Origin of the sequence: Inquilinus sp. YAF38, assembly GCF_052113205.1 — a bacterium.
Taxonomy (GTDB): domain Bacteria; phylum Pseudomonadota; class Alphaproteobacteria; order DSM-16000; family Inquilinaceae; genus Inquilinus.
The window spans coordinates 1-55,911 of record NZ_JBFRCU010000005.1; the positions used below are offsets into that span (position 1 = coordinate 1).

At 70.2% G+C, this 55,911-nt stretch carries 52 protein-coding genes (1 of these 52 only partly in view); 12 read left to right on the forward strand and 40 right to left on the reverse strand.

Features of this window, described 5'->3' with window-relative positions; translation table 11 throughout:
* On the forward strand, positions 1 to 240 hold a 240-nt coding region (locus AB4Z01_RS03220), incomplete at its 5' end, for an ISAs1 family transposase (protein ID WP_441690536.1).
* 55 nt (positions 241 to 295) lie between these two features.
* On the opposite strand, the gene paaC is transcribed toward AB4Z01_RS03220, so the two are convergent.
* The 7 genes from paaC to AB4Z01_RS03255 all read right to left on the reverse strand — a co-directional run bounded on the left by paaC (position 296) and on the right by AB4Z01_RS03255 (position 5,316).
* Entirely contained in the window at positions 296 to 1,066 is a 771-nt protein-coding gene (paaC, locus tag AB4Z01_RS03225; RefSeq protein ID WP_441690538.1) for a 1,2-phenylacetyl-CoA epoxidase subunit PaaC, read from the reverse strand.
* Positions 1,066 to 1,353, reverse strand: coding sequence for a 1,2-phenylacetyl-CoA epoxidase subunit PaaB (paaB, locus tag AB4Z01_RS03230; protein ID WP_441690540.1), 288 nt, complete (start codon positions 1,351 to 1,353; stop codon positions 1,066 to 1,068). Before paaB ends, paaC begins: the two co-directional genes overlap by 1 nt.
* A 15-nt stretch (positions 1,354 to 1,368) precedes the next feature.
* A complete protein-coding gene (gene paaA, locus AB4Z01_RS03235) occupies positions 1,369 to 2,343 on the reverse strand; it encodes a 1,2-phenylacetyl-CoA epoxidase subunit PaaA (RefSeq protein WP_441690542.1) in 975 nt (324 codons plus the stop codon).
* A 196-nt stretch (positions 2,344 to 2,539) separates the two neighbouring features.
* Entirely contained in the window at positions 2,540 to 3,406 is an 867-nt protein-coding gene (paaX, locus tag AB4Z01_RS03240) for a phenylacetic acid degradation operon negative regulatory protein PaaX (RefSeq protein ID WP_441690544.1), read from the reverse strand.
* 10 nt (positions 3,407 to 3,416) lie between these two features.
* Positions 3,417 to 3,566 (reverse strand): hypothetical protein, encoded by a 150-nt coding sequence (locus AB4Z01_RS03245; protein ID WP_441690546.1) that lies wholly within the window; start codon positions 3,564 to 3,566, stop codon positions 3,417 to 3,419.
* Positions 3,567 to 3,597: 31 nt separating this feature from the next.
* Positions 3,598 to 4,245, reverse strand: a complete 648-nt coding sequence (locus AB4Z01_RS03250; RefSeq protein ID WP_441690548.1) for a TetR/AcrR family transcriptional regulator — start codon at positions 4,243 to 4,245, stop codon at positions 3,598 to 3,600.
* Positions 4,246 to 4,329: 84 nt separating this feature from the next.
* On the reverse strand, positions 4,330 to 5,316 hold the full coding sequence (locus tag AB4Z01_RS03255) for a GlxA family transcriptional regulator (RefSeq protein ID WP_441690549.1): 987 nt from the start codon (positions 5,314 to 5,316) through the stop codon (positions 4,330 to 4,332).
* Positions 5,317 to 5,468: 152 nt separating this feature from the next.
* Between AB4Z01_RS03255 and AB4Z01_RS03260 the strand changes: the two genes are divergently transcribed.
* From AB4Z01_RS03260 to AB4Z01_RS03270, 3 genes are read left to right on the forward strand one after another with little or no spacing between them, the layout of a single operon-like run.
* Complete coding sequence (locus AB4Z01_RS03260) at positions 5,469 to 6,611, forward strand: aromatic ring-hydroxylating oxygenase subunit alpha (RefSeq protein WP_441690551.1); 1,143 nt, start codon at positions 5,469 to 5,471, stop codon at positions 6,609 to 6,611.
* A 6-nt stretch (positions 6,612 to 6,617) separates the two neighbouring features.
* Positions 6,618 to 8,276, forward strand: coding sequence for a choline dehydrogenase (locus tag AB4Z01_RS03265; RefSeq protein WP_441690553.1), 1,659 nt, complete (start codon positions 6,618 to 6,620; stop codon positions 8,274 to 8,276).
* A gap of 17 nt (positions 8,277 to 8,293) precedes the next feature.
* Positions 8,294 to 9,031 carry a class II aldolase/adducin family protein gene (locus tag AB4Z01_RS03270; protein ID WP_441690555.1) on the forward strand — a complete coding sequence of 246 codons (738 nt, stop codon included), beginning with the start codon at positions 8,294 to 8,296 and terminating at the stop codon, positions 9,029 to 9,031.
* Positions 9,032 to 9,036: 5 nt separating this feature from the next.
* Here AB4Z01_RS03270 and AB4Z01_RS03275 read toward each other — a convergent pair whose 3' ends face one another.
* The 3 genes from AB4Z01_RS03275 to AB4Z01_RS03285 form a co-directional block, all read right to left on the reverse strand.
* On the reverse strand, positions 9,037 to 10,029 hold the full coding sequence (locus AB4Z01_RS03275) for a YihY/virulence factor BrkB family protein (protein ID WP_441690557.1): 993 nt from the start codon (positions 10,027 to 10,029) through the stop codon (positions 9,037 to 9,039).
* Positions 10,030 to 10,095: 66 nt separating this feature from the next.
* Entirely contained in the window at positions 10,096 to 10,707 is a 612-nt protein-coding gene (locus AB4Z01_RS03280; protein ID WP_441690559.1) for a LysE family translocator, read from the reverse strand.
* Between the two features lie 67 nt (positions 10,708 to 10,774).
* The gene (locus AB4Z01_RS03285) at positions 10,775 to 11,248 is read right to left on the reverse strand and encodes an Lrp/AsnC family transcriptional regulator (protein ID WP_441690561.1); all 474 of its coding nucleotides are present in this window, start codon (positions 11,246 to 11,248) and stop codon (positions 10,775 to 10,777) included.
* Positions 11,249 to 11,404: 156 nt separating this feature from the next.
* On the opposite strand from AB4Z01_RS03285, the gene AB4Z01_RS03290 reads away from it, so the two are divergent.
* Both AB4Z01_RS03290 and AB4Z01_RS03295 read left to right on the forward strand, forming a co-directional pair.
* Positions 11,405 to 13,495, forward strand: coding sequence for a transketolase C-terminal domain-containing protein (locus AB4Z01_RS03290; RefSeq protein ID WP_441690563.1), 2,091 nt, complete (start codon positions 11,405 to 11,407; stop codon positions 13,493 to 13,495).
* Position 13,496: 1 nt separating this feature from the next.
* Complete coding sequence (locus AB4Z01_RS03295) at positions 13,497 to 14,873, forward strand: dihydrolipoamide acetyltransferase family protein (RefSeq protein ID WP_441690565.1); 1,377 nt, start codon at positions 13,497 to 13,499, stop codon at positions 14,871 to 14,873.
* Here AB4Z01_RS03295 and AB4Z01_RS03300 read toward each other — a convergent pair.
* The 8 genes from AB4Z01_RS03300 to AB4Z01_RS03335 all read right to left on the reverse strand — a co-directional run bounded on the left by AB4Z01_RS03300 (position 14,771) and on the right by AB4Z01_RS03335 (position 22,456).
* Positions 14,771 to 15,895, reverse strand: a complete 1,125-nt coding sequence (locus tag AB4Z01_RS03300; protein ID WP_441690567.1) for an S-adenosylmethionine:tRNA ribosyltransferase-isomerase — start codon at positions 15,893 to 15,895, stop codon at positions 14,771 to 14,773. The two genes, AB4Z01_RS03295 and AB4Z01_RS03300, sit on opposite strands and share 103 nt — an antisense overlap.
* A complete protein-coding gene (locus tag AB4Z01_RS03305; RefSeq protein WP_441690569.1) occupies positions 15,892 to 16,611 on the reverse strand; it encodes an SDR family NAD(P)-dependent oxidoreductase in 720 nt (239 codons plus the stop codon). The genes AB4Z01_RS03300 and AB4Z01_RS03305 overlap by 4 nt, the downstream gene beginning before the upstream one ends.
* 110 nt (positions 16,612 to 16,721) lie before the next feature.
* On the reverse strand, positions 16,722 to 17,822 hold the full coding sequence (locus AB4Z01_RS03310; protein ID WP_441690571.1) for a 5-methyltetrahydropteroyltriglutamate--homocysteine S-methyltransferase: 1,101 nt from the start codon (positions 17,820 to 17,822) through the stop codon (positions 16,722 to 16,724).
* A 137-nt stretch (positions 17,823 to 17,959) separates the two neighbouring features.
* Positions 17,960 to 18,688, reverse strand: coding sequence for an ABC transporter ATP-binding protein (locus AB4Z01_RS03315; RefSeq protein ID WP_441690572.1), 729 nt, complete (start codon positions 18,686 to 18,688; stop codon positions 17,960 to 17,962).
* Complete coding sequence (locus tag AB4Z01_RS03320; RefSeq protein WP_441690573.1) at positions 18,681 to 19,433, reverse strand: ABC transporter ATP-binding protein; 753 nt, start codon at positions 19,431 to 19,433, stop codon at positions 18,681 to 18,683. Before AB4Z01_RS03320 ends, AB4Z01_RS03315 begins: the two co-directional genes overlap by 8 nt.
* The gene (locus AB4Z01_RS03325; RefSeq protein WP_441690575.1) at positions 19,430 to 20,422 is read right to left on the reverse strand and encodes a branched-chain amino acid ABC transporter permease; all 993 of its coding nucleotides are present in this window, start codon (positions 20,420 to 20,422) and stop codon (positions 19,430 to 19,432) included. Before AB4Z01_RS03325 ends, AB4Z01_RS03320 begins: the two co-directional genes overlap by 4 nt.
* Positions 20,419 to 21,279, reverse strand: a complete 861-nt coding sequence (locus AB4Z01_RS03330) for a branched-chain amino acid ABC transporter permease (RefSeq protein ID WP_441690576.1) — start codon at positions 21,277 to 21,279, stop codon at positions 20,419 to 20,421. The genes AB4Z01_RS03325 and AB4Z01_RS03330 overlap by 4 nt, the downstream gene beginning before the upstream one ends.
* 7 nt (positions 21,280 to 21,286) lie before the next feature.
* Positions 21,287 to 22,456 (reverse strand): ABC transporter substrate-binding protein, encoded by a 1,170-nt coding sequence (locus AB4Z01_RS03335; RefSeq protein WP_441690577.1) that lies wholly within the window; start codon positions 22,454 to 22,456, stop codon positions 21,287 to 21,289.
* Between the two features lie 135 nt (positions 22,457 to 22,591).
* On the opposite strand from AB4Z01_RS03335, the gene AB4Z01_RS03340 reads away from it, so the two are divergent.
* Positions 22,592 to 23,386 (forward strand): IclR family transcriptional regulator domain-containing protein, encoded by a 795-nt coding sequence (locus AB4Z01_RS03340; RefSeq protein WP_441690579.1) that lies wholly within the window; start codon positions 22,592 to 22,594, stop codon positions 23,384 to 23,386.
* Between the two features lie 251 nt (positions 23,387 to 23,637).
* Here the strand turns inward: AB4Z01_RS03340 and AB4Z01_RS03345 are convergent, their stop codons facing one another.
* The 4 genes from AB4Z01_RS03345 to AB4Z01_RS03360 all read right to left on the reverse strand — a co-directional run bounded on the left by AB4Z01_RS03345 (position 23,638) and on the right by AB4Z01_RS03360 (position 26,849).
* A complete protein-coding gene (locus AB4Z01_RS03345; protein ID WP_441690581.1) occupies positions 23,638 to 24,219 on the reverse strand; it encodes a histidine phosphatase family protein in 582 nt (193 codons plus the stop codon).
* Positions 24,220 to 24,256: 37 nt separating this feature from the next.
* A complete protein-coding gene (locus AB4Z01_RS03350) occupies positions 24,257 to 24,652 on the reverse strand; it encodes a Rieske (2Fe-2S) protein (RefSeq protein WP_441690582.1) in 396 nt (131 codons plus the stop codon).
* Positions 24,649 to 25,770: a 4-hydroxyphenylpyruvate dioxygenase gene (hppD, locus tag AB4Z01_RS03355; RefSeq protein ID WP_441690583.1), complete on the reverse strand. Its 1,122-nt coding sequence runs from the start codon at positions 25,768 to 25,770 to the stop codon at positions 24,649 to 24,651. Before hppD ends, AB4Z01_RS03350 begins: the two co-directional genes overlap by 4 nt.
* Positions 25,771 to 26,075: 305 nt before the next feature.
* Complete coding sequence (locus AB4Z01_RS03360) at positions 26,076 to 26,849, reverse strand: ferredoxin--NADP reductase (protein ID WP_441690584.1); 774 nt, start codon at positions 26,847 to 26,849, stop codon at positions 26,076 to 26,078.
* A 218-nt stretch (positions 26,850 to 27,067) separates the two neighbouring features.
* Here AB4Z01_RS03360 and AB4Z01_RS03365 point away from each other — a divergent pair, with 218 nt between their 5' ends.
* On the forward strand, positions 27,068 to 28,267 hold the full coding sequence (locus tag AB4Z01_RS03365; RefSeq protein ID WP_441690585.1) for an amidohydrolase family protein: 1,200 nt from the start codon (positions 27,068 to 27,070) through the stop codon (positions 28,265 to 28,267).
* Positions 28,268 to 28,426: 159 nt separating this feature from the next.
* Complete coding sequence (locus AB4Z01_RS03370) at positions 28,427 to 30,670, forward strand: beta strand repeat-containing protein (RefSeq protein WP_441690586.1); 2,244 nt, start codon at positions 28,427 to 28,429, stop codon at positions 30,668 to 30,670.
* On the opposite strand, the gene AB4Z01_RS03375 is transcribed toward AB4Z01_RS03370, so the two are convergent.
* The 15 genes from AB4Z01_RS03375 to AB4Z01_RS03445 all read right to left on the reverse strand — a co-directional run bounded on the left by AB4Z01_RS03375 (position 30,667) and on the right by AB4Z01_RS03445 (position 49,431).
* A complete protein-coding gene (locus AB4Z01_RS03375; protein ID WP_441690587.1) occupies positions 30,667 to 31,110 on the reverse strand; it encodes a MarR family winged helix-turn-helix transcriptional regulator in 444 nt (147 codons plus the stop codon). The two genes, AB4Z01_RS03370 and AB4Z01_RS03375, sit on opposite strands and share 4 nt — an antisense overlap.
* Positions 31,111 to 31,123: 13 nt before the next feature.
* Entirely contained in the window at positions 31,124 to 31,828 is a 705-nt protein-coding gene (locus AB4Z01_RS03380) for an ABC transporter ATP-binding protein (protein WP_441690588.1), read from the reverse strand.
* The gene (locus AB4Z01_RS03385; RefSeq protein ID WP_441690590.1) at positions 31,825 to 32,604 is read right to left on the reverse strand and encodes an ABC transporter ATP-binding protein; all 780 of its coding nucleotides are present in this window, start codon (positions 32,602 to 32,604) and stop codon (positions 31,825 to 31,827) included. The genes AB4Z01_RS03380 and AB4Z01_RS03385 overlap by 4 nt, the downstream gene beginning before the upstream one ends.
* Positions 32,601 to 34,481, reverse strand: coding sequence for an ABC transporter permease (locus tag AB4Z01_RS03390; RefSeq protein WP_441690592.1), 1,881 nt, complete (start codon positions 34,479 to 34,481; stop codon positions 32,601 to 32,603). The genes AB4Z01_RS03385 and AB4Z01_RS03390 overlap by 4 nt, the downstream gene beginning before the upstream one ends.
* Before the next feature lie 99 nt (positions 34,482 to 34,580).
* Entirely contained in the window at positions 34,581 to 35,783 is a 1,203-nt protein-coding gene (locus AB4Z01_RS03395; RefSeq protein ID WP_441690594.1) for an ABC transporter substrate-binding protein, read from the reverse strand.
* A gap of 204 nt (positions 35,784 to 35,987) precedes the next feature.
* Positions 35,988 to 36,572: an amino acid synthesis family protein gene (locus AB4Z01_RS03400; RefSeq protein ID WP_441690596.1), complete on the reverse strand. Its 585-nt coding sequence runs from the start codon at positions 36,570 to 36,572 to the stop codon at positions 35,988 to 35,990.
* Positions 36,569 to 37,153, reverse strand: a complete 585-nt coding sequence (locus tag AB4Z01_RS03405) for an amino acid synthesis family protein (RefSeq protein WP_441690598.1) — start codon at positions 37,151 to 37,153, stop codon at positions 36,569 to 36,571. The genes AB4Z01_RS03400 and AB4Z01_RS03405 overlap by 4 nt, the downstream gene beginning before the upstream one ends.
* Positions 37,146 to 38,132 (reverse strand): UPF0280 family protein, encoded by a 987-nt coding sequence (locus AB4Z01_RS03410; RefSeq protein ID WP_441690600.1) that lies wholly within the window; start codon positions 38,130 to 38,132, stop codon positions 37,146 to 37,148. Before AB4Z01_RS03410 ends, AB4Z01_RS03405 begins: the two co-directional genes overlap by 8 nt.
* Before the next feature lie 7 nt (positions 38,133 to 38,139).
* Entirely contained in the window at positions 38,140 to 39,624 is a 1,485-nt protein-coding gene (locus tag AB4Z01_RS03415) for a 6-hydroxynicotinate reductase (protein WP_441690601.1), read from the reverse strand.
* Between the two features lies 1 nt (position 39,625).
* Positions 39,626 to 42,382, reverse strand: a complete 2,757-nt coding sequence (locus tag AB4Z01_RS03420; RefSeq protein ID WP_441690602.1) for a molybdopterin-dependent oxidoreductase — start codon at positions 42,380 to 42,382, stop codon at positions 39,626 to 39,628.
* 1 nt (position 42,383) lies between these two features.
* The gene (locus AB4Z01_RS03425; protein ID WP_441690603.1) at positions 42,384 to 43,232 is read right to left on the reverse strand and encodes an FAD binding domain-containing protein; all 849 of its coding nucleotides are present in this window, start codon (positions 43,230 to 43,232) and stop codon (positions 42,384 to 42,386) included.
* 209 nt (positions 43,233 to 43,441) lie between these two features.
* Positions 43,442 to 45,778 (reverse strand): penicillin acylase family protein, encoded by a 2,337-nt coding sequence (locus AB4Z01_RS03430; RefSeq protein ID WP_441690604.1) that lies wholly within the window; start codon positions 45,776 to 45,778, stop codon positions 43,442 to 43,444.
* Positions 45,779 to 45,796: 18 nt separating this feature from the next.
* Positions 45,797 to 46,909, reverse strand: a complete 1,113-nt coding sequence (locus AB4Z01_RS03435; RefSeq protein ID WP_441690606.1) for an NADH:flavin oxidoreductase/NADH oxidase — start codon at positions 46,907 to 46,909, stop codon at positions 45,797 to 45,799.
* Between the two features lie 478 nt (positions 46,910 to 47,387).
* A complete protein-coding gene (locus AB4Z01_RS03440; protein WP_441690608.1) occupies positions 47,388 to 48,566 on the reverse strand; it encodes an IS110 family transposase in 1,179 nt (392 codons plus the stop codon).
* A gap of 175 nt (positions 48,567 to 48,741) precedes the next feature.
* A complete protein-coding gene (locus tag AB4Z01_RS03445) occupies positions 48,742 to 49,431 on the reverse strand; it encodes a TetR/AcrR family transcriptional regulator (protein WP_441690610.1) in 690 nt (229 codons plus the stop codon).
* 156 nt (positions 49,432 to 49,587) lie between these two features.
* On the opposite strand from AB4Z01_RS03445, the gene AB4Z01_RS03450 reads away from it, so the two are divergent.
* Positions 49,588 to 50,790 (forward strand): multidrug effflux MFS transporter, encoded by a 1,203-nt coding sequence (locus AB4Z01_RS03450; RefSeq protein ID WP_441690612.1) that lies wholly within the window; start codon positions 49,588 to 49,590, stop codon positions 50,788 to 50,790.
* A 370-nt stretch (positions 50,791 to 51,160) separates the two neighbouring features.
* On the opposite strand, the gene AB4Z01_RS03455 is transcribed toward AB4Z01_RS03450, so the two are convergent.
* The gene (locus tag AB4Z01_RS03455; protein WP_441690614.1) at positions 51,161 to 51,901 is read right to left on the reverse strand and encodes an SDR family NAD(P)-dependent oxidoreductase; all 741 of its coding nucleotides are present in this window, start codon (positions 51,899 to 51,901) and stop codon (positions 51,161 to 51,163) included.
* 101 nt (positions 51,902 to 52,002) lie between these two features.
* On the opposite strand from AB4Z01_RS03455, the gene AB4Z01_RS03460 reads away from it, so the two are divergent.
* Both AB4Z01_RS03460 and AB4Z01_RS03465 read left to right on the forward strand, forming a co-directional pair.
* A complete protein-coding gene (locus AB4Z01_RS03460; protein WP_441690615.1) occupies positions 52,003 to 52,614 on the forward strand; it encodes a TetR/AcrR family transcriptional regulator in 612 nt (203 codons plus the stop codon).
* Positions 52,615 to 52,706: 92 nt separating this feature from the next.
* Entirely contained in the window at positions 52,707 to 54,446 is a 1,740-nt protein-coding gene (locus tag AB4Z01_RS03465; protein WP_441690616.1) for a M14 family zinc carboxypeptidase, read from the forward strand.
* Between the two features lie 168 nt (positions 54,447 to 54,614).
* On the opposite strand, the gene AB4Z01_RS03470 is transcribed toward AB4Z01_RS03465, so the two are convergent.
* The gene (locus tag AB4Z01_RS03470) at positions 54,615 to 55,379 is read right to left on the reverse strand and encodes an SDR family oxidoreductase (protein WP_441690618.1); all 765 of its coding nucleotides are present in this window, start codon (positions 55,377 to 55,379) and stop codon (positions 54,615 to 54,617) included.
* A 98-nt stretch (positions 55,380 to 55,477) separates the two neighbouring features.
* Positions 55,478 to 55,911 carry the 3' end of a serine hydrolase gene (locus AB4Z01_RS03475; protein ID WP_441690620.1) on the reverse strand. Its footprint extends 1,108 nt past the window's final position, so the window shows 434 of its 1,542 coding nt (coding positions 1,109-1,542); the start codon falls outside the window, past its right edge — the gene reads right to left on this strand; it ends in the stop codon at positions 55,478 to 55,480.

A 55,911-nucleotide genomic window follows, 5' to 3' on the forward strand; every position in this document is an offset into this window, starting at 1 on the left:
CAAGTCGTGCGCACCCACTGGACCATCGAGAACCAGCTCCATTGGACCCTCGACGTCGTCTTCGACGAGGACGATGCCCGCACCCGCAAGAACAACGGCCCGGAGAACCTGGCCATCATCCGCCGGCTCGCCCACAACATCTTGCGGGCCCATCCCCTCGACAAACCCCTCGCCAGCAAAATGCGCCGCGCAAAATGGAGCAAAGAATTCTTCTTCGAACTCTTTACATACATGCGATAGCCCTGCCGCAAGGGGAGGGGGGACTCAGAAGGAAGGGGAGAGGCTGGTGATCGCGTCACCATTTCGCCCCCGGATAGGTGCGCTGCAGGATCTGCAGCTCGCTCAGCAGATGGCCGAGATGCTCGCTGTGCCGGCCGTCGCGGCCGCCGCGCTGGGACCAGCCGGCGGTCGGCGTGGTCAGCGTCGCCTCGGCCAGCACCGCGGCCACGGTCTTGGACCAGGTCTCGCGCAGGCTCTCGGGATCGACCGCGACGCCCTGTCGGATCAGTTCGGTTTCGCCCTCGTCGGGCACGAATGCCTCGCCGGTGTAGGGCCACAGCTCCTCCGCCGCCGCCTGAGCCCGGGCGTGGCTCTCGTCGGTGCCGTCGCCGAGGCGGATCACCCATTCCGCGCAGTGGCGCAGATGATAGGCGCTCTCCTTCTCCGACTTCGCGGCGATCGCCGCCAGCGTCGGGTCGGCCGAGCCCATCATCGCCCGCCAATAGGGATCGGCGAAGGCGGAGTAAAGGAACTGGCGCAGGATGGTGCGGGCGAAGTCGCCATTCGGCTGCTCGACCAGCAGCAGGTTGCGGTACTGCCGCACGTCGCGCAGATAGGCGTAGCGGTCCTCGTCGTTGCCCGCGGCCTCGACCTCGGCGGCGTAGCCGTACAGGGTGCGGGCCTGGCCGATCAGGTCGAGCCCGATATTGGCCAGGGCCATGTCCTCTTCCATCATCGGCGCATGGCCGCACCATTCCGACAGGCGGTGGCCCAGGATCAGGGCGTCGTCGGCCCGCGCCAGGGCGTAGCGGACCAGCGGCGTCTCGGTGACGGTGATCGTGGCCATCACATATGCCCGATCTCGTCGGGCACGTCGTAGAAGGTCGGGTGGCGGTAGATCTTGCTGGCCGCCGGCTCGAACATCATGCCCTTGTCGGCGGGGTCGGAAGCGGTGATGGCGTTGGACGGCACCACCCAGATCGACAGCCCTTCGCCGCGGCGGGTGTAGAGGTCGCGCGCCGCCTGCAGCGCCATGGTGGTGTCGGCCGCGTGCAGCGACCCGACATGCTTGTGCGCCAGCCCGTTGCGGCTGCGGATGAAGACTTCCCAGAGGGGGAAGGTCTGCGTGGTCATGGCGTCTTCTCCCGGTCAGGCGGCGGCGCGGGTACGGCGCTTCTCGGCATAAGCCAGCGCGGCCTCGCGCACCCAGGCGCCGTCGTCATGGGCCTTGTGGCGCGCGGCCATCCGGTCGCGGTTGCACGGGCCGTTGCCGGCCAGAACCTGCTTGAACTCGTCCCAGTCGATGGCGCCGTAGTCCCAATGCCCGGTCTCGGCGTTCAGCCTGAGGTCAGGGTCGGGCATGGTCAGGCCGATGAACCGGGCCTGCGGCACGGTGGCGTCGACGAATTTCTGGCGCAGCTCGTCATTGGAGAAGCGCTTGATCTTCCATCGGGTCGAGGTGTCGCTGTGCTGGCTGGCCGAATCCGGCGGCCCGAACATCATCAGGCAGGGCCACCACCAGCGGTCCAGCGCGTCCTGCGCCATCGCCTTCTGCTCCGGCGTGCCGCGGGCCAGGGTGACCATGATCTCGTAGCCCTGGCGCTGGTGGAAGCTCTCCTCCTTGCACACCCGGATCATGGCGCGGGCGTAAGGCCCGTAGGAGCAGCGGCACAGCGGGATCTGGTTCATGATCGCGGCGCCGTCCACCAACCAGCCGATGGCGCCGATATCGGCCCAGCTCAGGGTCGGGTAGTTGAAGATCGAGGAGTATTTCGCGCGGCCGGACAGCAGCTGGTCCACCAACTCCTCGCGCGCCGTGCCCAGCGTCTCGGCCGCGGCGTAGAGGTAGAGGCCGTGGCCGCATTCGTCCTGCACCTTGGCCAAGAGGGCGGCCTTGCGCCGCAGGGTGGGCGCCCGGGTGATCCAGTTGCCCTCCGGCAGCATGCCGACGATCTCGGAATGGGCGTGCTGGGAGATCTGGCGCGTCAGCGTCTTGCGATAGGCCTCCGGCATCCAGTCATTCGGCTCGATCCGGTCATCGGCGTCGATCCGCTCCTGGAAGCGGGCGGCATCTTCGACGGGACGGGCGGCTTGATCGGTGGCGTTGAGGGCCTGCGTGTACATGGCGTCCGGCATCCTCCCTGATCTTGATCGGAGTATATGTCACAGAAAAATATGTCGTCAATATTTTCGGTAACATATTGAGGCATGGGGACCCCTTCCCGTCATCGCGAGGAGCGAAACGACGTGGCGATCCGGGCCGCTCCGGCTGCCCTGGATCGCTTCGCCTTCGGCTCGCGATGACGAATGGGGGCGGCTACTACCGGAATCGGGCCTGCAGCTCCGGGCCGGGCGGGGGAAGGGGGCCAAATTCAGCCTGGCCATTGGCATCGAGCCAGCGCTCCGAGGCCGGCAGCAGGCGGTGGTAGAGATCGGCGCAAAGGGCGCGGGCGGCGGTGCCGGGCCAGTCCGGCGGCAGCAGGTCGGCGGGCAGCACCGGGTCGCGCAGCACGATGCGGCGCCAGGCGTGGATCAGCAGGATACGGGCGATGAAGCTGTCCTGGTCGGACAGCGTGCCTCCTGCCGCCAGTGCTTCCCGCAGTGGCTCGAAGGCCTCGAGGAAGTGGCGATAGGCGGCGGCCGTCTGGTCCAGCGGCCAGCTCATTGCCGCCAGCCGGCCCCGCGTCTCGGCATCGGCCGAGGCGTCGAGGCGCAGCGCCTCCGCCGCTTCCGGCGGGACCGCCGTGCCGGCCGGCGCCACCCAGACGCCCGGCGCGGCGGTGCCGAAGCCGGCGTCCTGCAGGGCACTTCGTGCGGCCTCCCTGTCGCCGCCATTGCCGGGCAGCACCAGCACGAAGCCGCTGCCGGGCGGCGGCGGATGGGCGTTGTAGATGTGCTCGGTCGCGGTTCGGAACGTCTCCCGTCCGCGCTCGGCTAGGCAATAGAAGCTGTTGCGGCCGACCCGGCTGCGCTGCAGCCAGCCATCGGCGGCCAGGCGGGACATCGCCGTCCGCACCACACCGTCGCCGATATCGAGCGCGTGCAGGACCGCGGACAGGGTGCCGAGCCACAGCGACCCGCCGCGCGGCACGATCGCGTCACCATAGATGGTGATGATGATCGACCAGGTGCGCGACGGCTCGGCCTTCAGGCTATCCAGAATCCGCCGCAGGGCGGTGCGGGGCATGACGGGCCGATCAGGGGGCAAGGTGAGCCGCCAGCCAGAACGACATCTGCCCCGAAGGCAGGACATAGCCGCCGAAGCCGTAAAGGAAGCCGATCGGCTCGGCGACGATCAGGTCCCAGAGGGCCAGAGGCGTCGTGAGTTGCGCGAGGGCGAGCACCATCTCCGGTCACAATCTCCGTCGAAGAGCGCGCTCAGGCGGTTTCCATCCGGCGGCGAGCCTTGCCGCCGGGCGGCTGCACCGCGGCCACCGCATTCGCGGCGCCGGACAGCACCAGCTCGGTCGCCAGTCGGGCGTAATCGGCGCGGCTCAGCCCCTTGCCCTCGCGGAACCAGAGATAGTGCCAGTTCAGCATGCCGAACAGCGACATGGTCAGCGGCATCAGCAGGCTGCGGTCGGCGGCCGCCTGCGGCACCGCTGCGGCCAGCGCCTCGGCGAAGATCCGCACCAGCGTCCGCTCCATCTCCTTCAACTGCTCCTGCTGCTCCGGCGGCAGCAGCTTCAGGCTGGTGATCTGCACCTGGTGCTCGGCATCGGCGTCGCGATAGGCATCGAGCAGCGCGGCGGCGATCGCATGCAGCCGCTCCCGCGCGCCGGCCGGGGCGGCCGCGGCCTCCTCCACCGCCGCGACCAGCGTCGACAGGTGGTCGGCCAGGATGTCGAACAGGACCGCGTCCTTGTCGCGGTAGTAGTGGTACAGCAGCGCCTTCGAGATGCCGCAGGCCTCGGCGATCATGGTGATCGAAGCGCCGGTGAAGCCGTGCCGGGCGAACAGCTCCGCCGTCCGATGCAGGATCGCCTGCCGCTTCTCGTCATAGTCAGGGGCACGGGTACGGGCCATGGCCTCCGGTCCGTTCAGGGAATGCCAGTTGCCGCCAGACTCGGCGCGTCACGGCCGCAGATCAAGAATTCTCTGAGCGCTCGTTCAATGAATGGCGCCTGACGGCTTCTGCCGCAGCACCGGGGCGGTGGTCGATTGCCGCCGGTCGGTGCTGGGCCGGCAGCCGAACTGGGCGCGGTAGCGGCGCGAGAAGTATTCGAGCGAGGGGAAGCCGCAGGAAAAGGCGACCTCGGTGACGCTCAGTCCGGTCTGCTGCAGCAACTGGTGCGCCTTGGCCATGCGCAGCAGCAGGTACTGGCCCTGGACCGAACGGCCGAGCGCCCGCTTGAAGCGGCGCTCGAGCTGGCGCAGCGACAGGCCGACCCGGTCGGCGATCACGGCGCAGGGCAGGGGCTCGTCGATGGTGTCGCGCATGATCTCCAGCGCCCGCGCCACCACAGGGTCGACGGCCGGCTGCACGTCGCCGTCGGCCTCGCGCTGCCCGGTCTCCGGCGGCCGCACCCGGCCGAGCAGCAGGTGCTCGGCGACCTCGCCGGCCAGGCCGGGATCGGCGTGGCGCCCGATCCAGCCGGCCATCATGTCGAGGATGGCGGAGGCGCCGGCGCAGGTGATCCGGCCGCCCGAGACGGCGTAGAGCTGCGGCACCGCGCGCACCGCCGGATAGCGCTCCTGGAACCCGGTCAGGTTGTCCCAATGGACCGCGGCGGTGTGGCCGTCCAGCAGGCCGGCCTCGGCCAGGGCCAGGCTGCCGGTCTCGATGCCGCCGAGCTCGACGCCGAAGCGGGCCAGCCGCCGCAGCCAGGGCAGCACCGGCCGCTGCCCGGCGACCGCGGCGGAGTCGAAGCTGGCCAGGACGAAGACGGTGCCGCTTCCCTCCGCCGCCGCCAGGCCGCCATCGACCGGCGTGACGGTGCCGTTGCTGGCCCGGACCGCGGCCCCGTCGGCGGAGACCACGGTCCAGGCGAACAGCCGCTGCTGCGCCAGCCAGTTGGCGACGAACAGCGGCTCGATCGCCGCGGCAAGGCCCAGCGCCGAGAATTCGGGCAGCACCAGGAAGGCCAGCTTGCGCATGCGGGTCCCATGGTCGAACCGCCCCAGCATGCCATCGCCATTATGCGCGGCCTGCGAGAAATCGACATCGCTATGACGAGTAGAGACAGGTTGGAGCCTGGTCCCTCTCTCATTCTTCCGGCAACGCCAGCCAGAGACGGGGGAGACAAGAAATGACCATCGCGGTTCCGGCCTGGACCAAAGCCGACCAGGAGGCGGGCTACTCCCTCCCGGCCCCGTTCTTCTACGACCCGGCGGTGTACGAGGCGGAGCGGGAGGGGATCTTCCTCAAATCCTGGCACCTGGTCGGCCATCTCAACGACTTCCGCGAGACCGGCGACATCGTCATGGAGACGCTGCTCGACCAGAGCGTCCTGGTGATGAGGGGTTCGGACGGGCAGATCCGCGCCTTCCACAATGTCTGCCAGCATCGCGGCAACCGCCTGGTCGAGACCCGGCGCAGCAAGGCCCGGGCGATCACCTGCGGCTATCACGCCTGGACCTACGGCCTGGACGGCAGCCTGCGCGGGGCGCCGCGCACCGAATGCCTGACCCATTTCGACAAGGCCGAGCACGGGCTGAAGCCGGTGCGGGCCGAGGTCTTCGGGTCCTTCGTCTTCGTCAATCTCGACCCCGCGGCACGGCCGATCGCCGACATGGCGCCGGGCGCCGAGGCCGAGATGCGGCGCTTCCTGCCCGATCTCGACCGGCTGGTGCTGGTCGAGGAGGTCGACGTGCCGGTCGCCGCCAACTGGAAGGTGATCCAGGAGAACTCGATCGAGGGCTACCATTTCAGCTTTTCCGGCCCGGTGCACCGCGAGCTGACGCAGCTGATCGACTTCGACGGCTACGCCCTGACGCCGCGCGGCGACTGGTGGACTTATATCGGCCCGCCGAAGCCGGGCACGACACAGGCGTACGGCGTGCCGCTGGAGGGCGCGACCTGGCAGACCGACTGGTTCTTCAACCTCGGCCTGTTCCCGAACGCGACCATCTACGCCTTCCCCTATTCCGACGTGGTCGGCACCTTCATCATGATTCCGACCGGGCCGGAGACCTCGGTGCTGCGCTTCGGCTATTACGGGCCGGAGGGGCGGCCGGTGCCGGAGGTGACCCGCGCCTGCATCCGCTGGATGAACGAGGATCTGGGGCCGGAGGACATCCAGCTCAACATCTCGAACCAGAAGGGGCTGCGGTCGATGGGCTTCACCCGCGGCCGCTACCTGATCGGCGAGACGCCGGACAACCGCAGCGAGCATCTGGTCCGGCACTTCCACCAGCTGTGCCACCGGGCGATCCGCCCCGAAGCGGCCTGAGCGGCGATGCCCGATCATCGCACCGACTACGTCATCGTCGGCGCCGGCTCCGCCGGCTGCGTGCTGGCGGCGCGGCTGACGGAGGACCCGGCGGTTCAGGTGCTGCTGCTGGAGGCCGGGCCGGCGGATCGCAGCTGGCAGATCCACATGCCGGCGGCGGTCGGGCGGCTGCTGTCCTCCGACCGGTTCAACTGGGCCTATGTGTCCGAGCCGGAGCCCCATCTCGACGGCCGCCGCCTGTCGCATCCGCGCGGCCGGGTGCTGGGCGGGTCGTCCTCGATCAACGGCATGGTCTATATCCGTGGCCATGCCCGCGACTACGACGCTTGGGCCCAGGCCGGGCTGCCGGGGTGGAGCTACGCCGACGTGCTGCCCTATTTCAAGCGGGCGGAGCGGCACAGCCTGGGTGGCGACTCGTATCACGGGAGCAACGGGCCGCTGGCGGTGTTCGCGCCGGACCTGGCGGCGACGCCCTTGGCCGATGCCTTCATCCGGGCGGGGCAGGAGGCGGGGTACGGCCTGACGGCGGATGTGAACGGGGCGCGGCAGGAGGGCTTCGGCCGGATCGACCGCACCACCGGCGGGGGGCGGCGCTGGAGCACGGCGCGCGCCTATCTGCGGCCGGCGCTGGGCCGCCCGAACCTGACTGTGCTGACCGGCGCGCTGGTCCGCCGCATCATGCTCGAGCGCGGCCGCGCGGTTGGCGTCGAATTCGCCCGACGCGGTCGGATGGAGACCGCGCGGGCCGGGGCGGAGGTGATCCTGTCGGGCGGGGCGATCAACTCGCCGCACGTGCTGCAACTCTCCGGCATCGGTCCGGCCGACGAGCTGGCGGCGCTGGGCATTAGGCCGCTGGTTGACCTGCCCGGCGTGGGCGCCAACCTGAACGACCATCCGGACATCGTCATCCAGCATCGCTGCCGCACGCCGGCGTCGCTGTACGGGGTCAATCGCGGGCTGCGCAAGCTGGCCACCGGGCTGCGCTGGTTCGCCGGCAAGACCGGCCCGGCCGCGTCCAACCATTTCGAGGCCGGCGGCTTCATCCGCAGCCGGCCGGGCATCGAGCATCCCGACCTGCAGCTGACCTTCATGCCGATCGCGATCAAGCCCGGCACGGTCGAGGATGTCGGCGGCCATTCCTTCCAGGTGCATATCGACCTGATGCGGCCGCGCAGCCTGGGCCATGTCAGGCTGCGCTCCGCCGACCCGGCCGAGCCGCCGGCGATCCGCTTCAACTACCTGGCGGACCCGCAGGACCGCATCGACCTGCGCGAATCGGTGCGGCTGACCCGCGAGATCCTGGCCCAGCCGGCGCTGGCCGCCTATCGCGGCGACGAGATCTATCCCGGGCCCGAGGTGCGCAGCGACGACGAGATCGACGCCTATCTGCGCCAGGGCATCGAGACCTGCTACCACCCGGTCGGCACCTGCCGGATGGGGCAGGGCGCCACGGCTGTGGTGGACGGCGAATGCCGCGTCCATGGCGTCGGGGGGTTGCGGGTGGTCGACGCCTCGGTGATGCCGGCGATCGTCAGCGGCAACACCAACGCCCCGACCATCATGATCGCCGAGAAGGCGAGCGACCTGATCCGCGGCCGGCGCGCGCCGCCGCGCGAGGACCATCCGGTCTGGATTCATCCCCGGTGGGAAACCGCCCAGCGCTGAGCAGGAAAGAACCGGCCATGACCGCATCTCTCAACGACCACCGCTCGGCGCGCATCGACTTGGCCGCAGCGTTCCGCTGGTTCGCGCGGCTCGACATGCATGAGTCGGTCGCCAACCACATGAGCGTGGCGGTGGATGGATCGCGCTTCCTGATCAACCCGTGCCGACTGCACTTCTCGCGCGTCACCGCGAGCAGCCTGCTGCTGTTCGACGCGCATGACCCGACCACGCTGGACCGGCCCGACGCGCCGGATCCGACCGCCTGGTACCTGCACGCCCGGCTGCATGCGGCGCTGCCGCAGGCCCGCTGCGTCATGCATCTGCACTCGAAATACGCCACCGCCCTGGCCTGCCTGGCGGACAGCACCATGCCGCCGATCGACATGAACACCGCCCGCTTCTTCGGCCGGGTGGCGATCGATGACGGCTTCGCCGGGATGGCGCTGTCGGACGAGGAGGGCGACCGCCAGGCGGCGCTGATGACGGAAGGGAAGACCGTGCTGCTGATGGCCAATCACGGTGTGCTGGTGATCGGCCCGACCGTGGCCGACGCCTTTGATGAGCTGTACTATTTCGAGCGCGCGGCCGAGACGCTGCTGACCTGCTATGCCGCCGGTCGGCCGCTGCGGGTGATGCCGGACGAGGTCGCGCGGCTGACCGAGCGGCAATGGCGCGGCTATGGCCGCTTCGCCGCCGATCACCTGGACAACGTCAAGGCGATCCTCGACGCCGAGGAGTCGGGCTACCGCGACTGACCCAGTTATTCCTTCGAGGAGCCGCTACGCCAGGGCGTCGTCTTTCCCAGCGTGTCGGCCATCTTCGCGCCGCGCTGCCCCATCGGCTTGTCACCGTCGACGGTGCTGTCGCGGGCGGTCTGGTGCTCCGTCTCGGCATTCAGCTCCGCGCCGATCAGGAATACGACGGTCGACAGCCAGATCCAGGTCAGGAAGCCGACCACCGCCCCGAGCGAGCCATAGGTCGCGTCATAGTTGCCGAAGCGGGCGACGTACCAGGAGAACAGCATCGACCCGCCCATCCAGACCAGGGCCGCCAGCGCGCTGCCCCAGCTGATCCACTGCCAGCGCGCCTCCCGACGGCTCGGGCCGAAGCGGTATAGCAGCGACAGGCCGGCCACCGTCAGCACCAGCAGCGCCGGCCAGCGCAGCAGCCAGACCAGCGTGCCGGTGGCGGATCCGAGGCCGACGAAGCTGAGCACCACCGGCACGACGACGACGCCGACGAGAGCCAAGACGACGAAGATGATGGCGAGCGCGGTGAACAGCAGCGAGACGGCGTTCAGCCGGAAGAAGCCGCGCTTCTCGGTCTCGTCATAGACGACGTTCAGCGCATCGAACATCGCCTTCATCCCGGCATTCGCGCTCCACAGCGAGATGGCCAGGCTGGCGAAGAAGGCGATGCCGAGCGCTCGTGGGGGCTGGCTGGCGAGGCGATGCAGCTGGCCGCCGATCACCTCCATCCCGCCGCTCGGCAGGATGAAGGCGAGGTCGGTGACGTTCTGCTCGACCGTGGCGGGATCGGCCACGAACCCGTACAGCGACACGATCACGCCGATCGCGGGAAACAGGGCCAGCAGGGCGAAGTAGGCGACCCCGGCGGAAAGGGCGAAGACCCGGTCGTCATCGATCTCCGCCCAGACCCGCCACAGGATGTCCAGCCAGCCGCGCCGCGGGATCTCGCCCGGAGACCGTGCGTCGCGGCCGCGCCCGTCTTCCGTCGACAGCGACGTTGCCATCGCGCTCCCCACCGATACCGGACCTCTCAGGTCGAACGGCGGGGAGAGCGGGGGCGTTCCGCGGGATCAGCGCTCGGCCAGGGCCAGCTTGGCGCCGAGGGCGACGAAGGCGGCGGCGAAGCTGCGGCGCATCCAGGTCATCACCCGCGGGCGGGAGATCACATGGTCGCGCATCGCGGCGGCGAACAGGCCGTAGACGGCGAAGACCGCGAAGGTCATCAGCATGAACACGCCGCTCAGCTCCAGCATCCGGGCCAGCGGCTGGGCCTCGCCGGCGCTGACGAACTGCGGCAGGAAGGCGACGAAGAAGATCGACAGCTTCGGGTTCAGGATGTTGATCAGAATCGCGGTCACCGTGACCTGCAGCGCCGACCGGCCGCCGACCTGCTTCTCCACCTTCAGCGCGCCGTGCTCGCGCAACGTGTTGAAGGCCATCCACAGCAGATAGGCGACGCCGAGATATTTGAAGATCTCGAAGGCCAGGGCGCTGGCGTGCAGCAGTGCCGCCAGCCCCAGGATCGCCGCGGCCATGTGCGGCACGATGCCGAGGGTGCAGCCGAAGGCCGCGACCACGCTGGCGCGCGACCCGCGGGTCAGCCCGGCGGCGATGGTGTAGAGCGCGCCGGTGCCGGGCGAGGCGACGATGATGAACGAGGTGATCAGGAACTCGATGCTCACGGCCGCGATCCTCCCCAAGGCTACGGCCGCCACGATGCCCTGGTGAGGCTTGGCCGGCAAGGGCGACCTACACCGGGATCGCCACGCTGTTCTTGATCTCGCGCAGGGCGAAGTTCGAGCTGATGTGCTGCACCGCCGGGCTGGTGAACATCACCTCCTTCAGGAACTTCTCGTAGTCCAGCGGGCTGCGGGTGACGATCCGCAGGATGTAGTCGGCCGAGCCGGTCATCGAATAGAACTCCAGCACCTCCGGCCGCTCGGCGATCTTGCGCTCGAACGCCTCGATCTGCTCTCCGTCATGCTTGGCCAGGGTGACATGGGCGAAGGCGGTCTCGCCATAGCCCAGCCGGGCCGGGTCGACCCGGGCGACGTAGTCCTTGATCACGCCGCGCTCCTCCAGCGCCTTCAGCCGCCGCCAGGTCGGCGAGGTCGACAGGCCGACCGCATCGGCCAGCTCCTGCACGCTCTGCCGGGCGTTGCGCTGCAGAGCCGCCAGGATGGCGCGCTCGAACCGATCCAGCTCCTCGGCATCCGCAGGCATGAAACCTCCTCGATCCCACTGATCCGGGCAAATCATACCTCACATCGGCGAGATCTGCACCGACATCGGCAAAACTTTTCCCCGAATCCGTCGCATCCTTTTCCTGGAGATGCGCTCTGCGCGTCGGTCGGAATGCCCAGCAGTAAGGACGACCCGGTGACCGCTCTCGCCTTCCAGCAGCCCCGCCTCTTGGCGAATGCGCCCGCCCCCGGTTTCGACTGGCGTCGCGTCGCCCATCTGCTGCACCTCTCCCGCGCGTTGGACGCGCTGGAGGAGACGGTGCTGGCGCCGCAGAAGAAGGTGCTCTACCAGTTTTCCGCCCGCGGCCACGACCTGGCGCAGATCCTGCTGGGCACGCGGCTGGACGACCCGCGCGACGCGGTCTGCGGCTATTACCGCTCCCGCCCGATCCTGCTGACCCTCGGCGTCGACCTGGTCGACGCGCTCGGGTCGTCAATGGCGCGGGACGGGGGATATTCCGCCGGCCGCGACATCGGCGTGGTGTTCAACTTCCCGAACCCGTCCGGCCCCTCGGCGCTGCCGATGTGCGGCGGCGTCGGCACCCAGTACACCCCGGCCGCCGGCTGGGCCCAGGCGATCGAATACGGCCGCACCGTGCTGCACGACCCAGCCTGTGACCGGGCCATCGCCGTCGTCCTCGGCGGCGACGCCTCGGTCGCCACCAACGGCTTCTGGTCGGCGCTGACCATCACCACCACCCAGCGCCTGCCGGTGCTGTTCCTGATCGAGGACAATGGCTACGGCATCTCGGTGCCGTCGCGGTTCCAGACCCCGGGCGGCGACATCGCCGCCAACCTCGCCAGCTTCCGCGGCCTGCACATCCTGGCAGGCGACGGCACCGACCCGGCCGAGACAGCGCGGCTGGCCGACGCCGCCGTCGCCCATGTCCGCGACCGCAAGGGCCCGTGCCTGCTGCGGCTCAGCGTGCCGCGGCTGGAGGGCCACAGCTTCCAGGACACCCAGGCCTATAAGCCGGCCGAGACCGTGGCAGCGGAATGGGCCCGCGACCCGCTGCCCAAGCTCAAGCAGTTCCTGGTCCCCGCGGTGATGGAGGCGGCGGCGTGGGACACGCTCGCCGCCGAGGCCGGGGCGCAGGTCGAGGCGGCGCGGGCCCGGGCCGAGGCACGGCCCGCCCCGGACGCCGCCACGGTGACGCGCCATGTCTTCTTCGAGGGCGAGGCGCCGGCGATGGGGGGCTTGCGCGGCGAGGGCATTATCCAACCCGCGGGCGACGAGTCACCGCAGCCGGAGGGGCCGCGGATCAACATGGTCACCGCCATCCGCCGCACCCTGGACCACGAGATGTCGGTCAATTCGCGCATGGTGATGCTGGGCGAGGATATCGGGCCGAAGGGCGGCGTCCATGCCGTGACGTTGGGGCTGCAGGAGAAGTTCGGCGCCGACCGGGTGATGGACACCAGCCTGTCGGAGGAGGGCATCGTCGGCCGCGCCGTCGGCATGGCGCTGGCCGGCCTCCTGCCGGTGCCGGAGATCCAGTTCCGCAAATACGCCGACCCGGCGGCGGAGCAGATCAACGATTGCGGCACGATGCGCTGGCGCACCAACAACCGCTTCGCCGCGCCGATGGTGCTGCGCATGCCGGTCGGGTTCCTCAAATGCGGCGACCCCTGGCACAGCCAGACCAACGAGGTGCAGTTCGTGCACGCGCCGGGCTGGAAGGTGGCGGTGCCGTCCAATGCCGAGGATGCGGTCGGGCTGCTGCGGGCGGCGCTGCGGGGCGACGACCCGGTGATGTTCCTGGAGCACCGCGCCATGCTCGACGCGGCCTGGGCCCGCCGGTCCTATCCGGGCGACGGCTACGTCCTGCCCTTCGGCCGGGCCCGGACCACGATGACGGGCACCGACCTGACCATCGTCACCTGGGGCGCCATGGTCGAGCGGGCGGAGGCGGCGGCGCGGGTCAGCGGCCGGTCGGTCGAAGTGATCGACCTGCGCACGCTGATGCCGTGGGACAGCGCGGCGGTGCTGGCCTCGGTGGCGCGCACCCGGCGCTGCCTGATCGTGCATGAGGATCTGCGCACCGGCGGCTTCGGGGCCGAGATCGCGGCGGTGGTGGCGGACGAGGCGTTCATGGATCTCGACGCCCCGGTGGCGCGGCTGACCATGCCGGACATCCCCAGCCCGCACAATCCGGTGCTGCTGGACGCCGCGGTGCCGTCGGTGGACCGCATCCGCGACAAGATCCTCGCCCTGACCGGGTTCTGACATGGCCGACATCATCGAGGCGGCGGCGGTCGAGGTGCTAGCGCCGGTCCAGCAGGAGGGCACCAAGGCGGCGGTGCGCGGCTGGCTCGCGGCCGTAGGCGACACGGTGCGCGAGGGTGATCCGCTAGTCGAGCTGGAGACCGACAAGGTCACGGTCGAGGTCCCGGCCCCGGCTTCCGGAACGCTGGTCGAGATCCTGGTCGCGACCGACCAGGACGCCGCGCCGGGCGCGGTGCTGGGGCGGATCGAGACGAATGCTGCCGACGCCCAGTCTTTCTTAGTCCCCCCTCCCCCTGCGGGAGGGGGGCAGGGGGAGGGGGCTGCGCGCGTCCGCGCGCGGATAGCCGAGGACCTCGACGCGTCACATCAATCCGGCCTCGGCTCCAGTGGCGACAACCCCCTCCCCCTAACCCCCTCCCGCGAGGGGAGGGGGGACTCGGATGGAGCGAGCGGAAGCGCGGAGGCGTCCCCTGCTACAAGGTCCATTGCCGAGTTCGACCCAGCCCTCCGCCTGTCGCCGTCAGTGCGCAAGCTGCTGGTCGAGACCGGGCTCKACCCCGCCGGGTTGAGCGGCAGCGGCAAGGACGGGCGGCTGACGCGCCAGGATGTCGAGGAGGAGGTCGCGCGCCGGCAGGACCGACCGGCTGCTCCAGCCGAGGTGAAGCCGGTCCCCGGCCTCCGCTCCCACCGCATCCCGCACGATTCCCTGCGCCGGCGCATCGCCGAGCACATGGCGCATTCCGTCGCCACGGCGCCGCATGTCACCGCGGTGTTCGAGGCCGATTTCGGCGCGGTGCTGGCGCATCGCCAAGCGCACAAGGCGGCGTTCGAGCGCCAGGGCGTGGCCCTGACCGTCACCGCCTATCTGGTCCAGGCCTGCGTCGCCGCGATGAAGGCGGTGCCCGCGGTCAACAGCCGCTGGCATGACGATTCGCTGGAGGTGTTCGACGATATCGGCATCGGCATCGGCACCGCGCTCGGGGACAAAGGCCTGGTAGTGCCGGTGGTGCACCGGGCGCAGTCGCTGTCGCTGCTCGGCATCGCCGCGCGGCTGCAGGAGGCGACGGCCCTGGCCCGCGCCGGCAGGCTGGCGCCGGCCGATGTCCAGGGCGGCACCTTCACCATCTCGAACCACGGCGTCTCGGGCTCGCTCCTGGCGGCGCCGATCATCATCAACCAGCCGCAGGTCGCGATCCTCGGCGTCGGCAAGGTCGAGAAGCGGGTGGTGGTGCGCGATGCCGGCGGCGCCGACGCGATGGTGATCCGGCCGATGGCTTATGTCTCGCTGACCATCGACCACCGCGCTTTGGACGGCGCCCAGACCAACGCCTGGCTGGCCCGCTTCGTCGAGACGATCGAGACCTGGCCGGCGGAGTAGGCCGACCGCTCGATCAGCATCACGTCGCCGAATTCGTGGCCGCGATAGCCCTCGGCGGTGAGGGCGGCCGGCAGACCGTCCAGCACCCCGTCCGGGGCGAAGGCGCGCAGCAGTTCGAAATGGCTCTCGCCCGGCTGGTGCATCCCGGTGAGCAAGGCATCGATGACGCACAGGCTTGTCCCCGGCCCGATGCGGTTGGTGGCGACGCCGTCGCCGGCGCGGACCGTGCCGTCGGCCGCCGCCGCGGCTTCCAGGGCGCGGACCACGGTGGTGCCGATGACGACGACGCGCCGGCCTGACGCCTTCGCCCGGGCGATCGCCGCAGCGGTCCGCTCGGGGATCCGGTAGGGCTCGTCGAAGGGCAGGCGCCGGTCCAGTGCCGGGTCGCCGGTCGAGGAGATGCCGGCGGCATGGGTCAGCGTGGCGAAGCCGACACCTTGCTTCCGCCAGGCGGCGAGCAGCGCCCAATCGAGCGCGAAGCCGGCCGAGGGCGGCTCGAACGCCACCGGGTCGGCGGCGATACGGGTCCAGACATCCCACAGCGCCAGCGGCTGCGGCACATGGGCGTACTGTATCGGCTTTCCGTGCCGCGCCAGCCCGGCCAAGACGTCGTTGCGGGGACCCAGGAGGTGCAGCTGGATCAGCCGCGGATGGTCCAGCATGCGCTCGACCACAGCCGCCAGCGGCCCGAGAGCCAGGGGATCGCCGGCTGACAGTGGTGGCGGCGCCGGCCGGTCCTCGGTGCGGATGCGGTGGTCGCCGGCACCGAAGGCCACGGCCACGAAGCACGTCGGGTCGCCCGGCGTCACCCAACCGGCCAGCCGCAACTCGACCGGGCTCTCGCTGTCGTGATGCCAGCCGTGCAGGCTCGCCGGCAGGGTCGCGGCGTCATTGGCGACGACCAGGTCGCCAGGGGCCAGCAGCGTCGCCAGGGCCGCACGGTGCAGATGCCGGGTCCGGCCTTCGGCATCGACGGCGCAGAGCCGGGCGGCGGGCCGGTCGGGCCGGTCGGCGGCGATCATGCGTCCACCCGCTGCTCGGCGGCGCGGCCCGGCAGCGCGGCCAGCACCGCCTGCACGATCTCCGAGGCGGAGAGTTCGGGCATCTTCAGGGTCGAGGGATCGGCGTCGGGCACCGCCAAAGCGTGCAGCTTCGTGTCCATGTCGCCGGGGTCGATCGACAGGAAGCGCACGCCGTCGTCCCGGGCCTCCTCGGCCCAGATCGCCGTCAGGTGGCGCAGCCCGGCCTTGCTGGCGCCGTAGGCGCCCCAGCCGGCATAGGCGCTCACGGCCGCGTCGCTGGAGATGTTGATCACAACCGCGCCGCGGCCCTGGCGGGCGGAGGCGGCGAGGGCGCCGAACAGCGTCTTGGTCAGCCGGAGCGGCCCGACCAGGTTGACCGCCAGCGCCTGCTCCAGGTCTTCGCATTCGGTGTCGGCCAGCAGGGCGAGCGGGACCGGGCCGAGGCTCGAGGCATTGTTGATCAGCACGTCGAGCCCGCCCAGCCCGGCGGTGATCTGCAGCGCGATCGGGTGGATGTCCTCTTTTCGGCCGACATCGCCGACGATGCCCTGGGCGCCGGTCTCGCGCGCGGTGCGGGCCACGGCTTCGGCGCCGCGGGCGACGAAGGCGACCCGCGCGCCCATCGCGGTCAGCAGCCGCACCAGCGCCAGCCCCAGGCCGGAGGTGCCGCCGGTGACCGCCACGCGCAGCCGCCGCAGATCGGTGTCGAGTGCCATGATGGATGCTCCTGTCGTCGGGAGCTTCCATCGGTACAAGTTCAAGCGGGCTTTAGGTCAAGAGGATATTGCAAGGAACGGCTTGTTAATTTAACTGCCTTCCGGCGCCCTTACCCCCAAACCTCCTTTGCGATCTCCACGATCATCGCCAGCTTGGCCCATTGCTCGTCCTCGGCCAGGACGTTGCCCTCCTCGGTGCTGGCGAAGCCGCATTGCGGGCTGAGGCACAGCTGGTCAAGGTCGACGAATCTCGCCGCTTCGTCGATCCGGCGCTTGATGTCGTCCTTCTGCTCCAGCGTGCCGGACTTGGAGGTCACCAGGCCCAGCACCACGGTCTTGCCCTTGGGCAGGAAGCGCAGCGGCTCGAACCCGCCGGCGCGCTCGGTGTCCCATTCCATGAAATAGCCGTCGGCGGCGATCTCGTTGAACAGCCGCTCCGCCACCGGCTCGTAGCCGCCCGAGGCGATGAAGGTGGAGCGGAAATTGCCGCGGCAGAGATGCATGGTGATGGTCATGTCCTTCGGCCGGCCGGCGATGGCGGCGTTCAGCATGGCGGCATAGATCCCCGGCTGCTTCACCGGGTCGTCGCCGCGCTCGGCCAGCATCCGGCGCTGATCCGGGTCGCAGAGATAGGCGAAGCTGACATCGTCCAGCTGCAGGTAGCGGCAGCCCTCGGCGGCGAAGGCGGCGACCGCGCCGGCATAGGCCCGGCCGAGATCGGCGTAGAACGCCTCCATCTCGGGATAGACCGCGGCATCGATCACCTGCCGTCCGCCGCGATAATGCAGCATGCTGGGCGACGGGATCGTCATCTTCGGCACCCGGGCGGTGTTCGCCTTCAGGAAGCGGAAATGCTCCAGCATCGGATGGCCGGAGAAGCCGAGCTTGCCGGTCACGCGGATGCCCTTCGGCTTCAACTGGGTGCCCTGGAACTGCACGCCATGATCGGCCCAGTAGCCCTCAACGCCGTCGAGATGCTCGAGGAAGTCGAAATGCCAGAAGGCGCGGCGGAACTCGCCGTCGGTGACGGCATCGAGGCCGATCTCCTCCTGCCGGCGGATGATCTTGCGGATCTCCTGGTCCTCAACCGCGTGCAATTCACCGTCGGTAATCGCGCCCCGCTCGTGCTGGGCGCGGGCGGCCTTCAGGGGGGCGGTGCGCAACAGGCTGCCGACCATGTCGGCGCGGAAGGGCGGGGTCTGGCGCGGCATGAGATGGTCCTCCTCAGATGACACTTTATTGAACTGTCATCCTCGGGCTTGACCCGAGGATCCAGGGGCGGCCAGAGCGGCTCTCCGTGGCCCCTGGATTGCCGGGTCAAGCCCGGCAATGACAAGGAAGAGAGATCCTACGGTGCAGCATGGATCGGCCCCTTTCGGGTCACGCCGAGATGGCGGGTCAGCGCGGCCTCGTCGGCCTTCAGCGTGGCGCTGGGGGCGGCATGGACGATGGCGCCGCGCTCCAGGATCACCGCGTGGTCGGTGACCGACAGGATCTTCCGGGCATGCTGCTCGACCACGACAGCCGCGACGCCCTCGTCGCGCAGGATGCGCTTCAGCGCCGCCAGCAGCTCCTCGACGATGATCGGCGCCAGACCCTCGGTCGGCTCGTCCAGCAGCAGCAGCTTCGGGTTCAGCATCAGGGCGCGGGCGATGGCCAGCATCTGCTGCTCGCCGCCCGACAGCTGGCTGCCCAGGTTGCCGCGCCGCTCCTTCAGCCGCGGGAACAGGGCGTAGGCGCGCTCCGGCGTCCACGGGCCGGGGCGGGCCACTGCGGTCATGTTCTCCTCGACTGTCAGCGACTTGAAGATGTTGCGCTCCTGCGGCACCCAGCCGATCCCGGCCAGCGCCCGGTCCTCCGGCCGCGCCCGGGTCAGGTCGCGGCCGGAAAGGGTGACGGTGCCGCCGAAGCGCCGGGTGACGCCGATGATGCTGTTCAAGAGCGTGGTCTTGCCGGTGCCGTTGCGGCCCAGCAGCGCCAATGCCTCGCCCTCGGCCAGGGTCAGCGACACGCCGGAGATGACGACGGCCTCGCCATAGCCGGCGACGAGGTCCTTCAGGGCCAGCAGCTCAGCCATCCACCGCCTCCCCGAGATAGACGGCGCGGACCCGGCCATCGGCGGCGATGGCGTCGGGCGGGCCCTCCGTCAGAAGCGTGCCGTCGACCAGCACCGAGATCCGGTCGGCGAAGCTGAACACCAGGTCCATGTCGTGCTCGATCAGCAGCACCGAGACGTCCGGCGGCAGTTCGGCGATGGTGGCCAGCAGCTCGTGCCGCTCCGCCTCCGGCACGCCGGCCGCCGGCTCGTCCAGCAGCAGCACGCGCGGCCGGCAGGCGAAGGCGGTGGCGATCTCCAGCAGGCGCTGCTTGCCATAGGCCAGGGTGGCGGTGCGCTCCTGCAGCACATCGGTCAGGCGGAAGCGCTCGGCGATGGCCAGGATCTCATCCAGCACCTCGGCCTTGCCGCCGGCCACCCGCCACCAGTCGCCGCCGCGGCCCAGGCGCTCGGCCACGGCGAGCCCGATGGTGTCGAGCGGCGTGAGCTCCGGGAACAGCTGGTTGATCTGGAAGGTGCGGGCCAGGCCGCGGCGGACCCGCAGATGCGGCTTCAGCCCGGTGATGTCCTCGCCGCCCAGCAGCACCCGGCCGCCGCTCGGGGCCAGCACGCCGGTCAGCAGGTTGACGAAGGTGGTCTTGCCGGCGCCGTTCGGGCCGATCAGCGCATGCCGCGCCCCGACCGCGATCTTCAGCGACACGTCGTTGGTGGCCACGAGTCCGCCGAAGCGCTTCTGCAGGCCGATGGTCTCGAGCGCGACCGTCATCGCCCCCCTCCGAGGCGGGAAAGGAAGGCGGCGATCGGCCGGCGCACGCCCTGCACCAGCCGGTCGCGGCCGACCAGCACCAGCAGCACCAGGAAGGCGCCCAGCCAGAATGACCAGTATTGCGGGGTGATGCCGGAAATCCAGTCCTGCAGGAAGCGGAACAGCACGGCGCCGATCGGCCCGCCATAGAGATAGCCGGCGCCGCCGATCACCAGCACCAGCAGCACGTCGGCCGAGCGATGGAAGTCGAACACGTCGAGCGAGACGAACTGGGTGGTCTGGGCCAGGAGGGCTCCGGCGACCGCGGCATAGGCGGCCGACAGCGTGTAGACTCCGATCAGCCGCCGCGCCACCGGCACGCCGACCGCGGCGGCGCGCAGCCGGTTGTCGCGGATCGCCTTCAGCGACAGGCCGAAGGGCGAATGCACCACCCGCCGGGCGAACAGGAACAGCACGAACAGCACGGCCAGGCTGTAGGCATAGGCGGCGGTGCCGTAGAGATCGAACTCGAACCAGCCCAGGATCGGCCCGACCGCCATGCCGTTCAGCCCGTCCGCGCCCCCTGTCAGCCCGGCCGCCTGGTTGGCGATCTCGAACAACAGCAGCGAGACGCCGAGCGTGACCATCAGCCGGGTGAGGTCGCTGCCGCGCAGCACCAGGAAGCCGGTGGCGAAGCCCAGCACGGCCCCGGCCGCCGCGGCGACGACGAGGCCCAGCAGCGGCTCGCCGGCGACATGGATGGTCAGGAGTCCGGCGACATAGGCGCCGAGGCCGAAGAAGGCGGCATGGCCGAGCGAGACGATGCCGGCATAGCCGAGGATGAGGTCGAGCGAGAGCGCGAACAGCGCCAGGATCGCGATCTCGTTCAGGATCAGGTGCTGGTCCGGCAGCAGGACCAGCGCGGCCAGGGCGGCCAGCCAGAACAGCGCCTCCGGCCACCGCCAGCGGGCGCGCGCCGCAGCCGGGGAGGAGAGCAGGGCGGCCGTCATCGGCTGCCTCCGCGGGCGAACAGCCCCTGCGGCCGCAGCAGCAGCACCACGATCATCACCGTGTAGATGACGAAGGATCCGAAAGCGGGGACATAGTACTTGCCGGCGACATCGGCGATGCCGAGCAGCAGCGCCGCCAGAAACGGCCCGGTCAGGCTGGAGGTGCCGCCGACCGTCACCACGATCAGGAAATAGATCATGTACTTCAAGGGGAAGGTCGGGTCGACGCCCAGGATCTCGGCTCCCAGCGCGCCGCCGAGTCCGGCGAGGCCGCTGCCGACGGCGAAGGTGGCGGCGAACACGGTATCGACCCGGATGCCCATGCCCCTGGCCGCGCGTGGATCGTCGACCGCGGCGCGCAGCCGGCTGCCGAAGCGGGTGTAGGCCAGCACCCCCTGCAGCGCCAGCACCAGCACGCCGCAGATGACGATGATCAGGGCGCGGTAGATGCCGATGCCGACGCCCATCACCTCGACCCGGCCGCGCAGATAGTCGGGCAGCTGGATGATCTGCTGCTCCGACCCCATCAGGTAGTCGGCGGCCGCCATCGACATGAACACGATCCCGATCGAGAACAGCACCTGGTCGAGGTGGCTGCGGCGGTACAGCTGCCGGTACAGCGTCCGCTCCAGCACCAGCCCGACCGCGGCCGCGGCCAGGAAGGCCGCCGGCAGGCACAGGAAGAACGGCACCTGCCAGCGGCTCATCAGGATCGCGGTGACATAGCCGCCGAGCATGGCGAAGGCGCCATGCGCCAGGTTGATGAAGTTCATCAGCCCCAGCGTCACCGACAGGCCGCAGGCCAGCACGAACAGCAGCATGCCGTAGGCGATGCCGTCGAACAGGATCGTCGCCATGGCGGGCTTACTTCGCGGCCTTGACCGGGTCCTTCACCGCCTCGATGGTCGCGAACTCGACATTGTACAGCGCGCCGTCGCGCTTCTCGACTTTGCGGACGTAGATGTTCTGGATGATGTCGCGGGTCTCCGGGTCGATCGAGACCGGGCCGCGCACGCTGGTCCAGCTCATGCCCTTCATGGCGTCGATCAGGCCCTGGCCGTCGGTGGCGCCGCCGGTCTTCTTCAGCGCCTCGAAGATCAGGTGCATGCCGTCATAGCCGCCGACCGCCATGAAGTTCGGCCGCAGCCCGGGATTGGCCGCCTGGAAGGCCTGGACGAAGGTCTTGTTCTCAGGGCTGTCATGGGCAGCGGAATAATGGTGGGTGGTGATCGTGCCCAGCGCCACGTCGCCGATCTTGTCCAGCAGCTCGTCATCGGTGACGTCGCCGGTCGCGATCAGCCGGATGCCGGACTTGTCGAGGCCGCGCTCGACGAACTGCTTCATGAACACGGCGCCGAAGCCCGACGGCACGAAGACGAACACCGCATCCGGCTTGGCGTCGGCCACGCGCTGCAGGAAGGGCGCGAAATCCGGATTCTTCAGCGGCACCTGCAATTGCTCGACCACCTGTCCGCCGGCCTTGCCGAAGCGCTCGGCGAAGGCCTTCTGCGCATCCAGGCCGGGGGCGTAGTCGCTGACCAGCGTGACCACGGTCTTGATGCCGTTCTGGGCGGCCCAGTCGGCCAGCGGCACGGTCACCTGGGGCAGGGTGAAGCTGGTGCGGACGATGAAGGGCGAGGCCTCGGTGATCACCGCGGTAGCGGCCGCCATCACCACCTGCGGCACCTTGGCCTGGGTCGCGATCGGCGCCGACGCCAGGGCCAGCGGGGTCAGGCCGAAGCCGGCCAGCACCGCCACCTTGTCCTTCACCACCAGCTCCTGCGCCAGGCGCTTGGTGACGTCGGCGGTGCCGGTGTCGTCCCGGACGATCAGCTCGATCGTCTTGCCGGCGACGGTGGTGCCGTTCTGCTGCAGATACAGCTTCGCCGCGGCCTCGATCTCCCGTCCGGTGGAGGCGGAGGGGCCGGTCATCGGCAGGATCAGACCGATCTTGACCGTGTCCTGCGCCGCGACGGGGCAGGCCGCCAGCAGGGCGGCGGCCAGGGCCGCTGCGGTGAGGTGGCGTCGGTGCATCTTGGTTCCTCCCCTTTGCCGGTCGACAGACTCTAGCGCCGGTGGATCGATCATCGCCGATCCCCGATCTTCTTCCTCTGATCTCTTGTGCCGGGGCCCCTGTGCGGTCAAGAATCCGTGCGCATAGCGGCATTCTTGTTCGCAGTACGAACAAAAGGGGAGGAGGTTCTGCGCGACGAGCAGGTCGTCTCGTTCCGCAAGGGGCTGGACATCATCCGCAGCTTCGGCGCGRGGCACCGGCGGCAGACCATCACCGAGGCGGCGTCGCGCACCGGCATGACACGGGCGGCGGCGCGGCGCTTCCTGCTGACCCTGTGCGATGCCGGCTATGCCCGCAGCGACGGCAAGCATTTCGAGCTGACGCCGGCGATCCTGTCGCTCGGCCACAGCTTCCTGTCCGGGATGGGCGAGATCGAGCGCGTGCGCGACGCGCTGCTGGGGCTGACGCGGGCCTTGGGCGAATCCGCCTCCGCCGCGATGCTGGACGGCACCATGATCGCCTATGTCGCCCGGTCGCCGGCGGCGCACCGGATCATGACGGTCGGCCTCGGCGTCGGCACCCGTCTGCCGGCGCATGCCACCTCGATGGGCCAGGCGCTGCTGGCGGTGCTGCATCCGCGCGAGCTAGAGCGCTATTTCGAAGCCGCGGTGCTGGAGCGGTTCACCGGGCACACGCTGACCACCCGCGGGGCCCTGATCGCTCGGCTCGCCGAGGTCCGCGGCCGCGGCTATGCGCAGGTGTCGGAGGAGTTGGAGACCGGGCTGAACTCGATCGCGGTCGCTGTGCCGGGCGGCATCTCCGCCGGCAACCTGGCGATCAATCTGAGCGCCCCGGCTGGGCGGGTCGGGGCGGAGGAGATGCGCGACCGCTTTCTGCCGGCGCTGCAGGAAGCGGCGCGGGCCGTGGCCCTGGTGGTGCAGCGCGGGTGATGTCGGTCAAGCTTCCTTGAGGCCGGTTGTAAGCCCGGTGCGATCGCTTGGCCTGTCCGCCTGGCGAGGCCTCTTCAGAATCCCCAACCCGTCATCCCCGCGAAAGCGGGGATCTCGTCACGCTTGAACCGGAAAGAGATTCCCGCTTTCGCGGGAATGACGACAAAGGGATGGATTGCTGTTCTGAAGAAGTCTCTTCATGCGGGAGAGCCGGACGCCAGTCCGAACCGATCATGGGCAGGATTGGCCGGCTAGCTCTGGTTCCAGCGCCGGATCACCGGCTCGGTGAGGTCATGCTCGTAACCCAGGACGCTGAGGCTGGCGGTGTCCAGCACGAAGCGCGACCCGTCCTGCGGCGGCAGGCCGAGCCAGCGCGCCGCGAGGACCCGGAGGAAATGGGAGCTCGAGAACACCAGGACCGTGCCGGCCGCCTGCCGGAACTGGCCGATCACGGCATCCGCCCGGGCGCCGACCTGCGCCGCATCCTCGCCCTGCGGGCAGCCGTCCCGGAACAGCTGCCAGCCCGGGCGCTCGGCCAGGATCTGCTTGGTGGTGATGCCCTCATAGGCGCCGTAATCCCACTCCGCCAGATCGTCCTTGATCACGGCGCCGGTCCCGAAGCCGGCCAGCGCGCAGGTGGTCCGGGCCCGCAGGGACGGGCTCGACCACACCGCCGCGAAGGACAGGCCCTGCAGCCGGCCGGCGACCCCGCGCGCGGCGGCCTCGCCCGCTTCGGTCAACGGGATGTCGGTGCGGCCGGTGTGCTTGCCGGACCGGCTCCACTCGGTCTCGCCATGCCGGACGAGATACAGTTCGGGAAACGGGCTGCTCATCGATGGCCTCTCGGTCGCGCGGATTCAGGAGGCGATCCTAACCCATGACGATCGTGCCGTCGGCCTCCACCCGCACCGGGATCGGGTCGAGCCCGCAATCGGCCGGGCCGGAGACCGGGCTGCCGTCCCCGGCGTCGAACTCAGCGAAGTGGTTGGAGCAGACCAGGCGCTGCCCGTCGGCGCTCAGCACGCTGCCGCCGCGCCAGGTCAGCGGCAGGAAGGCGTGCGGGCAGGCGTCGAGGAACGCCCGCACCGTGTCGCCGCGGCGGACCAGCAGCATCGAGAAGACGCGGCGGCCGGCGCCGAAGGCGAGGGCGCGGACGCCCGGATCCTCGATCTCGTCGACGCGGCCCAGCACCGTCGCCGGCGCCGGGGCGTGCGGATGCCGGCGCCAGGCCGGCCCGTCCTCCGGCGCGAACGGATTGCCGGTCACGCCGCGTCGCTGTCGGCCGACAGCACGCCGCGCCGGATCTGGTCCTCCTCGATGCTTTCGAACAGGGCGCGGAAATTGCCCTCGCCGAAGCCGTCATCGCCCTTGCGCTGGATGAACTCGAAGAAGATCGGGCCGATCACGGTCTGCGAGAAGATCTGCAGCAGCACCTTGGTGTGGGCGCCTTCGACCACGCCCTCGCCGTCGATCAGCAAGCCGAGCTCGCGCAGCCTCTCGACCGGCTCGCCATGCTTCGGCAGGCGGCCGTCGATCTTCTCGTAATAGGTGTCGGGCGGGGCCGGCATGAAGGCCAGGCCGTTCCTGTCCAGCTGCGTGACCGAGGCGTAGATGTCGCGGCTGCCCAGCGCCACATGCTGGATGCCCTCGCCCTTGTATTCGCGCAGATACTCCTCGATCTGGCTCTTCTCGTCGGCGCTCTCGTTGATCGGGATGCGGATCTTGCCGTCCGGGCTGGTCAGGGCGCGGGAGAAGAGGCCGGTCAGCTTGCCGCTGATGTCGAAATAGCGGATCTGCCGGAAGTTGAAGAGCCGGCTGTAGAAACCGACCCAGGCATCCATCTGGCCGCGATGCACGTTGTGGGTCAGGTGGTCGACATAGTAGAGGCCGGCGCTCTCGGCATGCGGCTCGGCCGCGCCGATCCAGTCGAAATCGACCTCGTAGATCGAGCCCTTGGCGCCGTAGCGGTCGACGAGATACAGCAGCGACCCGCCGATGCCCTCGATCGCCGGAATCCGCATCTCGCCGGCATTGACCCGGGTCTCGACCGGCTTGGCGCCCAGCGACACGGCACGCTTGAAGGCGTGATCGGCATCGGCGACGCGGAAGGCCATGGCGCAGGCGCAAGGGCCGTGCTTGCGGGCGAAGTCGCTGGCGAAGCTGTCCGGCTCGGCATTGACGACGAAGTTGATGTCGCCCTGGCGGTACAGCGTCACCCGCTTCGACTTGTGCCGCGCCACCGGCACGAAGCCCATGGTCTCGAACAGCGCGCCCAGCTTCTCCGGCTCGGACGAGGCGTATTCGACGAACTCGAACCCGTCCGTGCCCATCGGGTTGGCCTCGGTGATCTCGGCCGGCGGGGCGTCGTGCGGATAGGGGCCCATGCTGCTCTCCTGGCGTGGCGGTCCGCCAAGGATGATAGCAGGGAGGGCACGGTCGTTCCGTGCGAAACGAGGGGCGTCCGTAGGGTGGCGTGCGTGTTTCGCGCTCTGGATGGCTCTCCTGTGCAGGAAATGCGCATCCTCCCCGCCTGTCATGCCCGGGCCTGACCCGGGCATCCAGAGGCTGTCGAGATCTTCTGGATTGCCGGGTCAAGCCCGGCAATGACAGCGGAGGGGGAAGGGGCGAAACGAAAAGGCCGCCGGATCGGTCCGGCGGCCTTTGGATCTCGCAGTGGCGGTGCCGCGCCTTACTTCTCGACGAAGGCCTTCTCGATGACGTAGTCGCCCGGCTCGCCGTGGTTGCCCTCGACGAAGCCGCTGTTCTCCAGGATCGTCTTGAGGTCGGCCAGCATCAGCGGGCTGCCGCACAGCATGACGCGGTCGTGCTCGACCGACAGCGGCGGCAGGCCGATATCCTCGAACAGCTTGTTCGAGGTGATCAGGTCGGTGATCCGGCCGCGGTTGCGGAACGGCTCGCGCGTCACCGTCGGGTAGTAGATCAGCTTGCCGCGGATCTCCTCGCCCAGGAACTCGTCCTGCGGCAGTTCCTGCGTGATCAGCTCGCCATAGGCCAGCTCGGCGATCTGGCGGCAGCCATGCAGCAGCACCACCTTCTCGAACCGCTCATAGGTCTCGGGGTCGCGGATCAGGCTCAGGAACGGCGCCAGGCCGGTGCCGGTGCCCAGCAGGTACAGGTTGCGGCCGGGCTTGAGGTTGTCCAGCACCAGCGTGCCCGTCGCCTTGCGGCCGACGATGACCGGGTCGCCTTCCTTCAGATGCTGCAGGCGCGAGGTCAGCGGCCCGTTCTGCACCTTGATCGAGAAGAATTCGAGCCCGTCCTCGTAGTTGGGGCTGACGACGCTGTAGGCGCGCAGCAGCGGCTTGCCGTCGACCGGGATCCCGATCATCGTGAACTGGCCGTTCTTGAAGCGGAACGTCGGGTTGCGGGTCGTCTTGAAGCTGAAGAGCGTGTCGGTCCAGTGATGGACGCTGAGAACGCGCTCCTCATTGAAGTTGCTCATGCCTCGTCACCCTTCGCTCGCGACTACGCGCAGAATGTGGGAAATAGCCTCGCCGCTGTCGAGCCGATGCATGTAGATTCTTCCGGCGAAATTTGCAAGCCGGCCTTGCTGCGGCATAATTTGTTTGTATACTAACAATAAATGCGGACGGCTGCGCTGTCAACCGCCCGCGACAGGTGAGGCGCCCCGGCAGTGGGGCAGCGGAAAAGGAACGTCTCATGGCGCATGACGAGCCGCAGAAGCCGGCCGGCCCGGCCAAGCTGGTGATCCGCAACATCGGGCTGCTGCTCAGCGGCAAGCTGGAGGCGCCGATCCTCGACGCCGACACCGTGGTCGCGGTCGACGGCCGCATCACCGCGATCGGGCGCGAGAAGGACGTCGACACCGAAGGCGCCACCACCCTGATCGACGCCCATGGCACGACGTTGGCGCCGGGGCTGATCGACAGCCACGTCCATCCGGTGATCGGCGACTGGACGCCGCGGCAGAACCAGATCGGCTGGATCGATTCCAGCCTGCATGGCGGCGTCACCACCATGATCTCGGCCGGCGAGGTACATCTGCCCGGCCGGCCGCGCGACGTCATCGGGCTGAAGGCGCTGGCAGTGACGGCGCAGCGCAGCTTCTCCGCCTTCCGCCCGTCCGGCGTGAAGGTCCATGCCGGCGCGCCGGTGATCGAGAAGGAGATGGAGGAGCAGGACTTCAAGGACTTGGCCGCCGCCGGCGTCACCCTGCTCGGCGAGATCGGCCTCGGCGGGGTCAAGGACGGCCCGACCGCCAACCGCATGGTCGGCTGGGCCCGGAAATATGGGATCCAGAGCACGATCCACACCGGCGGCCCGTCGATCCCCGGCTCCGGCCTGATCGACAAGGATGTGGTGCTGGAGACCGACGCCGACGTGGTCGGCCACATCAATGGCGGCCACACCGCCCTGCCGGACAGTCAGATCCGCTGCATCTGCGAGGGCTGCAAGCGCGGGCTGGAGCTGGTGCACAACGGCAATGAGCGGGCGGCGCTGTTCACCCTGCGCACGGCGCGGGAGATGGGGCAGCTGGAGCGCGTGATCCTGGGCACCGACGCACCGGCCGGCTCCGGCGTCCAGCCGCTCGGCATCCTGCGCATGATTTCGATGCTGTCCTCGCTCGGCGACGTCGCGGCCGAGACCGCCTTCTGTTTCGCCACAGGCAACACCGCGCGGATGCGCAAACTGGACGCCGGCATTATCGAGCCCGGCTGGTCGGCCGATTTCGTCTTCCTCGACACCGCCCAGCATTCGGCCGGCACCTCGCTGCTGGAGAGCGTGCAGCTCGGCGACCTGCCGGGCGTCGGCATGACCGTGATCGACGGCGTGGTGCGCAGCCAGCGCAGCCGCAACACCCCGCCGGCCACCCGGGTGCCGGTGGTGGTGAGGGGGTAGTGCCAGCGGCTTCTGAGATCGGTTTCCGATCCTTTTCCGTCATGGCGAGGCCGTGGCCGGATGGCGGACCTCATCTGTTCGGATGATGCCGGGGGGCCGCCCCGGGAGTACGCTGTAGGCGCTGGCGACTGCCGGAGCCGTCGCGAGGGGGAGGCGATCGTGATCATCGACGGCACCGACAACAACGACACGCTTGCGGGCACCGAAGGCGACGACATCGTCAAGGGCAAGGGCGGCAACGACACCGCCCAGGGACTCGGCGGCCGGGACTATTTGTTCGGCGACAGCGGCAACGACACGCTCGACGGCGGCGACGGGAACGATGTCCTCATCGCGGGCGACGGCTACGATGTGCTGTTTGGCGGTGCCGGCGACGACTCGCTCACCGTGCCCTTCATCGTCGGGGGCTCTGCCGACTTCCTGGCCGACGGCTTCTTCGGCGGTGACGGGAACGACGCCCTCTATATATACCGCTTCGGCACCAGCATCGGCTACAGCATCGCGATGGACGGCACGGCGGCCAGCGACGGCACCGAGGCCTTCAGCATCGAGCGGTTGGAATACGTTGCCGGCGAGGGCGCCGACGTCATCACCGGCGGCATCGGCGACGACAATCTCATGGGCAATGGCGGCGCCGACACGCTGCGCGGCGGCACCGGCCTCGACACCCTGAGCGGAGGGGCCGGCAACGACACTCTCGATGGCGGTGACGGCGACGACACGCTGAACGACGGCGCCGGGGTCGTGATCGTCGACGGCGGCGCCGGATTCGACCGCCTGACCATCGACTGCAGAGACAGCGCCGCCGGGGCCGCCTTCGCGGTGGATGGCCGGACCAACGCCGACGGCAGCCGGGCGGTCGGCGTCGAAACCCTGACCTACCAGGCCGGCTCGGGCAACGACATCGTCACGGGCGCCGCGGCCGAGGACGCCCTCTACGGCAATGGCGGCAACGACCGGCTGAATGGAGGCGACGGCCTCGACATCCTCGACGGCGGCGACGGCAGCAATGTGCTGGACGGGGGCGGTGGCGACGACCTGTTGCTGAGCCACCGCGGGCCGGACACGCTGATCGGGGGCGCCGGTCGCGACCAGATCGACTACCGCAGCAGCGCTGTCGGCGTCACCGTGAACCTGGCGACCCACGCCGCTGCGGGCGGCGATGCCGAGGGCGACGTGATCGGCGCCGGCATCGAAGGCGTTTCGGGCTCGGCCGCCGGTGACAGCCTGACCGGCTCGGCCATGGCCGATTTCCTCTCCGGCGGCGGCGGGAACGACACGCTGGCGGGAGGCGCCGGGGCCGACATCCTGGAGGGCGACGGCACCGGCATTGCCGGCATCGATATCGCCAGCTATGCCGGCGCCGGCGCCGGGGTGACGGTGAGCCTCGCTGCCGGCACCGCCTCTGACGGCGATACGCTGCGCAACATCGAATACGTCACCGGCTCCAACTTCGCCGACACCGTGATCGGCGGCGGCGGCGCCAACCTGCTGCGCGGTCTCGCCGGGAACGACACGCTCCAAGGCGATGCCGGCGACGATACCCTGATCGGCGATGCCGGCGGCGACGTGCTTCGGGGCGGTGCCGGGGCCGACTTCCTCAACGGCGGCACCGGTGTGGACACGGCCAGCTACTATACCGGCGGCGTCGGTGTCGCGGTGGACCTGATCACCGGTTCCGGCAGCGGCGGCGAGGCTCAGGGCGACGTCCTGATCGGCATCGAGAACCTCTCCGGCAGCCAGGGCAACGACACGCTTGTCGGCAATGCCGGGGCTAACCTGCTGCAAGGCTGGTCCGGCAACGACGTGCTCCGCGGCGGCGCCGGCGCGGATGTGCTGGCGGGCGCCGCCGGCGTCGACACCGCCAGCTACTACAGCAGTACGACCGGGGTTGTTGTCAGCCTGGTCAGCGGCCTCGGCAGCGGCGGCGAAGCCCAGGGCGACACGCTGTCCGGCATAGAGAACCTCTCCGGCAGCCAGGGCAGCGACAGCCTCTATGGCAACGCCGGCGCCAACGTCCTGCAGGGCTGGAACGGCAATGACGTTCTCATCGGCCGGGCCGGCAAGGACACTCTCACCGGCGGTGCCGGGGCGGACCGCTTCACCTTCGCCGCGCTCGGCGACAGCGTGGTCGGGGCCAATGCCGACCGGATCACAGATTTCAGCCATGCCCAGGGCGACCGCATCGACCTGGCGGGGATCGACGCCCGGACCACCGTGGCCGGCGACCAGGCCTTCACTTTCATCGGGACCGCCCTTTACAGCGGCGTCGCCGGCCAACTCCGCTACGTCACCGGCAGCCTCACCACCATCGCCGGCGACCTCGACGGCGACAAGGTCTCGGACTTCCACATCACCCTGACCGGCACCATCGCCCTGGTCGCCGCGGACTTCGTGCTCTAGCTCAGGCGGCGCAGCAGCGCGATCAGGGTCGCCCGCTCGGCCTCGTTGAGCGGAGAGAGCGTCTCCTCGGTGATGTGCAGCGCGTTCGGCACCATGCGCTCGGCCAGGGCGTGGCCGGCCGGGCTTAGGGCGACCTCCAGGCGGCGGCCATCCTCCGGGTCCGGGCGGGTCTCGATCAGGCCGCGCTTGCCCAGCCGGTCGACCACGCCCTTGATCGTCGCCGCATCCATGGCGGTGCGGCGGCCGAGGCGGTTCTGCGAGCAGGGGCCGCACTCCAGCAGCTTGGCCAGCACCGCCCATTGCGTTGCCGTCAGGTCCTGCTCGCCGATGCCGGAGGCGAAGATCGCGGCGTGGCGCTGGCTGACCTGGCGCAGGATGAAGCCGATCTGGTCGTCGAGGATGTAGGAAGGCCCGCGCGCGGCGGAAACGGTGCTGGTCATGGCGGGCTTCCTATCACACGGCGAGATAGGCGTCGCGGATCTCCGGCTGCGCCTCCAGCTCGGCCATCGTGCCGCCGAAGCGGATGCGGCCGGTCTCGATGATGTAGGCGCGGTCGCTGATCAGCCGCGCGAAATGCAGGTTCTGCTCGGACAGGAGGACGCTCAAGCCCTCGTGCTTCATCGCCAGGATGGCGTCGGCCATCTGCTCGACGATCTTCGGTGCCAGCCCCTCGGACGGCTCGTCCAGCAGCACCAGCGACGGGTTGCCCATCAGGGTGCGGGCGATGGTCAGCATCTGCTGCTCGCCGCCGCTCATCCGGCCGCCTGGGCGCCGGCGCATCTCGGCCAGGTTCGGGAACAGGGTGTACAGCCGCTCCGGCGTCCAGCTCGGCGCGCCCGGCCGCGGCGGCTGCAGGCCCACCGCCAGGTTCTCCTCCACCGTCAGGTCGGTGAAGATCCGCCGGTCCTCCGGCACATAGCCCAGGCCGGCACGGGCGATTTCATGCGTCGGCCTGGCGGCGATGTCGGCGCCGCGGAACAGGATTTTCCCCTCGCGCCGCGGCACCAGCCCCATCAGCGCGCGGAAGGTGGTGGACTTGCCGGCGCCGTTGCGGCCGAGGAAGGCGACGACCTCGCCTTCGCCGACCTCGAAGCCGACATCGAACAGGATATGGGCCGGGCCGTAATGGGCGTTGAGGCCGGAGACCGAGAGCGTCATGCCGGCACCCCCTCGCGATGCTTGGCGTCGTAGAGCAGGCCGTCGCCGAGATAGACCGCGCGCACCTGCGGGTCGTGGCGCACCGCCTCCGGCGACCCTTCCGCGATCAGCGCGCCGCGGTTCAGCACCATGATCCGGTCGGCATGCTCGAACACCACATCCATGTCGTGCTCGGTGAACAGCACGCCGATCCGCCGCTGCCGCGCCACCTCCGCGGTCAGACGCATCAGCGCCGCCCGCTCCCGCGGCGCCATGCCGGCGGTCGGCTCGTCCATCAGCAGCAGCTTCGGCGCATTGGCCAGGGCGATCGACAGCTCCAGCCGCTTGACGTCGCCATAGGCCAGCTCGCCGCAGGCCCGCTCCGCCGCGTCGCCGAGGCCAACGAGGCCGAGCAGCGCGTCGGCCTCGCCGCGATAGGCGCGGCCGGCGAAACCGAGGCCGAACCGCCGGTGATGCGACAGCAGCGCCACCTGCACGTTCTCGCGCACCGTCATCGAGGCGAAGGTGGCGGCGATCTGGAAGGTGCGGCCGACGCCCAGGCGCCAGACCCGGCGCGGCGCCAGGCCGGTGATGTGGCGCCCCTCCAGCGTCACGCGGCCGGCATCGGGGCGGATCTGGCCGTTCAGCATGTTGAAGCAGGTGCTCTTGCCAGCGCCGTTCGGGCCGATCAATGCGAGGATTCCGCCGGCCTCGAGCGTGAAGTCGACGCCGCGCACCGCCTGCACCCCGGCATAGGATTTGGCCAGGCCTTCGACTTGCAGCAGGGGGGCACTCATTCCGCGGCCTCCGCCGGCGCGGCGGCGGCCGAAACTGAGGGCTTCCGTCGCCGGCCGCGCAGCTCTTCGACGAAACCCACCAGCCCCTTTGGGAAGGCCACCACCAGCAGCACGATGATGCCGCCCAGCACCAGCTTCGACAGGTCGGTCTGACTGACCAGCCAGATCGCCAGGGCCTTGTAGACGATGGCGCCGATCACGGCGCCGGACGCGGTCTCGATCCCGCCCAGCAGCACCATGACCAGCCCGTCGATCGACAGCGGGATGCCGAGATTGTCCGGGAACACGCTGCCCTTGAGGAAGGCGAACAGCGCCCCGGCCAGCCCGGCCATGGTGCCGGCGACCAGGAAGGCGACCCATTGCACCTTGGCCCGGCCGATGCCGATCGCCTCGGCCCGCTGGGTCGAATCCCGCACCCCGCGCAGGGCGAAACCGAAGGGCGAGAAGGTCAACACCCGCAGCAAGGCGATGCCGACGGCGGCCACCGCCAGCGCCAGCCAATAGAAGCCGGCGGGGTTCGCCGCCCAGGAGGACGGCCAGATCCCCAGCATGCCGTTGTCGCCGCCGGTGACCTCGACCCATTGCGTGGCGACAGACCAGGCGATCTGGGCGAAGGCCAGGGTCAGCATGGCGAAATAGACGCCGGACAGGCGCACACAGAAGGCGCCGAACAGCGCCGCGCCGAGCAGGCCGAACAATGGCCCGGCCAGCAGCGCCGCCTCCATCGGCAGGCCCAGCGCCTTGACCGCGAAGGCCGCGCCATAGGTGCCGAGGCCGAAATAGGCGGCATGGCCGAAGGAGGCGAGGCCGCCGGTGGTCATCAGGAACTGCAGGCTGGCGGCGAACAGGGCGAAGATCGCGATCTCGGACGCCACCGCCAGGGCATAGCCGCCGGCCACTATCGGCAGCAGCGCCGCGGCCACCAGCGCGGCCAGCAGGGCGATGCGCTCGCCCGTGGCGAGGGGCCGCCACGGCCGGATGGCGATGCCGATGGTCGGCCGCGCCGCCGCCTCCGGCTTGCCCAGCAGTCCCCAGGGCCGCACCACCAGCACGCAGGCCATCACCAGGAACACCAGCACCAGCGAGATGGTGGGGAAGACCAGGATGCCGAAGGCGTTCAGCTCCGACACCAGCACCGCGGCGATGAAGGCGCCGGGCACGCTGCCGAGCCCGCCGATCACCACCACGACGAAGACCTCGACGATGATGCGCAGATCCATGGTGTGGGTGACGGCATCGCGCGGGATCTGGAGCGCCCCGCCGAGGCCGGCCAGGAACACGCCGAGCGCGAAGACGCTGGTGAACAGCCATTTCTGGTTCACGCCCAGCGCCGCGATCATGTCGCGGTCCTGGGTCGCAGCGCGTACCAGCACGCCCCAGCGGGTGCGCCGGAACAGCAGCCACAGCAGGCCGAGCACGACGGGGCCGAGCACGATCAGGAACAGGTCGTACAGCGGCAGCTTTTGCCCCAGGATCTCGACCGCGCCGCGGAAGCCCGGCGCGCGGCGGCCGACCAGGTCCTCCGGCCCCCAGATCAGCACCACCAGATCGGCGACCATCAGCGTGACGCCGAAGGTGCCCAGCAGCTGGAACAGCTCCGGCGCCCGGTAGATCCGGCGCAGCAGCACGATCTCCAAGAGGGCGCCGAGCGCCGCCACGATCAGGGCGGCGAGGACGAGGCCGCCCCAGAAGCCGAGGGCGCCGGAGAGGCGTTCGGTCAGGGTATAGGCCAGGTACGCGCCCAGCATGTAGAAGGCGCCATGCGCGAAGTTCACGATCCGCGTCACGCCGAAGATGATCGACAGCCCCGACGCCACCAGGAACAGCGAGGCGGCGCTGGCGAGTCCGGTCAGGAACTGGGCGACGAGGAAATCCAAATGGCGCTCCCAACTCGCGTAGGTTGGGTTCGCACCTCGCGAACCCACCAGGACGGAACACTGTTGGGTTCGCCGGGGCGAACCCAACCCACGAGGGCGTTACTCCGCCGGCCGCAGCTTGGCGACTTCGGCGTCGGTCGGCAGGTGCTGGGCGCCGTCGCGGTAGTGGAAGTCGGTCATCACGCCCTTGCCGTCCTCGACCGTGGTCTTGCCGACGAAGGCGCCGAGGGTCGACTGGTGGTCGATCTTGCGGAAGGTGATGGGCCCGAACGGGCTGTCGACGCCGATGCCCTCGGCCGCCGCGATCATCTTGTCGGGGTCGGCCGACCCGGCCTTGGCCAGGATCGCCGCGACCGACTTCATGGTGGTGTAGCCGACGATCGAGCCCAACCGCGGATAGTCGCTGTACTTGGCCTGGTAGGCCTTCAGGAACGCGTCATGCTCCGGCGACTTGATCGCGTACCAGGGATAGCCGGTGACGATCCAGCCCTCCGGCGTCTCGTCCTTCAGCGGGTCGAGATATTCCGGCTCGCCGGTCARGAAGCTGACCACCGACCGGTCCTCGAACAGGCCGCGGGTGTTGCCCTCGCGCACGAACTTCACCAGGTCGGCGCCGAAGGTGACGTTCAGGATCGCCTCGGGCTTCGACGCGGCCAGCGCCTGCACCACCGAACCGGCGTCGATCTTGCCCTGCGGCGGCCATTGCGCGTCGACCCATTCGATATCCGGCCGCTTGGCCGACAGCAGCTGCTTGAACACCGCCACGGCCGACTGGCCGTATTCGTAGTTCGGCGCCACCGTGGCCCAGCGCTTGGCCGGCAGCTTCGCCGCCTCCTCGGCCAGCATCGCCGCCTGCATGTAGTTCGACGGGCGCAGCCGGAAGGTGTAGCGATTGCCGTTGGCCCAGGTCACGGCGTCGGTCAAGGGTTCCGCCGCCAGGAAGAACACCTTCTTCTGCTTGGCGAAGTCCGACACGGCGAGGCCGATGTTGGAGAAGAAGGTCCCGGCCAGGATGGTGACGCCCTCGGACGACACCAGCTCGTTGGCGGCGGTCACAGCATCGGCCGGCTTGCCGCCATCGTCCTTGGAGACGACGACCAGCTTCTGGCCGTTCACCCCGCCCGCGGCGTTGATCTCCTCGATCGCCAGCTGCCAGCCCTTGCGGTAGGGCTCGGTGAAGGCCGGCAGCGCGGAATAGCTGTTGATCTCCCCGATCTTGATCTCCTGCGCCCCGGCCGCTGCCGGGGTGCCGAGCGCGGCGAACAGCGCCAGCGCCGCCGCGACGTGAAACCTTGCCTTCATCCCTGTCTCCTTCGTGTCCTTGTCGGTCGGGCTGCCTTGTGGTTTGCCCTGTCGCCGCGCCGGTTTCCAGGCCCTCGTTCCTATTCTCCCTGTTTGTCATGCCCGGGCTTGACCCGGGCATCCAGAGGGTCTCGACGCCCACTGGATTGCCGGGTCAAGCCCGGCAATGACATCAAGAGGCAAAGCCAGGGCCCGGCTTCGTCTCTATCTCAACCCGTCCTCCCCCTTGATCTGGTCCTTAGTCAGTCCGCCGACCCGGGGCAAGGGGCGGCCGCTGTCGGTCACCGCCACCGCGACCACGATCTCGCCGGCCCGCGGCGCATCGGCGATGCGCACCTCCATGCCGTCGAAATGGCTGCGGACATAGGCGGCGTCCTTGTGGCCGAGCGGGATGTCCAGCGCCACGCCCGGGCCGCCGCGCTTCTTCGAGGACGGGATCAGCGCCGCGCCCTTGCCCAGAACCTTGCGCACGGGCGTGCCCAGCCTCGGGTGCAGGATGGCGGCGGCATGCTCCAGCTCGCCGTTCTCGCCCACCGCCGCGGCCTTGCCGTAGCTCTCGGCGCGCGATCCTTCGATGCCCAGCGCCGCCACCGCCTTCTCGGCCAGCAGAGCGCCCAGCTCCTCGCCGATCTCGAACAGCTCGGTCAGGTCGTCGGCATAGCGGCCGGCGAAGGGGTTCTCGATCACCGCCACCGCGGCGGCGCGGCGGGTCGGCGGGTCGACCTGTCGGCCCATCTCGGTCACCGTCTCCTCGACGACGGTCACGATCTTGCGGATCTTCGCGCTCATCGCAGGCCGTCCTCGCCCTTGATCTCGCTGGCCTTCAGCCCGCCGACGCGGGCGTGGATGCGGGCGCCGGTGGTCATCACCAGCACCAGCGCGATCTCGTCCGCCTTCGGCCCGTCCGGCACGCCGACCTCCATCGCGTCGAAATGGCTGCGGACATAGGAGGCGTCGATATGGGTCACCGGCACATCCAGCCGCGCGCCGGGCCCGCCGACCTTCTTGGCCGAGGCGACGATCGCCTTGGCGCCGCCCAGCGCCTCGCGCATGGCGTAGCCGCCGGGGACATGCCACAGCGCGCCGTGCTCCAGCTCGCCGGCGGCGCCGACGATGGCGCCCTTGCCGTAGCCCTGGATCGCCTTCGGGTCGCCGCCCAGCGCCTGGATCAACTGCTGTGCCATGGCCAGGCCCAGCGGCTTCAGGTCGTCCATGAAGCCCGCGATCTCCTCGACATAGCGGCCGGCGARGGGGTTGCGGATCACGGCGATGATGGCGCCCCGCCGCAGCGGCGTCGCGGCCGGCGGCCCGCCCTCGTGGAAGATTTCCTCGATGGTGACCAGGCGCTTGCGGATCTCGACCTCAGGCATGGATCAGGCTCTGTGTTGTGGGTGCTGATACTGCATCTCTTGTTTCGTCATCCCCGCGAAAGCGGGGATCTCCCGCCGCTCTCGATCCCATCGAGATTCCCGCTTTCGCGGGAATGACGGAGAAGGAGGAAGGAGGTCCCAGCCCCACCGTCCGCGTCTCGCCGGCCAGATGCAAGGCGGCGGCGCGGATCAGGCCGCGGGCGATCAGGGTCTCGGCCATGGCCGCGCCGGCCTCGAGGGCGGCGTCGATCTCGGCGGGATGCAGCGGGCCGACGCCGCGGGTCACCGGGCGGTCGCCCAGGTCGCTGTCGGGCTGCAGCTCGCGCGCCGGGACGCGCTGGATCGCCGGATGGCCGGGCAGGTCGACGGCATTGGCCACCACCGTGGCTGCGGCATCGGCATCGGCAGCGCCGACGGCCAGGATGGTCACCGCATCGGCGATGCCGAGCGAGAAGCTGCGGCCGCGCCAGCCGCTGGTGGCGATGCCGCGGATCCCGTTCCCGGCCGCCAGCACGGTGGTGCCGAACAGTCCGGGCTGGTCCGGGCGGTCGACGAGGCCGACGGTGAAGCTCTGCCCCGGCGCCAGGTGCAGGGCGATGTCGCCGCCATTGTTGACATAGGCGCGGGCCAGCGGCGCCGCCGCGGCCATTGCCGCCAGCACCGTCTCGGCCACCGCGCCGGCCACCGCCGCCATCGGGGTGATGAAGCTCTCCGCGGCATAGGGCGCCACCGCGTCGTGCATGCGGCGGGCGACCGGGCTCTGCAACGGGCAGTGGTCCGGCCGGGCCGGAGAGCGCAGCGGCGCCAGTTCGTCGCACAGCTCGTCCAGCAGGCCGGTGAAGCGCCGCGCCGCCGCCTCATAGGCCATCCGCACCGCCTCCGCCGTCCCGGTCGCCTCGACGATCAGGTCGATCGGCCCGTCCTGCAGATGCAGGCGCCGCCCGTCGGACAGCAGCGCGATCTGCGGCAGGCGGGCCATCGGGACGTCAGCCGTGCGACCGCTTCGCGCCTTCGGGCGCGAAGGGCCAGGGGTTGTCGCGATGGCCCGGCACCTGCCGCCGAGTCATGTCGACGCCGAGGGAGGAGAGGGGGCGGACATGGGCCATATGTCCCTCCAGCGCCTCGTAGTCAGACAGGCGCAGGGTGAACTCGATCGGCGCCACCAGGGCCGGGGTGGGGACGTAGCCGAAGGCGTTCTCCGGCACCCGGGTGACATCGACCATGAAGGTGATGCCGCCGCCGGGCCAGACATAGACCGGGGCGCCGCCGCAGGTGACATAGGTCAGCGCTTCCTTGACCGATCGGGTCAGCCGCACCGGGTTCTCGGTGACGCCGGAGCGCAGCGAGCCGCCGGCGCCGCCCATGAACAGCACGGTGCACAGCGCCGGCTCGCAATTCTCCTCGATCCGCGCGATCGACTGCTGCAGCGGCGCCGGCAGCTCGCGCTGCACCGGCCGCAGTTCGTCATCCAGCTCGTAATAGGCGAAATGCTCGCCGGTGGTGCTGACCATCAGCATGGTCAGGCCGGGACGCGCCGCCTTCGGGTTGAACGGGCCCAGGATCGACAGCGGGTCGGAGATGTCGGTGCCGCCCCAGCCGGTGCCGGGCTGCGCCACCTGGAAGTAGCGGCCGGGGGTAGAGCGGCGGCCCTTCATGTGGATGCCGGTTTCGGGGATGCCCAGCAGCTTGCCGGCCTGGTGCTCCGACAGCACGCCGGTGATGTGGTCGTCGACCACCACCACCTCGTCGACCTTGCCGTGCCACTGCTTGGCGAACATGCCGATGGTGGCGGAGCCGCAGCCGACCCGCATCCGCTCCTCGGCCGCGCCGTTGACGATCGGCGGCCTTCCGGCCTGCACGATCACGGTGGCGCCATCGTCGATGGTCAGCTCGACCGCGCGGCCGTTGCTCAGCTCCAGCAGGGTGTCGCAGGTGACGCGGCCCTCCTTCTTGCTGCCGCCGGTCAGGTGGTGCACGCCGCCCAGCGACAGCATCTGCGACCCGTACTCGCCGGTGGTGACGTGGCCGACCGGCTCGCCCTGGGCCCGCACCAGGCTGCGCTCCGGCCCGAGATGGCGGTCTGTATCGACCTTCACCTTGACGCCGCAATAGCTGAAGATGCCCTCGGTCACCACCGTGACCATGTCGACACCGTCGACCTCGGCCGAGACGATGAAGGGTGCCGGCTTGTAGTCGGGATAGGTGGTGCCGGCGCCGATCGCGGTGACGAAGGTCTCCGGCCCGCGCACCAGCTTGCCGTCCCAGTCGCCGATGCGGCTGAACGGAACTACGCTGCCGCCCTGCTGCAGGGTGCGGTCCAGCACCACATGGGGATCGACCCGGACCAGCGTGCCGTCGTAGTTGGCGTAGCGGTCGCAGGCCCCGGCGGCGCCGGGCTTGATGTAGCACATCACCGGGCAGGCATCGCAGCGGATGCGGCCATCCTCGGTCTTTTCGGTCGGCTGGGACATGTCAGTCCTTCTGTCCGGCGGCCAGGATCGCGGCGCGGATGCGGTCGGGCGTCGCCGGCACCCGGCGGATGCGCACGCCGGTGGCGTCGTGGATGGCGTTCAGGATGGCGGGGGCGGTCGGGATCAGCGCCTGCTCGCCGATGCCCTTGGCGCCGAACGGGCCGACCGGGGCGGCATCCTCGATCAGGATCGATTCCACCGGCGGCATGTCGCCGGCCGAGGGGATCAGGTAGTCGTGCAGGTTCTCGCCGCGGCCGGGATGGAACTCCTCCATCAGCGCCAGGCCGAGGCCCTGGGCGGCGCCGCCCTCGATCTGGCCCTCGACCAGGGTCGGGTTGATCGCCCGGCCGACATCATGCGCGGCGGTGATCTTCAGCACGCGGACGGTTCCCAATTCGATGTCGACCTCGATCTCGGCCATGTGGGCGCCGAAGCCGTACACGGCGTAGGGCACGCCCTGGCCGTCCGCATCCAGCGGGCTGGTCGGCGGGTCGAAGGTGGCTTCGGCGGCCAGGACATAGCCGCGCTCGTCCGGCGGCAGCACCGCCAGGTCGAGGGTGCGGGCGTGCTCGCCCTCGGTGACGGTGACCCGGCCATCGGCGAAGGCGATGGCGGCGCCCTCGCCGGCATTGGCCAGGCGCAGCAGGGCCCGGCGCAGGTCGCGGCCCGCCAGCTCCGCCGCCTTGCCGGTGACGAAGGTCTGGCGCGAGGCCGAGGTCTTGCCGCAGTCCGGCGTCAGGTCGGTGTCGGCCGAGACCAGGTCGAAGCGGTCGATCGGCGCGCCCAGCGCATCGGCGCAGATCTGGGTGACGACGGTGTTGGAGCCCTGGCCGATATCGACCGCGCCCTGGTGCAGCGCGATCCGCCCGTCCGGCTTCAGCCCGATGCGGATGGTCGACGGGTTGGGCAGCGAGGTGTTGCCGCAGCCATACCACATGCCGGCGACGCCGGCGCCGCGGCGCAGCGGGCCGGTGGCGGCCCGGTTGAAGGCGGCGGCCTCGTCCCGTGCCCGCTGCCAATGCGGCCGCAGCGATTCCAGGCAGGCGCGGATGCCGGTGCCGTCGCCCAGCACCTGGCCGGTCACGGTCGGCTGGTCGGGGCGCAGGGCGTTGTCGATGCGGAACTCCAGCCGGTCGATGCCCAGCCGATCGGCCAGCTCATCGTAGAGCTGTTCCTGCGCCACCCCGGCCTGGGGCACGCCGAAGCCGCGAAAGGCGCCGGCCGGCACCAGATGGGTGTGCACCGCGCGGGTCAGGGCCCGGTAGTGGGGCACGTAGTAGGGGCCGGAGGCGTGCACCGGCACCCGGTTGGCGACGGTCGGACCCCAGGAGGAATAGGCCCCGGTGTTGAAGTCGCCGGTGAAATCCATCGCCACCAGCTTGCCGTCCCGCGTCGCCCCGACCCGGGCGCGGATGCGCGACGGGTGGCGCTTGGTCGTGGTCATGATCGATTCGCTGCGGGAATAGACCATCCGCACCGGCCGCTTCAGGTGCCAGGCCGCGATCGCGATGAAGGGCTGGATCGACAGGTCGAGCTTGGAGCCGAAGCCGCCGCCGACCGCGGTCGGGATGATGCGCACCGCCTCGGGGGCGATGCCGAGGATCTTGGCGACGTCGTCGCGGTCCATATAGGGCGCCTGGGTGCAGGCCTGGATCTCGATCCGGTCGCCGACCCGGCGGGCGAAGCCGGCCTCGGGCTCGATATAGGCGTGCTCGACGAAGCCGGTCTCGAACTCGCCCTCGACCACCACGTCGGCCGTTTCCAGCGCCGCCTCGACATCGCCGCGCACGACCCGGCCACGCACCAGGATGTTGCCGGCGCGGTCGGCATGGACCAGGTCGGCCCCCGGCGCCAGTGCGGTGTCGATCGTGGTGTGGGCCGGCAAGGGCTCCCAGGTCACCGGGAAATCCGACAGGTCGAGCGACTCGATCGCCCAGCTCTCGCCGACCACCGCCGCCACCGCTTCGCCGCGGAACCGGGCCTCGGTCTCGGCGAAGGCCGGCTGGTCGGCGAAGGGGCCGATCACGCCGAAGCGGTTCTCGCCCGGCACGTCCCTCGCCGTGAACACCCGGACCACGCCGGGATGCGCGGCGACGAAGCCGTCGATGTCACCGAAGGCGAAGCGCGCGCGGTGATGCGGGCTGCGGATGGCGCGCAGAGTCAGGGCGCCGGACGGGGTCTCGTCGGCGCCAAACACGTCGCGGCCCTCGACCTTGCGGCGGCCGTCCAGCCGGTCGATCCGGGCGCCGACGGCATGGCCGGCGGCCGGTCCCTCGGCTGCGGCGGGCTCGGTGCGGGCGTCGAGGATGGCGGCGACGATCTTGCGATAGCCGGTGCAGCGGCACAGCACGCCGCCGATCGCGTCCATCACCTCGGCCTCACCCGGCTCCGGATTCCGGTCCAGCAGGGCGGCGGCCGCCACCAGCATGCCGGGGGTGCAGATGCCGCACTGGGCGGCGCCGTGGCGCAGGAAGGCGGATTGCAGCCGCGACGCCGTCGGCGACTGCGCCGGCAGCCCCTCGATGGTGGTGACCCGGCGGCCCTCGACCTGGCCGGACGCGACCAGGCAGCCGCAGACCGGGGCGTCGTCCAGCAGCACGGTGCAGGCGCCGCAATCGCCGGCATCGCAGCCGACCTTGGTGCCGGTCAGGCCCAGATCGTCGCGCAGCAGGCGGGTCAGCCGGCCGGCGGGATCGGCCGGCACCTGCACCGGGCGGCCGTTCAGGGTGAAGCCGAGCACGGGGCGGGCGTCGAGCATCTCAGATCTCCGCCGCAGCGCCGAGGGCGCAGGCATCGAGCGCGCGGCGCACCAGGGTCAGGGCCGCATCCAGGCGGTAGGCGGCGCTGGCGCGGACATCGCCGATCGGCGACAGCGGCGCCAGATGCTCCGGTCTGGCCAGCGCGCCGAGGCCGGGCCGCGCCGGGACACCGACGAGATCCTGTTCCAGCGCCGTCAGCCGTTGCGCCACGGCGGAACAGGACCCGACGGCGATCCGCGCCTGACTGACCCTGCCGTCGGCGTCGGTATCGACCACCGCCGCCACCATGGCGATCGAGATCACGAGGTAGCGGCGGGCGCCGAGCTTGAGGAAGGCCGAGGCGCCGGCATCGATCGTCCGCGGCACGATGACCGCAGTCACGATCTCGTCCTCGCGCCGGGCGGTGCGGCGGTTGCCGGAAATGAACTCGGACAGCGGCAGGGTGCGGCTGCCGGCGCGCGATCGCAGCTCCACCGCGGCGTCCAGCGCCAGCAGCGGCGGCACGCCGTCGGCGGCGGGGGAGGCGTTGCACAGGTTGCCGGCGATGGTGCCCAGATTCTGGATCTGGACGGATCCGACCTCCCGCGCCGCCGCCTTCAGCGCATCGAAGCAGCGCGGCAGCGGGGTGGCGATGATGGTGCTCCAGCTGGTGCGGGCGCCGATGCGGATGCGGTCGTCGCCGAGGACGATGCCGTCCAGCTCCGCCAGCCGCGAGATGTCGATGATCGGCCCGGCCAGCGGCCGGTCTCCCGCCGCCGGAAAGATGTCCGTTCCGCCCGCCAGGATGCGGCCGCCCGGCGCCGAAAGCACCGCCACCGCCTCATCCAGCGTGCCTGGCCGGAGATACATGAGGGAACTCCCTGGCCTGATCCTGTTCCGACGACCCGCCGTTCTCCAGCGGATATTTCATTCGTATACAAATGATCTTCATCCGCGCCGGCAGGGCTGTCAAGGCGGGATCGGTACCGATGACAGGACGCGTAGGTTGGGTTCGCATGGCGAACCCAACATGACGACGCCGGAAATCCCTGTTGGGTTCGCGATTCCGCGAACCCAACCTACGGTTGTGGTAACAACGCGATCCGCTCTCCCGCCGCCTCTTCCACCGCCGCGCGGCTGTAGAGCAGCGGGACCTGCTCGCCGCGGGCCCACAACGGAGCCAGATCGCGATAGTGCGGGGAGCGTGGGTCGCCGGACTGGCCGGGCGCGTTGATGCAGGTGCTGCGGTCCCAGTCGCCGATATCCATGACGATGCGGACTGAGGCGCCGTGGGTCACCCGGAAGTCGTCCGGACGGTAGGCGGCATGCATCACGGTGGAACTGCTGCCGCCCTTGGGCAGCGGGCCGACGTCCAACTCGGCCCGGCGGTCGGGTGCCACCGCGCCGACCGGATGCTCGAAATAGCCGTGATGCAGATCGCCCCAGCGCCAGGCCGACAAGTCATCGCCCAGCCGTCGGGTCGCGTCCCGCACGGCCTCGGCGAGCGTGTCCAGCAGCAGCGCGTCGCGGGCCGTTTCCGGATCGGCGCCGAAGCGCGCATCCGGCGTCTCCAGCGCCGCCAGGATGCCGGCGACGTCGCCCGGCGCCAGCAGCCGGCGGATCGCCGGGTCCGGCACCAGAAGGGCGAACAGAGCCGGCTTCAGGTGCCTGGTCCACCACAGCTCGAACAGCGCCGCGGCGGCGGAGCCGGCATCGAGCCGGGCGTCCCAGTTGCGCAGCAGGTCCAGCCCGCGCGCCGCGTCCCGCGCCGCGAGCGGCGCCAGCAGGCGCTGCAGCCGTCGCGCCGGCACCGACAACGTGTCGGCCTGCAATGCCCGGGAATCGGTCAGGCCGTGGCGGTCCTGCCCGGCCAGCACCTCGCGGATGCGCACGGCACGGCTGTTCTCCAGCCATTCGAAGCCGATCGGCCGATCGTCATGCGGCCAGTCCGGCGGCAGGTTCAGCTCGTTGGCGGTGGCGACGAAGCCTTCGGGAGGATTGTCCAGCACCGGCATCAGCGCCGGGTCCATCATGCCGTCCCATTCATGGCTGCCGTCGCCCGGCACCGGGGTCAGGCCGCGCCAGTTCGGCCGCCGCGGCACATGGCCCGCCGGCAGCCAGGCGATGGTGCCGGAGGTGTCGGCATAGACCTGGTTCACCGAGGGCGTGCCCCAGCGCCGCATCGCCGCCCGGAACTCGACCAGGCTGCCGCTGCGCATGCCCGACAGGCTGGCGAGATAGGCGGCCGAGCCCGGCTCGAACCACACCGACCGCACCGCCACCGCACTGCGCCGCGCCGGGTCGGCATGGACCACCGGGCCGTGCCGGGTGAAGCGCAGGGTCCGCACCTGTTCCGGCGCGCCCCTGACCGCAAAGCGCTCCTCGACCAGCCGCATCCGCTCCCAGCCCTCGCCGTAGCGGGTGGAGTCGGGGTCGTCCGGCCGGGTTTCGTAGAGATACACATCCTCCTGGTCGGCGCCGAAGATGGTCAGGCTGAAGGCGGCGGTGCCGTTGTGGCCCATCATGATACCGGGCACGGACGGCTCGCCGGCGCCGATCGCGTCGAAGCCCGGCGCGGTCAGGTGCACCAGGTAGCGCAGCGACGGCACGGCATGGGTGCGGTGCGGGTCGGTGGCCAGGATCGGCCGGCCGGTCGTAGTGCGGCTGCCATGCACCGCCCAGTTGTTCGATCCCTCATCGACCTCGGCCCGCAGCACCTCGCCGAGATCGGTGGCCAGCCGCCACAGATGCGCCTCGTCCAGCGTCGCCACCAGGCGCTCCGGCGGGAAGGTCACCGGCGCCATGGCCAGGCGGAACAGTTGCAGCGCATCGGGCGGCACCGCCTCGGGGTCGAAGCCCGGCACCGGCCCGACCTCGACCGGCGGCTCGATCGTCTTGCGCAGCCGGTCGGTGGCGACATCGGCCCCGGCCAGGACATGCGCCCGCGCCAGCTCGGACAGCGCGTTGCGGGTCAGGCCGTGGCTGCGGATGCGGACCACATCCTCCGGCCGCCAGCGCGCCGGCTGGGTGCCGAACAGCCGGAACTCCTGCGGCAGCCGCTCCGGCTCGCGCTCGACGAGGTCGACATAGGCGTTGATGCCGGCGGCGAAGCGGGTGCAGATTGCCTCCGCATCATCGGCATAGGCCGCCCATTCCGCCGCCATGTCGCCGCGGTACAGGAAGTGCCGGCTGGCGATGTCCTGGGCCAGGTAGCCGGGGCCGAAATCGGCGGCCAGCAGGCCCAGGCCGCGCTTGCGCCACAGGTCGATCTGCCACAGCCGGTCGCGGGCGGCGTTGAAGCCCTGCAGGAAGAACAAATCGTCCAGGCTGGCCGCGGTCAGGTGCGGGATGCCCCAGCGGTCGACCAGGATCTCGGCCGGGGCGGTCAGGCCCGGAACGGCGATGCTGTCGGTCATGCGTTCCGGGCCTCTCGTCTACTCCGCGGCTTCCAGCAGCTTGCGGCCGGGCCAGGTCTTGGCGCCGGCACGGCGGTACTGCGGCGGCAGGGTCAGCTCGGCGCCGAGGGCGTCGGCGGCATGCCAGCCCCAGCGCGGATCGTCCAGCACGGCGCGGGCCAGCGCCACCTGGTCGGCATCGCCGCGGGTGATGATGGCCTCCGCCTGGTGCGGGTCGACGATCATGCCGACGGCGCGGGTGGCCAGCCCGCTCCTCTGCCGGATCTCGCGGGCCAGCGGCACCTGGTAGCCGGGGCCGACCGGGATGCGGGCATGGGCGGCGTTGCCGCCGGAGCTGGCGCAGAGGAAGTCGAAGCCGAGGGCCTTCAGCTCGGTCGCGAGAACCGCCGCCTCCTCGACGCCGAAGCCGCCGTCGACCCATTCCGAGGCGCTGACCCGGACGCCCAGCGCGATGCCGGCCGGAACCACATCACGAACCGCGCGCGCCACCGCCAGCGGGAAGGCGCGCCGCCGCTCGGCGTCGCCGCCCCAGTGGTCGTCGCGCCGGTTCGACAGCGGCGACAGGAAGCTGTGCAGCAGATAGCCATGGGCCATGTGCAGCTCGATGGCGTCGAAGCCCAGCCGCACCGCGCGCTCCGTCGCGGCGACAAAGGCGGCCTTAACCCGCTCCAGCCCGGCCTCGTCCAGCGCCTCCGGCGTGTGCCAGCCGGCATCGAAGGCCAGGGCGGAAGGGCCGACGGTGGGCCAGGAATCCTGGCCGGGCTCCAGGGCGCGGCCGCCCTCCCAAGGGCGCTGGCACGAGGCCTTGCGGCCGGCATGGGCCAGCTGGATGCCGAAGCGGGTGCCGGGCAGGGCGACGGCGCGGGCGGCGGCCAAACCGCGGGCGATCGCCCGTTCATTGGCGTCGGAATAGAGGCCCAGGCAGCCATGGGTGATGCGGCCGCGGCGCTCGACGCCGGTCGCCTCCACCACCACCAGCGCGGCGCCGGACATGGCGAGATTCATCCAGTGCTGCAGGTGCCAGTCGGTGGCGCTGCCGTCATCGGCCGAGTACTGGCACATCGGTGCCACCACGATCCGGTTGGGCAGCGAGAGCGGGCCGAGGGCCAGCGGGGAGAAGAGAGCGGACATGGGGGATCGCTCGATCGGTTGCGGGGCGCGAAGTTCGACGGCGTCGGACGAGATGTTATGTCAGATCTTTCGCTCCGCACCAGCCATCGGCGCAGGGCAGATCCGGTCGAATGTGGGCTCTGGGAGGCGGCTTTGCTCCAGGTTCATGGTCTATTTCCTTGTCATCCTCGGGCTCACATGGGGAGTTTGGTGTCAAGCTGATGAAGAGGCTACGGCACGGAGTGTGGTCCTGTGTGAGAGGAGGAAGGAGTCCGGAAGGCAGGCCTGAGCCGTGTTGGGGAGACGGGGCCGGCGGTGCGGCCAGGTCCAACTCACATACGGTCGCCCGCTGGAGGGCAGTACCATGATCCCGCTTGCGTCGGGGGAGGCTCAGGGGGCGGCACCATACTTGACCTCGGCCCTTGGCGGGGGCCATGTCCGAGATCGGTCCGTCCACCTGCTTCCGCGAGGACTGATCAGGTCCTCGGGATGGTGTGGATCAGGCGGCCTTGAGGATGGCGCCGTCGATGACGACACCGGCGGAGACGTATTTCCAGAGGGCGACGAGGAGCTTGCGGGCGAGGGCGACGATGGCGGTCTTCTTGCCGCGGCCGCCGTTGTTCTGGACGCGCAGGAGGAACCATCGGCTGAGGGCGGAGTGCGGCTGGTGGCGCAGCCACAGCCAGGCGAGCTGGATCATGGCGGTTCGGAGCCTGGGGTTGCCGGCCTTGGAGACGCCCTGTTCGCGGTCGATCTTGCCGCTCTGCCAGGGGGTCGGCGCCAAGCCGGCATAGGCGGCCACCTGCCGTCGGTTGTCGAAGGGGCGGAACAGCCCCTCGTGCCACAGGACCGAGGCGCTCTCGGCGCCGATCCCGACCAACTCGGCCAGCATCGCCGTCGGCGCCGGCCGGTCCGGCGGCGCGGTCTGCTGCAGCCGGGCGAGCAAGGCGTCGCGCTCGGCCTCGACCGCCTTGATCTGACCGCACAGCAGCTCCAGGCGGTCGAGCTCGCGCCGGATCTGAGCGCGAATATGCGTGCCCAGCGGCCGGCCGTCGCCGGTCTGCAGCGCCTCCAGCCGCACCTGCCGGTCGCGGCGCAGCGGCTGGTAGCCGCCGATCCCCTGGCTGGCGAGCAGGCCTTTGATGCGGTTGACATGCGTCAGCCGCTCGCCGACCAGCGTCCGGCGCTCCCGGCTCAGCCGGCGCACATCCTCCTGCTCCGGGCTCGGCACCCGCACCATCGAGCACACCCGCGGCTCGCCCCGCTTGTAGGCCAGCAGCGTGCGCAGCAGCGCTTCGCCGTCGATCCGATCGGTCTTCACCCGACGCCGGCGCCGCGACACCGCCACCGACGCCGCATCGACGACATGGCTCTCCACCCCTTTAGCCGCCAGCACTCGGTGCAGCCAGTAACCGTCCAGCCCGGCCTCCTGGATCGACACGATCCCATAGTCCCGGCCCGTCCGATCCCGCGCCTTCTCCCGCAGCCGCTCGAACAATCCCAACAGCCCCGCGACGTCGCCCGCCGCCAACTCGTGCCGGGACATCTTATCGCCGCCGCCCGGCGACAGCGACGTCACCAGCCACTTCGATTGCGACAGTTCCAGCGACACGAAAATCGCGCCAAGATCAAACCGGATAGCGGCCGTCGTGCTCTGGCCTTCGGGACAACGCATCATCGCCTCCAGGGTTGGTTCAGCAACCTCAACCTGTCACAGGTGCGGTCGCTATCCACTCCCCATAGGGTCTTGACCCGAGGATCCAGGGGCTTTCGAGAGCGGCTCTTCGTGGCCCCTGGATTGCCGGGTCAAGCCCGGCAATGACAGATGAGAAAAGCCGCACTCGGCGGATAGATCAGTTGGGCCTCGCCCGCTGCGCCGAAGTGGGCAGCGGGGCGGCCGGGCCGAAGGCGCGCAGGAAGGTGCGCACGGCATTGGCGACCCCGACATCGATCTCGGCCTCCGCCGGCTTGGTCCCGAGCATGTGGGAGATGTGGAAATCGGCATGGATCAGGGCCAGAAACTGGCGCGCCGCCAGGTCCGGGTCCTCGATCCGCAGATATCCGGCATGGGCCAGCCTGGCGAAGCGGGCGGCGATCGCGGCCCAGGCGGTGCCGGGCCCGTGCTCGCGCCAGGCGGCGAACAGCGCCGGATAGCGCTCGCCCTCCGACTGGATGAGCTTGCGCAGCGCGCCGCCGTCGCGGTTGTACAGGCAATTGCGCACGAGCCGCCCGGCGAAGGCGGCCATCTCCGCCTCCAGGTCGCAGGGCCGGTCGGGGAAGGTGGTCAGGGTCGAGAACAGGCCGGCATTGCAGCGCTCGGTCATCTCCCGCACCACGGCGACGAACAGCGCCTCCTTGTCGCCATGGTGGTTGTAGATGGTCTGGCGCGACACCCCGGCCTCGGCCGCGATCAGGTCGATGCTGGCGCCGGCGAACCCGTCGCGGCAGAACACCGCCGCGGCCGCATCCAGCACCGAGGCGTGCTTGGCGACCTGGCCGCGCCGGGGCGGCACCGGCCGCACGATCTGTTCCGACTCCTGCATAGCCCCATCCTAAGGGGGCTTGACGATTTGGACAATACTGTCCAAAGTTTTGGACAGAGAGTCGCAGCGGTCGCCCGCAGAGGCGATGCGCGGCTCGGCCATATCACCCGCCCGCCCGGACTCCGTCCGCCGGCCTCCGATTCCGGAAGACCGCTCATGTCCTCGTCGCTGCTGCGCTATGCGATCGTGCTCGGCCTGCTCACCGCCATGGGGCCGTTCGCGATCGACATGTACCTGCCGGCGCTGCCGGAGATCGGCCGCAGCCTCGGGGCGGGCACCGAGGCGGTGCAGGCCAGCCTGATGGCCTTCTTCATCTCGCTCGGCATCGGCCAGCTGGTGTTCGGACCGCTGTCCGACATGTTCGGGCGCAAGCTGCCGCTCTATATCGGCCTGGCGGTGTTCCTGGCCGGCAGCATCGGCTGCGTCTTCGCGCCGGATATCGAGACGCTGATCGCCTTCCGCTTCGTCCAGGGGCTCGGCGCCTGCGCCGGCATKGTGATCCCGCGCGCCGTGGTGCGCGACCTGCACACCGGCACCGAGGCGGCGCGGCTGATGTCGCTCTTGATGCTGGTGTTCAGCGTCTCGCCGATCCTGGCGCCGCTGGCCGGCAGCTTCGTGATTGAGGCGGCGGGCTGGCGCGGCGTGTTCTGGGTGGTGACGGTCCTCGCCGCGCTCGGCATCCTGCTGCTGGCGCTGTGCCTTTCCGAGACCCGGCCGCGCGCCCATCGGGTGGAGAGCAGCATCGCCGGCGCGCTGTCGGCCTATCGCTCGCTGCTGACCGACCGGCAGTTCCTGGGCCTGACCTTCATCGGCGCCTTCGGCATCGCCAGCTTCTTCGCCTATCTGGCCAATTCCTCCTTCGTGCTGATCGAGCATTACGGCCTGTCGCCGCGGCTCTACAGCGTGTTCTTCTCGATCAACGCCGTGTCCTTCATCGGCGTGTCGCAATGCACCGCCTGGCTGGCCGCGCGCTTCGGCTTCGGCCGGATCGTCCGGGTCGCGGTCACCGGCTATGCCGCCGCCATGGTGCTGCTCTTCGTCGTCACCCTCGCCGGGGTCGACCGGCTGGAGGTGCTGGCCGCGCTGCTGTTCGTCGGCTACGGCTTCCTCGGCCTCGTCATCCCGACCACCTCGGTGCTGGCGCTGGAGGAGCACGGCGCCGTCGCCGGCACCGCCTCCGCCCTGATGGGCACGCTGCAATTCGTCACCGGCGCGGTGGTGATCGCGGTCGTCGGCCCGTTCTTCGACGGCACCTCGCTGCCGATGGTGGCGGGCATCACCGCCTGCGCCGTCATCGCCTTCGTGCTGGCCCAGATGACCCTGGGCCGGAAGCGGCCGGTCGAGGTGCCGGCCGAATAGCCGGCGCCGACCTGGCGCGCTAATTCATTGAAATTTGAATAAAATTCAGTTAAATTATTATGAACTTTGCGCGATCACGCGAAGTGTCGTGGCTTGGTTGATCTTCACAACTGGAGGTTGGTCGTGGCTGCTGCAGCGATGAAAGCCAGAAGGCCGCGGGACTGGGTCGATCTGGTCCTGGCGGTCGCCGTATTGGTCTCACCCTGGATGGCCGCCGCATGGACCCGTGTGGTCTTCGGCGCGCTGGCAGCGGCCATGTCGGCCTGTACGCTGTGGGATTGGTGTTGCCCTCCGCGTGCTCACGGCTGAGGCGAGAAACCGTTCACCCGAGACCCGCTGCCGCAAGGCAGCGGGTCTTTCAATCGGGGAGCTACGCGTTGATGCCGCCATCCACCGCGATCGACGCGCCGGTGACCCAGCGGCCGCCTTCGCCGGCCAGATGGGCGACCATCGCGGCGACGTCCGACGCCTCGCCGTAATGGCCGAGGGCGATGTGCTGGCGCTGCCCCTCCGCGCCGGGCCCCTGCGCCGGGTTCATGTCGGTGTCGGTCGGGCCCGGGTGGACGATGTTGGCGGTGATGCCGCGCGGGCCGAGGTCGCGCGCCAGGCCGCGGGTCAGCCCGGTCAGCGCCGCCTTGGTCATGACGTAGAGCGTCATGTTCGCCCCGCCGGCATAGTCGGCGAGGCAGGAGCCGATCGAGATGATCCGCCCGCCCTGGCCGAGGTGCCGGGCCGCCGCCTGCGCCGCCAGGAAGCTGGAGCGGACATGGATCGCCAGGACGCGGTCCAACTCGTCCTCGCTGACCTCCTCGAACGGGCCGTAGGGGAAGACCCCGGCATTGTTGACCAGGATGTCGAGCCGGCCGAGCCCGGCCACGGTCCGTTCCACCGCCGCCTGTGTCGCCTTGCCGTCGGTGGCGTCGGCGGCGATCGCCAGGCCGCGCCGGCCAAGGGCCTCGATCCGCCCGACCACGGCCTGCGCCTTGTCGGGTGACGCGGAATAGGTCAGTGCCACATCGGCGCCGTCCTGCGCCAACCGCTCCGCGATGGCGGCGCCGATGCCGCGGCTGCCGCCGGTGACCAGGGCGACCTTTCCGGACAATCCGGACATGGGGAGTCTCCATTTATGTGTTGATCGATACATAATGCGTAGCCAGCTTGTCTCGGCCTGTCCAGTGAATTATGTATTGGATGACACAGAAAGGATCCGCGATGGCCGAACGGGGCCGTCCCCGCAGCTTCGACCGGGCCGCTGCCCTGCGCCGGGCGATGGAGGTGTTCTGGGCGCGCGGCTATGACGGTGCATCGATGGCGGATCTCACCGCCGCGATGGGCATCAACTCCCCCAGCCTCTATGCCGCCTTCGGCTGCAAGGAGGCGCTGTTCCGCGAAGCGCTCGAGCTCTATGAGTGCGGCGAAGGCGGCGCCGCGTCCCGGTCGCTGCAGGAAGGGCCGACGGCGCGGGCGGGGATCGAGGCGATGCTGCGCGAGAACGCGGTCGCCTACACCGCGCCGGACCGGCCGCCCGGCTGCATGATCGTGCTGGCCTCGGCCGTCGGCATCCCGGCCAGCCCCGAGATCCGCGACTATCTGGTCGGGGCCAATCGCCGGTCGGTGGCGCAGATCAAGGCGCGGCTGGACCGTGGCGTGGCCGAGGGCGACGTGCCGGGCGGGGCCGACACCCAGGCCATCGCCGCCTATTTCGCCACCGTGCTGAACGGCCTGACCATCCAGGCCCGAAACGGCGCCGGCTGCCCGGCGCTGCAGGCCGTGGTCGACAGCGCCATGGCCGGCTGGGACGCGCTGACGACACCGCGCGGTTAGCGTTGCCGCAACGGACTGGCGCTGCCATGGGCCATGATCGATGCTTCGATCTGGCTGCGCGAAATCCTCGACCCGACCGGAAAGATCTGACCATGACCGTTCTCCTGGACCGCGAGGCGCCGCGGACCCTCCACGCCCTGCTGCGCGACCTGTCCGACGGCCACCAGGGCGCGGCGGTCGAGGCCTGGCTGTTCGAGGACGAGGCAACGCGCCGGGACGCCGAGACGGCCCTGGCCACGGCCGGCGTCTCGGCCCGGCTGCGCAGCGCCTACAAGCCGCTGCTGCATGCCTTCCTCGAAGAGATCGAGACCGAGGGGCTGGCGGCGGCGACCATCCGCTATCCGGTGCATCCCGCCGCCGCGCCCGACCGCTTTCTGCTGGAGGCCTATCCGCTGGCGGCGCTGCTGGACGGGGTCGATCTGCGCTTCGAGCCGGGCGACGAGACGCTGCGCTACCGCGTGGCCCTGACCTGGCGCGACGGCCGCACCGCGACGACCGAGGTCTTCGCCCCGAACCATCTCGGCCTCGACCATCTCTCCGCCGCCTGCCTGTCGCCGACCGGCTGGCGCCGCGTCACCGGCCGGCCCGACGACCAGCCGGACCTGGACGAACGGCTGGAGACCGAGGTCGAAGGCTTGTTCCGCGCCGTGGTCGAGACCGTCCAGGCCCATCCCTGGGGCAGCGACGAGCCCTATTTCGAGCGGTTGTCGATCGCGGTCGAGGCACCGGCGATCGAACGGGTGCTGCCGTTCCATGAGGAGGTCGTCAGCCTGCACGAGGCGCTGCACGAGGATCTGTACTTCACGCTGCTCGAGCTGTTCCAGCGCCATTCCGGCCGCCCGCTCGGCGACCGCAGGCTGCAGCCGGGCCAGATCGTGCCGGAGATCCGCTCTCCTTCCGGCGCCCCCAGGGTGCGGGTCGAGACCGGACCCTTCGACCCGTCGGACGAGGCCGGCGACTGGCCGGAACAGGTGCTGGACACGGCCGAGGCGCCGCTGTCGATCGCCCAGCTGCATCGCGAGCTGGCGGTGCTGGGCGGACAGCCGATCCTGGCCCGGTCGCGGCAGGGCAGGGCGGTGCCGGGGCTGATCCGGCCGGGGTCGCGCCCGGCGGTGGTGGTCACCGGCGGCCAGCATGCCAACGAGACCACCGGCCCGGTCGGCGCCCTGCGCGCCGCGCAACAGCTGCTGCTGGATCCGGAGACGCATCTGGCGCTGATCCCGCTGGAGAACCCGGACGGCTACGCCCTGCACCAGCGCCTGTGCCGGGACAATCCGCGGCACATGCACCACGCCGCGCGCTACACCGCGCTGGGTGACGATTTGGAATACCGCACCGGCGACGGTCTCTACGAGCGCGCGGCGCGCAGCGAGGCGATCGCGCGCACCGGGGCGCAGCTGCACGTCAACCTGCATGGCTATCCAGCGCATGAATGGACCCGGCCCTTCACCGGCTACCTGCCGCGCGGCTTCGAGATGTGGACCATCCCGAAAGGCTTCTTCCTGATCCTGCGGCACCACCCGGACTGGGCGGAGCCGGGGATGGCGCTGATCGAGGCGATCACCCGCCGCCTGGGCCGGATCGAGCCGCTCTTGGAGCTGAACCGGATGCAGCTGGCCGCCTATGGCGCCCATGCCGGGGCCGGGCCGTTCACCGTGGTCAATGGCATCCCCTGCCTGATCGGCCCGGACGAGCGCCACGTGCCGCCGCTGACCCTGGTCACCGAATTCCCGGACGAAACCATCTACGGCGACCGCTTCGCCCTGGGCCACCAGGTGCAGATGGAAACGGTCCTGGCCGCGGTGGAGCACCATGCGGGGGTGGTGGCGTAGGGCACACTCGGACAGCCGCCTTTGGTTTGCCTCTCCCGCCTGGCGGGAGAGGTCGGGCGCCCGCAGGGCGACCGGGTGAGGGCTGGCCCGGGCCTCGACAAAGAGCCCTCACCCGGAGCCGCTTCGCGTCTCCGACCTCTCCCGTAAACGGGAGAGGCAACGCAAGTATCACGTCCGTGTGATCGACACCCCGCCATCCACCAGCAGTGCCGTGCCCGTGGTGAAGCTCGACGCGTCGGACGCCAGGTACAGCGCCGACCGCGCCATCTCCTCCGGGCTCGCCAGGCGCTTCATCGGGTACAGGCCGGTGATGAAGTCGCGCTCCGCCTGGGTCTTGGCGAACTCCCGGTACATCTCCGTCTCGGTGCCGCCGGGCAGCAGCGCGTTGACGCGGATGCCACGGCCGCCGAACTCGACCGCCAGCGCCTGCACCAGCCCGATCAGCCCGGATTTGCTGGCGGCATAGGCGGCCACGCCGGGGAAGCCGACCGTGTAGCCGACAAAGGTCGAGGTGAAGATCAGCGACCCGCCGCCGCGCCGCAGCATCGCCGGGATCTGGTGCCGCGCCGCCAGGAAGCCGCTGGTCAGGTTGGCCTCGATCGTCTCGCGCCAAGCGGCGGGCGTCACCTCCGGCGTCGGCGCCATCGGCCCTACCATGCCGGCATTGTTGAAGGCGATGTCGAGGCCGCCGAACCGCTCCTCCGCCAACGCCACCAGCGCCGGGGCAGTGCCCTCGTCGGTGACGTCGCCGGCCAGGGCCGCGGCCCGACCGCCGGCCTCCGTGATCTCGCCGACCAGCGCGTCGAGCTCCGCCTGCCGCCGCGCCCCGGCCACCACGGCCGCGCCTTCGCGTGCGAACAGCACTGCCGCGGCCCGGCCGATGCCGGAGCTGGCCCCGGCGACGATCGCCACCTTGCCTGCCAACGCACCCATCTGGTCTCTCCTTCCGTCGTTCGATGCGACGGAAGATGGCGGGTGCGCGGCCTGGCCTCACTCCGGTTCTTGCCGCGCAATCGCCGCGACGCGCCGGGTCACTGCAGGCTGCGCGCCAGCACCCCCAGGCCGAAATCGTCGAGGTCTTCGATCGTCACCTGGTCGGCCGTCTGGTCAGGGCCGAGCCGGAAGGTGACGGCGGCCAGGGCGTCCGGAATCTCCGCCGAGGGCGAATAGACGAACAGGTCGCGGTCGAGGTGGCGGAGCGGGAATTCGGTCTGCTGCTTCGGCCCGAGCGCGAGCCAGAGCGTGCCCTGCCGGTCGGTCACGGTGGCGGTGCCGAGATAGGCGTTGGCATAGCGGCCGGCATAGGCCGACAGGGGCAGGGCCGGAGTGGGCGAGGCCGGCGGCGTGCCGTAGCGCGCCTGGGCGGCGGCCACCGCCGGTCCGAACAGCCCATCGAACGCCTTGTTCCACTTGGCGGTCCAGTCCTCCGTCACCCGGCCGTCGAAGACCTGGTCGAAGAAGCTGT

Coding starts and splice junctions, on each gene's coding strand:
- paaC (WP_441690538.1), bottom strand. CDS start 1,066: ATGGCCACGATCACCGTCACCGAGACGCCGCTGGTCCGCTACGCCCTG.
- paaB (WP_441690540.1), bottom strand. CDS start 1,353: ATGACCACGCAGACCTTCCCCCTCTGGGAAGTCTTCATCCGCAGCCGC.
- paaA (WP_441690542.1), bottom strand. CDS start 2,343: ATGTACACGCAGGCCCTCAACGCCACCGATCAAGCCGCCCGTCCCGTC.
- paaX (WP_441690544.1), bottom strand. CDS start 3,406: ATGCCCCGCACCGCCCTGCGGCGGATTCTGGATAGCCTGAAGGCCGAG.
- AB4Z01_RS03245 (WP_441690546.1), bottom strand. CDS start 3,566: ATGGTGCTCGCCCTCGCGCAACTCACGACGCCTCTGGCCCTCTGGGAC.
- AB4Z01_RS03250 (WP_441690548.1), bottom strand. CDS start 4,245: ATGGCCCGTACCCGTGCCCCTGACTATGACGAGAAGCGGCAGGCGATC.
- AB4Z01_RS03255 (WP_441690549.1), bottom strand. CDS start 5,316: ATGCGCAAGCTGGCCTTCCTGGTGCTGCCCGAATTCTCGGCGCTGGGC.
- AB4Z01_RS03260 (WP_441690551.1), top strand. CDS start 5,469: ATGACCATCGCGGTTCCGGCCTGGACCAAAGCCGACCAGGAGGCGGGC.
- AB4Z01_RS03265 (WP_441690553.1), top strand. CDS start 6,618: ATGCCCGATCATCGCACCGACTACGTCATCGTCGGCGCCGGCTCCGCC.
- AB4Z01_RS03270 (WP_441690555.1), top strand. CDS start 8,294: ATGACCGCATCTCTCAACGACCACCGCTCGGCGCGCATCGACTTGGCC.
- AB4Z01_RS03275 (WP_441690557.1), bottom strand. CDS start 10,029: ATGGCAACGTCGCTGTCGACGGAAGACGGGCGCGGCCGCGACGCACGG.
- AB4Z01_RS03285 (WP_441690561.1), bottom strand. CDS start 11,248: ATGCCTGCGGATGCCGAGGAGCTGGATCGGTTCGAGCGCGCCATCCTG.
- AB4Z01_RS03300 (WP_441690567.1), bottom strand. CDS start 15,895: ATGATCGCCGCCGACCGGCCCGACCGGCCCGCCGCCCGGCTCTGCGCC.
- AB4Z01_RS03305 (WP_441690569.1), bottom strand. CDS start 16,611: ATGGCACTCGACACCGATCTGCGGCGGCTGCGCGTGGCGGTCACCGGC.
- AB4Z01_RS03310 (WP_441690571.1), bottom strand. CDS start 17,822: ATGCCGCGCCAGACCCCGCCCTTCCGCGCCGACATGGTCGGCAGCCTG.
- AB4Z01_RS03315 (WP_441690572.1), bottom strand. CDS start 18,688: ATGGCTGAGCTGCTGGCCCTGAAGGACCTCGTCGCCGGCTATGGCGAG.
- AB4Z01_RS03320 (WP_441690573.1), bottom strand. CDS start 19,433: ATGACGGTCGCGCTCGAGACCATCGGCCTGCAGAAGCGCTTCGGCGGA.
- AB4Z01_RS03325 (WP_441690575.1), bottom strand. CDS start 20,422: ATGACGGCCGCCCTGCTCTCCTCCCCGGCTGCGGCGCGCGCCCGCTGG.
- AB4Z01_RS03330 (WP_441690576.1), bottom strand. CDS start 21,279: ATGGCGACGATCCTGTTCGACGGCATCGCCTACGGCATGCTGCTGTTC.
- AB4Z01_RS03335 (WP_441690577.1), bottom strand. CDS start 22,456: ATGCACCGACGCCACCTCACCGCAGCGGCCCTGGCCGCCGCCCTGCTG.
- AB4Z01_RS03345 (WP_441690581.1), bottom strand. CDS start 24,219: ATGAGCAGCCCGTTTCCCGAACTGTATCTCGTCCGGCATGGCGAGACC.
- hppD (WP_441690583.1), bottom strand. CDS start 25,770: ATGGGCCCCTATCCGCACGACGCCCCGCCGGCCGAGATCACCGAGGCC.
- AB4Z01_RS03360 (WP_441690584.1), bottom strand. CDS start 26,849: ATGAGCAACTTCAATGAGGAGCGCGTTCTCAGCGTCCATCACTGGACC.
- AB4Z01_RS03365 (WP_441690585.1), top strand. CDS start 27,068: ATGGCGCATGACGAGCCGCAGAAGCCGGCCGGCCCGGCCAAGCTGGTG.
- AB4Z01_RS03375 (WP_441690587.1), bottom strand. CDS start 31,110: ATGACCAGCACCGTTTCCGCCGCGCGCGGGCCTTCCTACATCCTCGAC.
- AB4Z01_RS03380 (WP_441690588.1), bottom strand. CDS start 31,828: ATGACGCTCTCGGTCTCCGGCCTCAACGCCCATTACGGCCCGGCCCAT.
- AB4Z01_RS03385 (WP_441690590.1), bottom strand. CDS start 32,604: ATGAGTGCCCCCCTGCTGCAAGTCGAAGGCCTGGCCAAATCCTATGCC.
- AB4Z01_RS03400 (WP_441690596.1), bottom strand. CDS start 36,572: ATGAGCGCGAAGATCCGCAAGATCGTGACCGTCGTCGAGGAGACGGTG.
- AB4Z01_RS03410 (WP_441690600.1), bottom strand. CDS start 38,132: ATGGCCCGCCTGCCGCAGATCGCGCTGCTGTCCGACGGGCGGCGCCTG.
- AB4Z01_RS03415 (WP_441690601.1), bottom strand. CDS start 39,624: ATGTCCCAGCCGACCGAAAAGACCGAGGATGGCCGCATCCGCTGCGAT.
- AB4Z01_RS03420 (WP_441690602.1), bottom strand. CDS start 42,382: ATGCTCGACGCCCGCCCCGTGCTCGGCTTCACCCTGAACGGCCGCCCG.
- AB4Z01_RS03425 (WP_441690603.1), bottom strand. CDS start 43,232: ATGTATCTCCGGCCAGGCACGCTGGATGAGGCGGTGGCGGTGCTTTCG.
- AB4Z01_RS03430 (WP_441690604.1), bottom strand. CDS start 45,778: ATGACCGACAGCATCGCCGTTCCGGGCCTGACCGCCCCGGCCGAGATC.
- AB4Z01_RS03435 (WP_441690606.1), bottom strand. CDS start 46,909: ATGTCCGCTCTCTTCTCCCCGCTGGCCCTCGGCCCGCTCTCGCTGCCC.
- AB4Z01_RS03440 (WP_441690608.1), bottom strand. CDS start 48,566: ATGATGCGTTGTCCCGAAGGCCAGAGCACGACGGCCGCTATCCGGTTT.
- AB4Z01_RS03445 (WP_441690610.1), bottom strand. CDS start 49,431: ATGCAGGAGTCGGAACAGATCGTGCGGCCGGTGCCGCCCCGGCGCGGC.
- AB4Z01_RS03455 (WP_441690614.1), bottom strand. CDS start 51,901: ATGTCCGGATTGTCCGGAAAGGTCGCCCTGGTCACCGGCGGCAGCCGC.
- AB4Z01_RS03460 (WP_441690615.1), top strand. CDS start 52,003: ATGGCCGAACGGGGCCGTCCCCGCAGCTTCGACCGGGCCGCTGCCCTG.
- AB4Z01_RS03465 (WP_441690616.1), top strand. CDS start 52,707: ATGACCGTTCTCCTGGACCGCGAGGCGCCGCGGACCCTCCACGCCCTG.
- AB4Z01_RS03470 (WP_441690618.1), bottom strand. CDS start 55,379: ATGGGTGCGTTGGCAGGCAAGGTGGCGATCGTCGCCGGGGCCAGCTCC.